The 57,671-nt window shown below is 69.4% G+C and carries 47 protein-coding genes and 3 pseudogenes; 25 read left to right on the top strand and 25 right to left on the bottom strand.

Translation table 11 applies throughout. From position 1 onward, the window contains the following. The first annotated feature begins 76 nt into the window (after positions 1-76). Genes ACIP67_RS04230 through ACIP67_RS04215 form a run of 4 tightly spaced genes read left to right on the top strand, consistent with a single transcriptional unit; the run spans position 77 to position 6,726 of the window. Positions 77-2,167, top strand: a complete 2,091-nt coding sequence (locus tag ACIP67_RS04230) for a PQQ-binding-like beta-propeller repeat protein (RefSeq protein WP_401687089.1) — start codon at positions 77-79, stop codon at positions 2,165-2,167. A 16-nt stretch (positions 2,168-2,183) separates the two neighbouring features. Next, positions 2,184-2,615, top strand: coding sequence for a hypothetical protein (locus ACIP67_RS04225; RefSeq protein WP_401687086.1), 432 nt, complete (start codon positions 2,184-2,186; stop codon positions 2,613-2,615). After that, positions 2,612-6,505 carry a hypothetical protein gene (locus ACIP67_RS04220; protein WP_401687083.1) on the top strand — a complete coding sequence of 1,298 codons (3,894 nt, stop codon included), beginning with the start codon at positions 2,612-2,614 and terminating at the stop codon, positions 6,503-6,505. The genes ACIP67_RS04225 and ACIP67_RS04220 overlap by 4 nt, the downstream gene beginning before the upstream one ends. Next, positions 6,502-6,726 (top strand): hypothetical protein, encoded by a 225-nt coding sequence (locus ACIP67_RS04215; RefSeq protein WP_401687080.1) that lies wholly within the window; start codon positions 6,502-6,504, stop codon positions 6,724-6,726. The genes ACIP67_RS04220 and ACIP67_RS04215 overlap by 4 nt, the downstream gene beginning before the upstream one ends. Positions 6,727-7,186: 460 nt before the next feature. Here the strand turns inward: ACIP67_RS04215 and ACIP67_RS04210 are convergent. Further along, positions 7,187-8,399, bottom strand: a pseudogene (locus ACIP67_RS04210) (tyrosine-type recombinase/integrase); the annotation flags it as partial. A gap of 606 nt (positions 8,400-9,005) precedes the next feature. On the opposite strand from ACIP67_RS04210, the gene ACIP67_RS04205 reads away from it, so the two are divergent. From ACIP67_RS04205 to ACIP67_RS04185, 5 genes are read left to right on the top strand one after another with little or no spacing between them, the layout of a single operon-like run. Further along, positions 9,006-10,808: a hypothetical protein gene (locus tag ACIP67_RS04205; protein ID WP_401687077.1), complete on the top strand. Its 1,803-nt coding sequence runs from the start codon at positions 9,006-9,008 to the stop codon at positions 10,806-10,808. Then, positions 10,808-12,958, top strand: a complete 2,151-nt coding sequence (locus ACIP67_RS04200; RefSeq protein ID WP_401687074.1) for a DEAD/DEAH box helicase family protein — start codon at positions 10,808-10,810, stop codon at positions 12,956-12,958. Before ACIP67_RS04205 ends, ACIP67_RS04200 begins: the two co-directional genes overlap by 1 nt. A 59-nt stretch (positions 12,959-13,017) precedes the next feature. Next, positions 13,018-13,203 (top strand): hypothetical protein, encoded by a 186-nt coding sequence (locus ACIP67_RS04195; protein ID WP_401687071.1) that lies wholly within the window; start codon positions 13,018-13,020, stop codon positions 13,201-13,203. Beyond that, positions 13,200-15,278, top strand: coding sequence for an AAA family ATPase (locus tag ACIP67_RS04190; RefSeq protein ID WP_401687068.1), 2,079 nt, complete (start codon positions 13,200-13,202; stop codon positions 15,276-15,278). The genes ACIP67_RS04195 and ACIP67_RS04190 overlap by 4 nt, the downstream gene beginning before the upstream one ends. Further along, complete coding sequence (locus ACIP67_RS04185; protein WP_401687066.1) at positions 15,278-15,751, top strand: DNA phosphorothioation-associated protein 4; 474 nt, start codon at positions 15,278-15,280, stop codon at positions 15,749-15,751. Before ACIP67_RS04190 ends, ACIP67_RS04185 begins: the two co-directional genes overlap by 1 nt. Before the next feature lie 50 nt (positions 15,752-15,801). On the opposite strand, the gene ACIP67_RS04180 is transcribed toward ACIP67_RS04185, so the two are convergent. Further along, entirely contained in the window at positions 15,802-15,930 is a 129-nt protein-coding gene (locus ACIP67_RS04180; RefSeq protein ID WP_401687063.1) for a hypothetical protein, read from the bottom strand. A gap of 33 nt (positions 15,931-15,963) precedes the next feature. After that, positions 15,964-16,392 (bottom strand): annotated as a pseudogene (locus ACIP67_RS04175) (ISAs1 family transposase); the annotation flags it as partial. A 122-nt stretch (positions 16,393-16,514) separates the two neighbouring features. Between ACIP67_RS04175 and ACIP67_RS04170 the strand changes: the two are divergent. Continuing rightward, on the top strand, positions 16,515-16,775 hold the full coding sequence (locus tag ACIP67_RS04170; protein ID WP_401687060.1) for a hypothetical protein: 261 nt from the start codon (positions 16,515-16,517) through the stop codon (positions 16,773-16,775). Here ACIP67_RS04170 and ACIP67_RS04165 read toward each other — a convergent pair. The 6 genes from ACIP67_RS04165 to dndB form a co-directional block, all read right to left on the bottom strand. Then, entirely contained in the window at positions 16,696-16,965 is a 270-nt protein-coding gene (locus ACIP67_RS04165) for a transposase family protein (RefSeq protein ID WP_401687057.1), read from the bottom strand. The two genes, ACIP67_RS04170 and ACIP67_RS04165, sit on opposite strands and share 80 nt — an antisense overlap. A 2,221-nt stretch (positions 16,966-19,186) precedes the next feature. After that, on the bottom strand, positions 19,187-20,929 hold the full coding sequence (locus tag ACIP67_RS04160) for a DUF262 domain-containing protein (RefSeq protein ID WP_401687054.1): 1,743 nt from the start codon (positions 20,927-20,929) through the stop codon (positions 19,187-19,189). A 131-nt stretch (positions 20,930-21,060) separates the two neighbouring features. Next, positions 21,061-21,441: a DNA sulfur modification protein DndE gene (gene dndE / locus ACIP67_RS04155; protein ID WP_401687051.1), complete on the bottom strand. Its 381-nt coding sequence runs from the start codon at positions 21,439-21,441 to the stop codon at positions 21,061-21,063. Next, the gene (gene dndD, locus ACIP67_RS04150) at positions 21,431-23,461 is read right to left on the bottom strand and encodes a DNA sulfur modification protein DndD (RefSeq protein WP_401687048.1); all 2,031 of its coding nucleotides are present in this window, start codon (positions 23,459-23,461) and stop codon (positions 21,431-21,433) included. Before dndD ends, dndE begins: the two co-directional genes overlap by 11 nt. Beyond that, positions 23,448-25,046 (bottom strand): DNA phosphorothioation system sulfurtransferase DndC, encoded by a 1,599-nt coding sequence (gene dndC, locus ACIP67_RS04145; RefSeq protein WP_401687045.1) that lies wholly within the window; start codon positions 25,044-25,046, stop codon positions 23,448-23,450. Before dndC ends, dndD begins: the two co-directional genes overlap by 14 nt. Beyond that, positions 25,043-26,182 carry a DNA sulfur modification protein DndB gene (dndB, locus tag ACIP67_RS04140; protein WP_401687043.1) on the bottom strand — a complete coding sequence of 380 codons (1,140 nt, stop codon included), beginning with the start codon at positions 26,180-26,182 and terminating at the stop codon, positions 25,043-25,045. The genes dndC and dndB overlap by 4 nt, the downstream gene beginning before the upstream one ends. 249 nt (positions 26,183-26,431) lie before the next feature. Between dndB and dndA the strand changes: the two genes are divergently transcribed. Continuing rightward, on the top strand, positions 26,432-27,586 hold the full coding sequence (dndA, locus tag ACIP67_RS04135; RefSeq protein ID WP_401687040.1) for a cysteine desulfurase DndA: 1,155 nt from the start codon (positions 26,432-26,434) through the stop codon (positions 27,584-27,586). Positions 27,587-27,599: 13 nt separating this feature from the next. Here the strand turns inward: dndA and ACIP67_RS04130 are convergent, their stop codons facing one another. Further along, positions 27,600-29,036: a DNA phosphorothioation-associated putative methyltransferase gene (locus ACIP67_RS04130; protein ID WP_401687037.1), complete on the bottom strand. Its 1,437-nt coding sequence runs from the start codon at positions 29,034-29,036 to the stop codon at positions 27,600-27,602. 164 nt (positions 29,037-29,200) lie between these two features. Between ACIP67_RS04130 and ACIP67_RS04125 the strand changes: the two genes are divergently transcribed. Beyond that, positions 29,201-29,344 (top strand): hypothetical protein, encoded by a 144-nt coding sequence (locus ACIP67_RS04125; RefSeq protein ID WP_401687034.1) that lies wholly within the window; start codon positions 29,201-29,203, stop codon positions 29,342-29,344. Between the two features lie 565 nt (positions 29,345-29,909). On the opposite strand, the gene ACIP67_RS04120 is transcribed toward ACIP67_RS04125, so the two are convergent. Both ACIP67_RS04120 and ACIP67_RS04115 read right to left on the bottom strand, forming a co-directional pair. Then, positions 29,910-30,623: a response regulator gene (locus ACIP67_RS04120; RefSeq protein ID WP_401687032.1), complete on the bottom strand. Its 714-nt coding sequence runs from the start codon at positions 30,621-30,623 to the stop codon at positions 29,910-29,912. After that, complete coding sequence (locus ACIP67_RS04115) at positions 30,620-32,011, bottom strand: sensor histidine kinase (RefSeq protein WP_401687029.1); 1,392 nt, start codon at positions 32,009-32,011, stop codon at positions 30,620-30,622. Before ACIP67_RS04115 ends, ACIP67_RS04120 begins: the two co-directional genes overlap by 4 nt. 613 nt (positions 32,012-32,624) lie before the next feature. Here ACIP67_RS04115 and ACIP67_RS04110 point away from each other — a divergent pair. Beyond that, complete coding sequence (locus tag ACIP67_RS04110; protein WP_401687026.1) at positions 32,625-33,416, top strand: ABC transporter ATP-binding protein; 792 nt, start codon at positions 32,625-32,627, stop codon at positions 33,414-33,416. Next, on the top strand, positions 33,413-35,971 hold the full coding sequence (locus ACIP67_RS04105; protein WP_401687024.1) for an FtsX-like permease family protein: 2,559 nt from the start codon (positions 33,413-33,415) through the stop codon (positions 35,969-35,971). Before ACIP67_RS04110 ends, ACIP67_RS04105 begins: the two co-directional genes overlap by 4 nt. A gap of 170 nt (positions 35,972-36,141) precedes the next feature. Here ACIP67_RS04105 and ACIP67_RS04100 read toward each other — a convergent pair whose 3' ends face one another. After that, entirely contained in the window at positions 36,142-37,101 is a 960-nt protein-coding gene (locus ACIP67_RS04100) for a D-2-hydroxyacid dehydrogenase family protein (protein ID WP_401687021.1), read from the bottom strand. A gap of 158 nt (positions 37,102-37,259) precedes the next feature. Here ACIP67_RS04100 and ACIP67_RS04095 point away from each other — a divergent pair, with 158 nt between their 5' ends. After that, entirely contained in the window at positions 37,260-38,153 is an 894-nt protein-coding gene (locus ACIP67_RS04095) for a glycosyltransferase family 2 protein (RefSeq protein ID WP_401687018.1), read from the top strand. Between the two features lie 43 nt (positions 38,154-38,196). On the opposite strand, the gene ACIP67_RS04090 is transcribed toward ACIP67_RS04095, so the two are convergent. Together ACIP67_RS04090 and ACIP67_RS04085 are read right to left on the bottom strand one after the other, a co-directional pair. Then, on the bottom strand, positions 38,197-39,882 hold the full coding sequence (locus tag ACIP67_RS04090) for a bifunctional 3'-5' exonuclease/DNA polymerase (RefSeq protein ID WP_401687016.1): 1,686 nt from the start codon (positions 39,880-39,882) through the stop codon (positions 38,197-38,199). A gap of 81 nt (positions 39,883-39,963) precedes the next feature. Beyond that, on the bottom strand, positions 39,964-40,731 hold the full coding sequence (locus ACIP67_RS04085; RefSeq protein ID WP_401687013.1) for a Clp protease N-terminal domain-containing protein: 768 nt from the start codon (positions 40,729-40,731) through the stop codon (positions 39,964-39,966). A gap of 94 nt (positions 40,732-40,825) precedes the next feature. Between ACIP67_RS04085 and ACIP67_RS04080 the strand changes: the two genes are divergently transcribed. Beyond that, complete coding sequence (locus ACIP67_RS04080; protein WP_401687010.1) at positions 40,826-41,962, top strand: DUF2786 domain-containing protein; 1,137 nt, start codon at positions 40,826-40,828, stop codon at positions 41,960-41,962. Between the two features lie 58 nt (positions 41,963-42,020). Here the strand turns inward: ACIP67_RS04080 and ACIP67_RS04075 are convergent, their stop codons facing one another. From ACIP67_RS04075 to rpmB, 6 genes and pseudogenes are all read right to left on the bottom strand, one after another. After that, positions 42,021-42,896 carry a pectate lyase gene (locus ACIP67_RS04075; protein WP_401688106.1) on the bottom strand — a complete coding sequence of 292 codons (876 nt, stop codon included), beginning with the start codon at positions 42,894-42,896 and terminating at the stop codon, positions 42,021-42,023. Continuing rightward, positions 42,876-43,313 (bottom strand): annotated as a pseudogene (locus ACIP67_RS04070) (RICIN domain-containing protein); the annotation flags it as partial. The pseudogene ACIP67_RS04070 and the gene ACIP67_RS04075, both read right to left, overlap by 21 nt. A 247-nt stretch (positions 43,314-43,560) precedes the next feature. Then, positions 43,561-44,091: a DUF4232 domain-containing protein gene (locus ACIP67_RS04065; protein WP_401687007.1), complete on the bottom strand. Its 531-nt coding sequence runs from the start codon at positions 44,089-44,091 to the stop codon at positions 43,561-43,563. Positions 44,092-44,341: 250 nt separating this feature from the next. After that, on the bottom strand, positions 44,342-44,857 hold the full coding sequence (locus tag ACIP67_RS04060; RefSeq protein ID WP_401688103.1) for a hypothetical protein: 516 nt from the start codon (positions 44,855-44,857) through the stop codon (positions 44,342-44,344). Positions 44,858-45,414: 557 nt separating this feature from the next. Next, the gene (gene rpsN / locus ACIP67_RS04055) at positions 45,415-45,720 is read right to left on the bottom strand and encodes a 30S ribosomal protein S14 (protein ID WP_401687004.1); all 306 of its coding nucleotides are present in this window, start codon (positions 45,718-45,720) and stop codon (positions 45,415-45,417) included. After that, positions 45,720-45,956 (bottom strand): 50S ribosomal protein L28, encoded by a 237-nt coding sequence (gene rpmB / locus ACIP67_RS04050; RefSeq protein WP_385066022.1) that lies wholly within the window; start codon positions 45,954-45,956, stop codon positions 45,720-45,722. Before rpmB ends, rpsN begins: the two co-directional genes overlap by 1 nt. 62 nt (positions 45,957-46,018) lie before the next feature. Here rpmB and rpmG point away from each other — a divergent pair, with 62 nt between their 5' ends. The 5 genes from rpmG (at position 46,019) to ACIP67_RS04025 (ending at position 48,986) form a co-directional block, all read left to right on the top strand. Beyond that, the gene (gene rpmG, locus ACIP67_RS04045; RefSeq protein WP_401687000.1) at positions 46,019-46,183 is read left to right on the top strand and encodes a 50S ribosomal protein L33; all 165 of its coding nucleotides are present in this window, start codon (positions 46,019-46,021) and stop codon (positions 46,181-46,183) included. A gap of 9 nt (positions 46,184-46,192) precedes the next feature. Further along, a complete protein-coding gene (locus ACIP67_RS04040) occupies positions 46,193-46,447 on the top strand; it encodes a type B 50S ribosomal protein L31 (protein WP_389524987.1) in 255 nt (84 codons plus the stop codon). Continuing rightward, on the top strand, positions 46,444-47,721 hold the full coding sequence (locus ACIP67_RS04035; RefSeq protein WP_401686997.1) for a GTP-binding protein: 1,278 nt from the start codon (positions 46,444-46,446) through the stop codon (positions 47,719-47,721). Before ACIP67_RS04040 ends, ACIP67_RS04035 begins: the two co-directional genes overlap by 4 nt. 6 nt (positions 47,722-47,727) lie before the next feature. Further along, the gene (gene rpsR / locus ACIP67_RS04030) at positions 47,728-47,961 is read left to right on the top strand and encodes a 30S ribosomal protein S18 (RefSeq protein ID WP_401686995.1); all 234 of its coding nucleotides are present in this window, start codon (positions 47,728-47,730) and stop codon (positions 47,959-47,961) included. A 764-nt stretch (positions 47,962-48,725) separates the two neighbouring features. Beyond that, on the top strand, positions 48,726-48,986 hold the full coding sequence (locus ACIP67_RS04025; protein ID WP_389524979.1) for a DUF397 domain-containing protein: 261 nt from the start codon (positions 48,726-48,728) through the stop codon (positions 48,984-48,986). Positions 48,987-49,173: 187 nt separating this feature from the next. Here the strand turns inward: ACIP67_RS04025 and ACIP67_RS04020 are convergent, their stop codons facing one another. Both ACIP67_RS04020 and ACIP67_RS04015 read right to left on the bottom strand, forming a co-directional pair. Then, a complete protein-coding gene (locus tag ACIP67_RS04020) occupies positions 49,174-49,680 on the bottom strand; it encodes an ATP-binding protein (RefSeq protein ID WP_401686992.1) in 507 nt (168 codons plus the stop codon). Then, positions 49,622-49,852 carry a hypothetical protein gene (locus ACIP67_RS04015; RefSeq protein WP_401688151.1) on the bottom strand — a complete coding sequence of 77 codons (231 nt, stop codon included), beginning with the start codon at positions 49,850-49,852 and terminating at the stop codon, positions 49,622-49,624. The genes ACIP67_RS04020 and ACIP67_RS04015 overlap by 59 nt, the downstream gene beginning before the upstream one ends. 182 nt (positions 49,853-50,034) lie before the next feature. Between ACIP67_RS04015 and ACIP67_RS04010 the strand changes: the two genes are divergently transcribed. Both ACIP67_RS04010 and ACIP67_RS04005 read left to right on the top strand, forming a co-directional pair. After that, positions 50,035-50,859 (top strand): helix-turn-helix domain-containing protein, encoded by an 825-nt coding sequence (locus ACIP67_RS04010; RefSeq protein ID WP_401688100.1) that lies wholly within the window; start codon positions 50,035-50,037, stop codon positions 50,857-50,859. A gap of 109 nt (positions 50,860-50,968) precedes the next feature. Beyond that, on the top strand, positions 50,969-52,429 hold the full coding sequence (locus ACIP67_RS04005; protein WP_401686989.1) for an aldehyde dehydrogenase family protein: 1,461 nt from the start codon (positions 50,969-50,971) through the stop codon (positions 52,427-52,429). 94 nt (positions 52,430-52,523) lie between these two features. Here ACIP67_RS04005 and ACIP67_RS04000 read toward each other — a convergent pair whose 3' ends face one another. Beyond that, complete coding sequence (locus tag ACIP67_RS04000) at positions 52,524-53,924, bottom strand: glutamate decarboxylase (RefSeq protein ID WP_401686986.1); 1,401 nt, start codon at positions 53,922-53,924, stop codon at positions 52,524-52,526. A 221-nt stretch (positions 53,925-54,145) separates the two neighbouring features. After that, entirely contained in the window at positions 54,146-55,429 is a 1,284-nt protein-coding gene (locus ACIP67_RS03995) for an ion channel protein (RefSeq protein ID WP_401686983.1), read from the bottom strand. Between the two features lie 138 nt (positions 55,430-55,567). Here ACIP67_RS03995 and ACIP67_RS03990 point away from each other — a divergent pair, with 138 nt between their 5' ends. Together ACIP67_RS03990 and ACIP67_RS03985 are read left to right on the top strand one after the other, a co-directional pair. Continuing rightward, positions 55,568-56,329 carry a MerR family transcriptional regulator gene (locus ACIP67_RS03990; RefSeq protein ID WP_401686980.1) on the top strand — a complete coding sequence of 254 codons (762 nt, stop codon included), beginning with the start codon at positions 55,568-55,570 and terminating at the stop codon, positions 56,327-56,329. 182 nt (positions 56,330-56,511) lie between these two features. Then, the gene (locus ACIP67_RS03985; protein ID WP_401686977.1) at positions 56,512-57,492 is read left to right on the top strand and encodes a DedA family protein; all 981 of its coding nucleotides are present in this window, start codon (positions 56,512-56,514) and stop codon (positions 57,490-57,492) included. Positions 57,493-57,671: the final 179 nt, after the last annotated feature.

Below are 57,671 nucleotides of genomic sequence, written 5' to 3'. Positions count from 1 at the left end.
AAGGCAGAGCACGGTCGGCGGGGGCGAAGTCTTCGTGGCCCGTACGGATGAGGGGCGACTCGTCACGGTCACGGTCGTGAGGCCCGAACTCGCTGCGGACCCGGGGTTCCGGGACCGGTTCCGAGTCGCCGTCGAGACGGCACGGACGCTGTCCGGTGCCTTCCTCGTACCGGTGGCGGATGCCAACGCCGACGCGTCGGTTCCTTGGCTGGTGACCGAGTTCACCGCCGGACTGCCGCTCCGGCAGGCGGTGGACCGGCACGGCGCACTGTCCGAACCGGCTCTGCGGGTGCTCGCCGACGGCCTCGCCCGGGCGCTGGCCGCACTCCACGCGGCCGGGACGGTCCACGGCGAGGTGAGCCCGGACTCGGTGCTGCTGACCATGGACGGGCCCCGCATCACCGCCCTGGGGATCGTGGGGGCCACCGGCAGTCCGGCGCCCTCACCGACGGACGACATGTTCGACCTCGGGTCGACCGTGCTGTTCGCAGCTTCCGGAGGCGAGCCGGACACGGGGACCCTCCCCGTGTCGCTGCGCGAGGTGATCGGCGGCTGCCTGTACCCGGAACCGCCGGACCGTCCCACCGCGGAGCAACTCGTCGACTACCTGAGGCTTCAGGACCTGCCGGCCCTAGAGGGCAGTTGGCTGCCGCCGGCGGTGACCGCCGACATGGCCGCCGCGGCCGCGGCGGTGGGGTCGGCGTCCGCCAGGGGCGGCCGGGGCCTCTTTCCTCCGCCGCCGGTGATCGCTGCCGGGACGGGTGTCAGCCGCCGGAAGCTGATCATCGGTCTGGCCGGGGGCGCGGCCGTACTCGGCGGATCCGTGGCGGCACTCGCCTTTTCCGGCGACTCATCGCCGGCACCCGGCGGCCGGGCCGGCGGGTCCGGGTCCACTGCACGGCCGGCCTCTCCGTCAGGTGGGCGATCCACGTCGGCCTCCTCCGCGTCGCCGTCTTCGACGGATGGACCGGAAGCGATCGTTCTGGCCGGACCCGACGCCGCCAAGGCATGGTCAGGTGCCGGAAAGCACGCCCCCACCTGCCTGGAAGCGTCCGACAAGGTGGTCATGGTGGTCACGGACACCGCCACATCCTTCCTGGACGCCGCGACCGGAAAATCCGTGTTCCCCCAGCTGAACACGACCAACGACTTCGGCACGAGATCCGACAGGTACCCGACGGCGTACGCGGACGGAGTGTTCTACCTGCTCTGCGACACACCGAGTCAGACAGGCTTGCTGGCGGCGTTCGACGCCGCCAGCGGCAAGGTGAAGTGGGCGATCGAGATGGCCTACGTCGATCCCGGCGGCGGCTCGGATGCGGCGGCGTACATGAGCAAATATGTGGCAGTCGCAGGGAACACGGTCTATGTATGCGGGAATTTGCTTGAGACGTCCGGGTCGTACTCCTCCGAGTCTCCGACCACCGGCTACATCCGTGCGTTCAACGCCGCGACCGGCAAGCGACTCTGGCAGGTCAAGGGCACGGACATCAACAACGTGCTCGTACCGCCCTCCGGTTCTCATCTGCTGGCCACCTCGGCCGTTCCGGGCAAGAAGCCCGGTCGCGTCCAGATGTTCGACGCCGGCAGGAAAGGCGCCCGCCGCTGGAAGGTGGCCGTTCCGGACGCCGCGTTCTACTTCTCCACCGGCTGGCCGCTGACGTGCTACGCCGCCGGGCTGTTCCTGTTCGCCGGCGGCAACGGCGACACGCTGTTCGCCGTCGACGCGGCCACCGGCAGCGAGAAGTGGCATCAGCGCTTCGATTCGAACAGTGGGGACCAGGTCCGGATCGGCACACCGTTCTCCAGCCTGGACGGCGCGACCGTGTACGTACCGATCGGCAGCGACCTGGCCGCCTTGGCCACGGCCGACGGCACTCTCAAGTGGGTCGCGAGGCTCGAAGGGGCCAGCGAGACGGGCACTTCCAACATGTTCAACGCCGCCAGCAGGCTCTCCGGCAAGAGCACGCAGTGTTCGGCCGACACCGTCTTCGCCACCGACAGCGCCAAGACGCTGTGGGCCATCGACGCGGCCACCGGCAGGGCCCGGTGGAAATACCGCGACCCCGGGCAGCCGGACGTGGGGTTCCTGTGGACGGTGGGGGGCGACCACGTGTTCATCGCCTCCCACCTGACCATGACCGCGATCGCGGCCCACGGGCGGTAAGGGACAAGGAGAAGACATGGAGACGAGTGTGGAACTCGCCGGCCTGGCATCGGCGGCCGCAGCGCGCCTGATCGATCTGCTGGCGACGGACGGCTGGACCGCGGTCAAGTCCTCGGTCCTGTCGCTGTGGCGGTCCGCGCACCCGGAGCGCGTCGAGGAGGAACTCGCCGACGCACGCGGCGAGTTGCTCCAGGCACAGCAGACGGGCGACGGCCAGGAGCTCCAGGGGCTGCTGGCCGCCGAGTGGCAGGCCCGCATCATCCGGCTGATGGCCACGCGGCCGGACGCCGTCGACGAGCTTCGCGCGCTGATGGGCGAGGAACTGCGCGCTGCCCAAACCCCGGAACAGCAGATCACGGGCTCGATGACGCTGGAGGCACACGTCTCCGGCGGCGACGCGTTCCTGGCCGGCCGGGACATGACCGTCACTAGAGGCGGACAGGCGTGACGGAACGCAACACCGACGCCACGCCCCCCGACGGGCCGCCCCCCTGGCAGCCGAAAGGGCTGGAGGCGACCGTGACGGGAGGTGGCAGCTCCTTCCAAGCCGCCCGCGACATGCACATTCGTGTCGGCGACGAGGGGCGCAGAACCGTGCCCGGCCCCGGCGCCGACCAAGTGCTCTGCCCGTACCCGGGCTTGGCTCCGTTCGACGCGCGGCACAAGCAGTGGTTCTACGGCCGTGAGCGAATGGTTCACCTCGTGTGCGAGCGGATGGACGCCCGGCTGCGTGAGGGCGGCCCGCTGGTGCTGATCGGCCCCTCGGGGGCCGGGAAGTCGTCCCTGCTCGCGGCCGGAGTGCTGCCGGCCCTGGAAGACGGCCGGCTTCCGGTGGCGGGTTCGAGCACCTGGCCCCGGCTGCTGCTGACCCCGACGGCGTCCCCGGCCCTGGCACTGGCGGCCGCCGCCGGGCTCGACGCCGAGACCGCCCGGCGCACGGCACCGAAGTGGCGGGCCGATCCCGCACAGTGCCTTGCCGAGCTGCGCGAGATCACCGGAGCCGCCGATCCGGCGCCCACCGGGGAGCCCCCCTCCGCGGGCCTGGTCGTCGTGGTCGACCAGTTCGAGGAGGTCTTCACGGCCTGCGGCGACGAGACCGAACAACAGTGGTTCATCGACGTACTGGACCGTCTGGCCCGGCCCGCGAGCGGTGCGGTCGTGGTGCTGGGAGTGCGCGCGGACTTCTATGCCGCGTGCACGGCCCATCCGCAGCTCCGGGCGGCGCTCCGGGCCGGACCGGTCTTGCTGGAGCCGATGACGGAGGACGAACTCAAGGAGGCGATCCGCCGCCCGGCCGCCAACGTGGGACTCGACGTTGAAGACGGCCTGGTAGAGGTGCTGCTGGCGGACCTGGGCGCGGTCGGGGGACCGGTCGGTACGAGCACCACGGGCCGGCTGCCGCTGCTCGCACACGCGCTGCGGGCCACCTGGCAGCAGCGCCACGGCCACACGCTCACCGTGGACGGATACCGCGTCACCGGCGGCATCCAGGGCGCCATCGCCACCACGGCGAACAGGCTCTACGACACCCTGCCGCAGCCCTGCCGCGAGGCCGCACGGTGGGTGTTCCTGCGGCTCGTCATCGTGGGACGCGACGCCGACGACAGCCGCCGCCGCGTCCGGTACGACGAGCTGCTGCGTCACGCGCCGGACCGGGAATCGGCCAAGAGCGTCCTGGACGACTTCACCCGTGGCCGGCTGCTGATCCGGGACCAGGACGACACGGTGGTGATGACTCATGAGGTGCTCATCCGCGCCTGGCCCCGGCTGCGGGACTGGATCGAGCACGACCGCAACGGGAACCTCGTACGACAGGATCTGGAGGAGGCGGCCAAGCTCTGGGAACAGGCCGGCCGGGAAACGGCCGCGCTGTACCGTGGCAACCGCCTGGAGGCCGCCCTCGCCTGGGCCGAGACGCACGGGCCGGAACTCAGCGACGCCGCCCGGGCATTCCTGGCAGCCTCCCGCCACCACCAGCGGCGCGGGCAACGGCTCCGACGCGCCGCCGTCGCCGCCATCACCGCCCTGGCCGTGGTCGCCTCGCTGGCCGCGGTGTTCGCCTTCCGGCAGGAGTCCCACGCCCGGGAAGCCGCCGCCCAGGCCCTGCAAGCCCGCAACCAGGCCATCAACGCCGCCGTCACATCCGCGTCCGTGCAACTGGCGCCGACCGATCCCTCGCTGTCCGCTCAACTCGCGCTGACCTCCTACCGCATGGACCCGACCCCGGAGGCGGCCTCCCGGCTCATCTCGACCGAGAACACACCGCTGGCCACCCGGCTTCCCGGCCCGCCCGGCGCGGTGTACACCGTGGCCTACAGCCCCGACGGGCACATGCTGGCCGCCGGGAACGTCTATCAGAACCTCGTCCGGCTGTGGGACGTCTCCGATCCCAGCCGTCCGGTGGCGCTGGGCAAACCCGTGCCCGTCGACCGTTCCGTGGACTCGATCCTCTCGCTCGCGTTCAGCCCGGACGGCCGGGTGCTGGCCGTCGGCGGCCACACCAGCGATAAAGGCGACGCCGGTTCCGGCGGATTCGTCGACCTGTGGAGCCTGACCAGCCCCAGCCACCCGGACCTGCTCGGCCGGCTGAAGAGTCCCGCCGTCAAGGACTGGGACGCCATGGCTTCCGTCGAATCGCTGGCGTTCAGCCCCGACGGCCGTACTCTGGCCGCCGGACGGCACACCGGGCTGGTCAGCCTGTGGAACGTCACCCGCCCCCACGACGTCGACCCCGCGCGAGCGCCCCTGACCCTCGACTGCCCCGACGTCTTCTCCCATCGCATCGCCTTCAGCCCCGACGGGCACACCCTGGCCGCCGCATGCGACGACGACGCCGGCACCATTAGGCTGTGGAACACCACCGACCCGGCCCACCCCGGCCGCGGCCGCTCCCTGAAGGCGGGGCATCGCGTCAACTTCCTGGCGTTCAGCCCCGACAGCCGCACCCTGGCCGCCGGATCCAGCGACAGCAAGGTCCACCTGTGGAAGTTTTCGGACCCCGGCCGCCCCGTCCCCCTGGGCAAGCCGTTGACAGGTCCCGCGCAGCCCGTCATGTCGGTGGCGTTCAGCCCGGACGGGCACACCCTGGCGGCCGGCAGCGCCGACCACGGCATCTATCTGTGGAACGTCTCCCACCCCGGTGCCATCGGCCCTCTGGGCCGGCCGCTGACGGGTCCCGGCGAAGCGGTGACCGACGTGGTGTTCAGCCCGGACAGCCGCACCCTCGCCGCCGGGAACAGCGACGGCAACGTCGATCTGTGGAACCTGCCGCCGACCCGGATCGTCGGCGCCGGCGGCAATGTGGCATCCGTGGCGTTCAGCCCGGACGGGCGCACCCTGGCCGCCGGAAACCAGAACAACACCGTCTCGCTGTGGAACACCGCCGACCCCGACCACCCCGCCCCCCGCGGCGATCCGCTCACCGGCCCCGAGGACCCGGTCGACGCCGTGGCGTTCAGCCCGGACGGGAGCACCCTGGCCGCAGGCGACGGGGGCGGTACCGTCACGCTGTGGAACACCTCCGACCCCAGCCATCCCGTTCGCCTCCGTGAGACCCTCACCGGGGCGGACGGGCCCATCTTCTCCCTGGCGTTCAGCCCCGACGGCCACACCCTGGCAGCGGCCGGCGACGACCCCGAGCGGGGCAGCATCGCCCTGTGGGACGTCAGCGACCCCGCACACCCCGTCGCCCAGCCCGGCATCTCCAATTCCGACACGCGGTCCGTCCTGTCCCTGGCCTTCAGCCGCGACGGCACGATGCTGGCGGCCGGCGGCGACGGCAGCAACGGCGCCGTCGGACTGTGGAGTACAACGGACCCCGGGGTCCGCATCGGGGAGCCGATCGACCAGCCGACCGCCACCGGTACCTGGGTGGCGTTCAGCCCGGACGGTCGCACGCTCGCCACCGGGAACAGCCGCGGCACCGTCACCCTGTGGAACGCCACCGACCCCAACCACCTCACGCGCAGGGGCAGTTCCTTGACAGTACCCGGCGGCAGCCTGTGGTCGGTGGCGTTCAGCCCGGACGGGCACACCCTCGCAGCGGCCGGCCACACGGACAACGGCACCATCAACCTGTGGAACGTCACCGATCCCGACCACCCCACCCCCATCGGCCGATCGCTGACCGTGGAGACCGGATTCGTCGCCGTTCTCGCGTTCAGCCCGGACGGTCACACCCTGGCCGCCACCACCGACGACGGCGTGGCCACGCTCTGGGACCTGAACGTCGAGTCCGCCATCAGCCGTATCTGCGCCGGGAGCTCCGGCGCCCTGAGCCGACAGCAATGGAGCCGATATCTTTTCCAACTGCCGTACGACCCACCCTGTGTGACGTGACCACCGGATGCGACGACGACAGCAGCGGAGCGCCATGGCTGCACGCGGACCGCCTGTACGCGTTACCCGGTAAATCCGACGACGTCCTCACCTACTACACCAAGATGGCTGCCGCGGCCGGCTGGCACTTCGAGCAGCGCCCTGCCCCCCCGGGGGGACCGCCCGCCACCGTGGAGGGCTGCCTGCTCCAGTGGGGATTGATCTGGGCACCGAGCCGTTGAAGGACTGGGGGCGCTGACGCGAGCGGTGCGGACTTCGTAGGACGAGCCGGCTTTGAGTGGGGGCGATCAAGCTGATGGCGCGTGCCTGCGGGGTGCTTGTGGGGAAGCAACAAGCTCTGGAAATCGTCGTCCGGTCCCTGCGGAAGCCGGTTCGGTGGCCGCCTGGTGGCCGGACGCCTTTGGACAGCGCAGTACGAGGAATCACGGCCCAACCGGCCGTATGTGCTCTGAGCAGGCGCGACCTCATCCGGCAGCACGACGCGTCACTCGGCAACGTGATCGCTCACGGTCTCGTAATGCGTAGGTCTCGGGTTCGAATCCCGAAGGCGGCTCCGGCGAAGGCCAGGTCAAATAGCCCGTGACCTGGCCTTTTGTGTTGCTCGTGGCATGACGCGTCACACGGCGGGGGTGCCGCGAGATGGCTTGCGTGAGCGATGCGTGAGCGGAGCGGTCCGGTGCCCTACTTCTTGGGCTTCTTCCGCTTGCCCTTCCTCTTGGCCCTGGCCTCGGCTTTCGCCTTGGCCGCCGCCTTCTTGGCGACCTTGCGGGCCTCCTCCGCCTCGGTCTTCCGCTGAAGCGGGACCAGTCTGGCGGTGGCCTCGGCCGCGTTCTTGCCGACCTGCGGCAGGACGCTCTGGTAAATGTCCCGCGTGATGCGGGTGTCGCTGTGCCCGAGTGTGTCCGACACGATCTTCACGTCGATGCCGGCCGCGAGCATGAGCGTGGCCGCCCCGTGACGGAGGTCGTGCAGCCGGATCGGCGGGAGGCCGGAGGCGGCGACGAGGCGCTCGAAGAGGTCGGTAAGCTTCCCGGGATGGAGCCAGGAGCCGCCTTCCTGGGTGAAGACCATGCCGGTCTCGACCCAGGCTGATCCCCACTCCTCGCGGTCCGCGTCCTGCTGTTCGCGGTGCCGCTTCAGGACGTTGACGGTGTCGTCGTCGAGCGCGACCACGCGGAAGCCGCTGTCCGTCTTGGGCTCAGAGGTCTCGACTTCCCACCCGTCCTGGACGAGCTGGGCGGAGACGGTCAGGGAGTGGTCATCGAGGTTGGTCTCCGACCAGGGCTGCGCCCATGCCTCGCCCCGCCGCAAGCCGCGGAAGGGCGATCAGGTGCCACATCGCGTACAGGCGGTCCTCCGCGAGGAAGTCGAGGAACGCGCCGGTCTGTTCGGGCGTCCAGACCATCACGGGGGAGGGCTTCTCGCCCGTCTGCTCCCACCTGGCGACCCGCGCGTCGGTCCACACCAGGGCCTTCGGCTTGCGCACGGGGTCGAGTTCGACGTGGGCCGCCGGGTTGAAGGTGAGGATCTGCTGGCCGATCGCGTCGTTCAACGCAGACCGCAGCGTCGCCTTGATACGCAGCCGGGTAGCCGGACCGGTCACACGCCGGAACGGCGGCATGGCATCGATCGCTGTCTTCATCACCTTGCGGCGGGCGCGGTTGCCCGCCCCCTTCCACGGCACGGTGGCCAACTCCTCCACCGCAGCCCGGCGCTGGGCGTTCTGCTCCAGGATCTCGGCGTTACCGTCGGCTATGGCCGTGAACATCTCGCTGAGATGGCTCACGCGCAGGCGGTCGAGACGGTGGTGGCCGATCCGGGGCTTCAAGTGGAACCGGATATCGGTCTCGTAGCGGCTGAGTCCCGACTTGCGGATGCGCTTGCGGTCGAGCCAGCCTTACGGTCATCCCGAGGCTGGCCCAGGACCATCAGGCAAACCGTCCCCGGTCAGCACCCTGTCGGCCTCGACGAGGTACCACGAGTCAGAGTGGCTGGCGAGTCTCGGCGGCTAGGCCCTTAGCGCCCAGAATATGGAGGTCGGCCTATGTCATCCACAGCACCTGCGACGCCGCATCCTCCTGTCACCATGATCAACCGGGTGACACCCCCAAAACAGCGACAGAGCCCGGAAAGTGATCCAGAAACTCGTTTTTCACACGTTGCCGAGAGCAGAGACTCATGCACCAGTCCAGGCAGACTGGACCCGATCTGGAGCCGTATTCGCTACATGGAGGCGGGCGTGAGGTTGTAGGACCGCGGCCGCCGTTCCGCGTCTGCTGCAGTTCAGGGAACCATGGATCAGTTCAAGGCGTCGTCCGTACCGTTGGAAGCATCAGCGCTGTCGCTGGTGTACCAGGAGGGAGGATGAGGCACAGGGGTGTGCTGGAACGAACAGCCCAATGACGCCTTTAACGCGCGGTGACCGGCAACCCGATCGCCGCGTGTGATGAGGCGCTGCTCCTAGCGCGCTGACCATCGTCCACCCCTACCTCTGAAGGCCATGAACGCATTCGACCGTTGGTACAAGGGGCTCAGCAACTTCAACCGGGACCTCGTCCTGCAGCACTTCTGCGCAGAGGCTCCGGTTCCGCTGGGCGAGCTTGCTTCTCAGCATGACCTTCTTCGGGAGACTGCGCGGCAGTGCCGAAACTTCCTCATGGACGAGTTCAACCGCAGTGTCGAGGGGGATTCGATACTCCGTGCCTGGATAGAGCACGCGGAGCTTGACCTGCGGAAACCTTGCCTCGTCAATTCGTTTCTGAACCGCCACGCCTGGCTTGGCGAGAACATTGGGGACACGCTAACCGTCCTGCGCCTGTTCACCGGCATGCGCTGGCTGGACGCGACCACCTCTGCGTCCCCGACCGGAGAGTGGATCTTCTTGGATGATCTGGAAGAGTGTGGCGCCGCCACGTTGAGAGCCCTTGATCTTGATGTCGATGAGGTGATGAGCCTGTCGGCAGCCTCCGCTCTTCTCGACGCACGCCAGGTGCCTGTACCCAGCGATCTCGACACCCTGCGTCAGTGGCTGATCCACTGCGGTCTTGACTGTGAGGGCAACCAGATCTCGTTGACTCGTACCAAGCCCCAGCCGACTGAGACCGCTGTCGTCTCTCGCGGGCTGTCCGAGCTGGTCGAGCAGCTGTCTGCACTCCTGCTAGTGAATAAAAACGGCGAGAGCATTCTTACTCTCGGTGACCTTCTTGGTGAGGCGGAGACGGCGGACGGGGAGCTTGGAGTGGTCTCGCGCATGCTCCGCGACGCCACCTTCACGGTGGGCAAGGGCTGGGTTGTGCCGGATCGCTCCACCGATTCCGAGCGGCGTCGGGCAGCGCGAGGCGAAGGAACCTCGGCGGAGTCGAATGCTACGGAGGGTAACAGCCCTTCGAGTGCGACCGAGGAAGTCAAAAACAGGGAAGCAGAGAGTGACGGATCCATTCCGCTTGCACGCACGCTGGCGGATGCCGGCGAAGCGGGTCTGGAGGCGTCGCCCGGAGATCTCATCGCGCAGCTCCTCGAAAGGTGCGCTGAGGGCATGAGCACCTCGCTCATCAAGGGTGCACTGGACGGAGTCGTGCCACAGGGAGAAGTGACAGAGGCGCTCTTCGCGGATGCGCGCTTCGCGATCACGGCCAGGGGAGCCTGGTGCCTCCAGGATGGTTCCGACACAACTACATCATCCGCTGCAGCAATCCCGGCCCAGGGACTTTCCTCCCGAGAAGAAGAAGCGTCTGCCTCGACCACCGAGGCTGTCGGCGGCGTCGGCTCGCACGGCGGGCTTCAGCGTGAGCGCGAGCGCCTCGACAAGGTGGAGGCCGCCTTGCATGAGGCGGACACCCCGCTGACTGTCGAGGAGCTGAAGGAGCGCACGGGCGTCACCATCGGGATCCAGTATCTCCGGCAGCAGATCGAAGGGGATGCCCGCTTCAGCCGGAGCCAGCGGAACCAGTGGGCGCTGACCGCGTGGCACCTCCCGGTGTACAAGCCGATCAAGGAACTGATTTCTGACGTGGTCGATGCGCACGGCGGCCAGGTTGAGGCAGGCAAGGTGGTGGCGCTTCTCCGCCGAGACTTCGACATCAAGGAGTCCAGCCTGCGGGCCGCCATGTCCATGGTGCCGTTCACCGCACGCGGAGGGATCGTCCGCCGTATAGGTGAAGAAGACCTGGACACTGGCTCCGAGGAAGCAGCTGTCCCCGCAGCCCGCACCTCTGAGGCCGACGCGTCGGCCGAGGAGCAGCCCCGCCCCGTCGACGAGGCCCCCGATGTGGACGACCTCATGGACCACTTGGGGTTGATCTGATGGCAGCTTCCCCTTTCCTCCGCGACTGCGGCGCGGAGTCCGATTACCGCAGCGACCGCAACAACCTTGTCGAGGACTTCTATCTGCCAGCCCTTGCCGCCTCCACCGCCTACGACCGGGCCGTTGGCTACTTCGCTGCGTCCGTGATCGCCACGCTCGGGCAGGGAATCGACGAGTTCACCGCGCGCGGCGGCACCATGCGGATCATCGCCTCCCCCTACCTTGACCCGGCCGACATTAAGGATATTGAGGACGGCTACGAGCTGCGCGAAGTCCTCCAGCGGGCTGCCCTCCGCGACCTGGAGCAGGCGGTCGAGGATGCGCGAGCAGCCCGTGGCCTCGGCAAGCTCGGACAACTGGTCGCCGAGAACCGAGTCGATTTCAAGCTGGCCTATGTCGAAGAGCGTGGCCGTGTTGGCATGTACCACGAGAAGATCGGTGTCTTCCGGGACGGCCGAGATGTCATCGCCTTCAAAGGCAGCGCCAACGAGACCCGCTCCGGTCTCGTCGGCAACTTCGAGGCGATCGAGGTCTACCGGAGCTGGGACCCGAGCGATGCACGCCGGGCCGCGCGCATAAGCAAGGACTTCGATGACCTCTGGGAGAACCGCACACAGATGCTGCGCGTTATCCCGTTCACCGAGGCCGCCCAGGTGATCGTCGAGCGCAGTGCCCGGGCCACCGCCGACCAGTACGAGCTGGACGAGCTCCCGACCGGCGGAACCCCCATCCGCACCACGCCGCTGCCTCCTCCTGGCACGCTTGCGATCCCGCCCAGCCTGAAGGTTCGCGATTACCAGAAGGAGGCTGTTCAGAACTGGTTCCGCAACCAGTGCCGAGGCATCCTCCGCATGGCCACAGGCACAGGCAAGACCCTGACCGCACTTTCCGCTGCCTCCCAGCTCGGCACGCTCCTTCGGAAGAACGATTCCTCCGCCTCACTCCTCACTGTTGTCGTGGCCCCGTATCAACATCTGGTCGACCAATGGGCCAAGGACATCGAGTGGTTCGGCGTGACACCGTTGCGTGCCTACGAGGCGACCAGCAAATGGTCCCCGCGCGCTCACAGCCTGCTCCAGAACATCGCCCTCGGCGGTACTCGAGGCGGCCTCATCGTCACCACCAACGCCACCTTCGGCGGCGATGCCTTCCAGAACCTGCTCAGCTCCTACCGGGGACACCTCCTCCTCATCGCGGACGAGGCCCACAACCTCGGCGCCGCGCATTTGCGTACACGCCTCCCAGAGAAGGCCCAGTACCGCCTCGGCCTCTCCGCCACCCCGGAACGCTGGTTCGATGAGGAGGGCACCGACGCCCTCACCGACTACTTCGACCGAGTCGTCTTCGAGATGGGAATCGGCGAAGCCATCCGCCGCGGCGCCTTGTGTCGCTACACGTACACGCCCATCCTTGTGGAGTTGGACGACGAAGAAGCCGAGCTGTACGCAGAGACCAGCGCGAAGATCGCCCGCCTGATCGCGGCCGGCACAGACCTGAGAGAGACCGCCGACCGGGACAGCCCGCTCGGCCGACTTCTGAAGAAGCGCGCCGACATCATCGGCCACGCCCGCGGCAAGCTGGAGATCCTCCACGCGGAGATCGAGAGGCGCCGGGACACCAGCCACCAGCTGATCTACTGCGCCGAGGGCAAGCACCCCCTTCTCTACGAATACGGCACCGACGGCCCGCGCCAGATTGACCAGGTCATGGAGATGGTCGGCAACGAGCTACACATGCCCGCTGCCCGCTACACCTCGGAGACGAAGCGCTCGGCCCGCCTGGACATCCTGCGCCGCTTCGAGAACAACGACCTCCAGGTCATCTCCTCCATGCGCTGCCTGGACGAAGGCGTGGACGTCCCGGCTTCTCGGACCGCCTACCTCTTGTCCAGTTCCTCCAACCCCCGCCAGTTCGTCCAGCGCCGCGGCCGCGTCCTACGCAAGGCGCCCGGCAAGGAGCGCGCTGACATCATCGACTTCGTCGTCGTGCCGCCTGCGGGTGGGGACGCGATTCAGTACGAGACCGAACGCAGCCTGCTCCGTCGCGAGCTGGCTCGCGTCGAAGAGTTCGCCTACCTCGCTGACAACGAGGGGGACACCCTCAATGTTCTCCGCCCTGTGCGCGAGCGCTACGGCCTCTTCGACACCTGAGCCCCCCACTGCAGTACCCCATTCCTTCCGCACCCGCTACCTCGAACCAGGAGTAACCCGTGAGCGACGAAACAGCCGGCCAGCCTCCCGCACGAACGGTGCGCGACGTCCTGAACGAGCTGCCGCGGGAAGCCAAGATCCTCGTCCAGAAGGTCATCAACCTGGAGACCGAGAACATCCACATCAGGGAGACGACCAAGGTCGTCCCGAAGATCGTCGACACCGTGAGGGAGCTGACCAAGTGAAGCTGCTCAAGCTAACGCTGAAGAACTTCCGAGCCTTCTATGGTGAGCAGGTTCTCGACTTGTCTGTGGAGGAGGGCAAGCCCGCCGTCCTCATTTTCGGTAACAACGGTGCCGGCAAGACCACCCTGCTCAACGCGTTCGCCTGGGCCCTCTACGGCACCTTCTCGGAAGACGTGGAACAGCAACATCGCGTCATTCACGACAAAGCATGGGCGGACACGGCGTTCGGGGAGGACATCACGGCCTCGGTTCGGCTGGACTTCGAGCATGACGGGACCCGGTTCTCCGTGGTCCGGCACGTCACCCTTATCAAGGAGAAGGCGGAGCAGGAGCCCGTCGAGCCTGAACTGACGGTCACGGAGATCGGGACGGACGGCGAAGCCCAGAGCATCCTCAACGGCCAGGACCGGATCGAGAAGATCCTGCCCCAGGGCCTGCGGCAGTTCTTCTTCTTCAACGGTGAGCGCATGGAGAAGATGTTCTCCGGCGACCTGAAGCGGGAAGGCGAAGGCAAGAACCAGGAGGTCCAGAAGGCCATCAAGACCCTGCTGGACTTGGAGGCCATCGAGCGTGCTCTGGAGGACCTGCCGAAGGTCTCCCGAAAGCTCGCCAGCGAGATCGACTCTAAGGAGGACAGCAGGCTGAAGCAGCTGTCCGACCATATGGACCACCTCGCCACCCGTGAGAAGGAAGAGGTGGCAGAGATGCTGCGCCTCTCCGGCGAGATCAGCGCCTTCCAGAAGGAAGTCCAGTCCATCGACCGCGCCCTGCTCCAGAACAGGGAGGCGGAGCCGCTCCAGAAGAAGCGGGACTCGCTGACCCGCCAGATCAAGGCCGCGCACGACCGGCACATGGAGTACAAGAGCCGCAAGCGCGAGCTGCTCTCGCGGCACGGCTTCCTGGCTCTGACCAGCGGGATCGACACCAAGGTGATTGAGCTCGCGGACGCGATGCGAGAGCGCCGCCAGCTGCCCGCAGGCATCCAGCGCAGCTTCATTGAGGACATTCTCGAAGCCCAGCTGTGCATGTGCGGCCGTGAGGTCCGCGCGGGGAGCCAGGAGTACGAGGAGCTGGACAAGCGCAAGTACAACGCCGGTCTCGAGGACGTCCAGGAGAGCTGGATGCGGGTCAGCGGCAAGATGAAGAACCTGGAGGAGAGGCGCCAGGAGATCCTGGAGCAACTCACCCTCAACGCTTCCGACATTCAGAAGGCAGACGCCGAGATCAGCGAGCTGGAAGCGGAACGCTCCGATGTTGATCGGCAGCTGGAGGGGGTGAACATCCAAAACGTCCAGCGCCTCATCGAGCGCCGAAAGAACTACGCCTCCAAGGAGACCGACGCCCGCGTCGCGCACAAGGAGGCTGAGAACAAGGTCGCCTCGATCAAGCAGGAGGCAGAGGCTACAGGCCGTCAGTACCGGAATGCTGAGGTCAAGAGCGAGAAGGCCCGCAAGGTTCAGAAACAGGTCGAGCTCGTCGAGAAGGTGCGTGCCGCGCTGAAGGAGATCCTCGAGATCAAGACTGAGGAGGTCCGCGACCAGCTTGACAAGAAGGTCAAGGAGGTCTTCTCCCGGATCTTCATCAAGAGCTACGTACCCGAGCTGAACGACGACTTCGAGCTGGAGCTGCACACCGCGAGCGGAGTGGCCATCCGCTCCACCGGTGAGAACCAGATCCTCGGCCTCAGCTTCGTCGGCGCGGTCTCCGAGGTTGCCAGGAACATCAGTGCCCGAAAGAAGAACAGAGGGGAGGCGACTATCGAGACCAGCAGCGGCGGTGTCTACCCGGTCGTCATGGATGCCCCCTTCGGCAGTCTCGACCTGACCTATCAGGAAGAGATCTCCAAGGCTCTGCCGGCGCTGACATCCCAAATCGTCACCCTGCTCTCGCAGTCGCAGGCGCGGGGCAAAGTTCTGGAGAACCTCCAGCAAGCCGCCAATCAAATGTACGTACTGCGCTCTTACACGCCGAACCAGTCGGCGGGCGAAGAGACGATCGTGATCAGCAACCGTGAGGTTCCGTACGTGTCACACGGCGACTTCGAGCACACTGTTCTGGAGAAGGTGACCTTCTGATGGCCTACACGGACCGATTCCGCCGGCCCCAAGAGCATGACGACCTGCTCGGTAAGCTCACCGACAGAAAGACCGGGACGTTCGCGACTATGGTCGAGGCGATGATGTTCGCCGCGCTGCTAGGCCGCCGCCGAGGCGAGCGCAAGCCGTTCGACCAGGCTGACGAGCCGATCCGCCTCGCGCTGATGGAGAGCCGGGACTACGGGGAGGTGCTTCTCGACATGCTCGGAGCCGTCGAGTGCCCCGACGACCCGAAGATCCTCAGCGCGGACCGCCAGCCCGAGCGGGTCCTCATTTTCGAGGAGTACGCGAACGCTGGCCTGGCCCACCTGCAGACCCTTATAAATCGTCAGTCCGACCAGGACCTTGACACGATCATTTCGAACCTCGTCCTTGAGGGGCTAAGGACGCCGCCGGAGGAAGAGAAGGACGACGTTGGCGACATCCTCGCCAGCGCTGACCTGGACTGGTAAAGCCGCTACCTCAGGGCAGGGTCCCTTGCATGATCGAGGTCTGTCCGGATTCATCCGGTGATGCCGAGGGCGGCCAGGGGCCTTCGCCAGTCGCGGGCGGTGCGACGTAGGGCGGCGGCGATGTTGGTGTGGCCGTCCTGCCGGTGGACGCCGATAGCGAGGTTGCGCAGGCCGGCCATGATGCGCGGGAGATGGCCGGCATGGATCTTGGAGTCGTCCTCGCGGAACGTGCGGTCGCGGACGTGGTGCAGAAGGTTTTCGATCTTCCAGTGGCCTCTGATCCAGTCCGCGAGCTGGGCGCCGGTAACCGCGCCGGGCGGCAGGCTGGTGACCAGGTAGACACGCTCGATGGTGAGCTTGCCGCTGGTGAAGTCCTTTCTCCAGCGTACGACTTGAAGGGCCTGGCGGGCATCGGGGTAGTCGAGGTGGGCGAAGGCGGCGGTCTTCAGCCGCCGGATCTCCAGGCGGTGGTGGGCCCGGGTACGGTCGTAGTGGTCGAGCGTGATCTCGCGCCAGGGCAGGCGGCGGACTCGGTCGAAGAGGCCGGGATGGTTGGCCTTGACCTGGGCGATGTAGTGGGCACCGCGCTCGCGGAGGTAGGTGCCGTGAGCGTGCTGGGTGTGCAGCGCGTCCGCGGTGATGACCGTGCCGGCCAGGTCGACGCTGTCCAGCAGGGGCCGAAAGGCGGGGATCTCGTATCAGCGACATCCCCGCGTGGGCCTGCCGGGTTCTCGGCTTCCCCACCGACCCGCTCTCCGGCACCGTGTCCGTCCCGCACCCCCACACCCTGCGCCGTCTCCTCGTCCAGCTCGACGGTGACGCCCTGGACCGGGCGATCGGTGCCTTCCTCACCGCCCGCGCCACCCCGGCCGGCCCCGGACTGCGGGCGATCGCTGTTGACGGCAAGGCCCTGCGCGGCTCGCGCACCCACGTCACCGGGCACGTCACTCTGCTCGCCGCGATGGACCACACCGGTCACGTCCTGGCCCAGCGCCAGGTCGCCGACAAGAGCTCCATTCCGTGATGGCGGTGAGCGAGCGGGCGCCGGCCAGGACACTCGCCGCGGCCGCGGCGACCAGGGCGGACAGCCGGTAGCGGCGGCCACGGACGCCTCGCGGGTCGGGCACCAGATCCAGGAAACCGGACAGCGCGACCGCGTCCGCCAGCGGGACCGGCGCGGCAGCCCGGCCCAATTGGTCCAGCGCGGTGGGCATAAGGGAAGATGCAGGTGCAGGCACGGACTCGCCAGGTGTTCATGGGACTTCGACACTCACATGATCACCGAGGCCGTGCCTGCACTGCGTTTGCCCACTGCCCGAACCGGGACGCCCGCTCCAAGGCCGGACCAGCGCGACATTCCGGACGGACCGCGATCATGCAACGGCCCCTGTACCTCAGGGCAGGGTCGACAGCCGGAAGCCGTACGGCTATCAACCCTGCCCACCTCTGTGGAGCGTAGTAGTTGGTCTCGTGTTCATGGGGCGGGATGTCTCCGATGGCGGTGTGAAGCAGCTGGTTGTTGAACCAGTCGGCCCACTCTGCGGTGAGCCGCGGCCTCGATGCTCAGGTCCGCGGCGACCGCCTTCATAACGGCCCGCCCGGTGGGGTGGCTGTGAATAATCTCCGCGACCATGCGTACCGCGCACTCGCGAAGCTCGGCAGGGTAAGGGGACGGGCGGGCCATGACTTGATTCGCTCAGGGAATCGAGCCTCCAATTAGCACTGAAGCGCTTCATGCCCTCAATCCACTGATGCCGAGAGGGTCAACGTGCTCGGAAGTTGTGCGACTCCTGACAAGCCGCTGAAGGTGATCCCAGATGGTCAGCCGGCGACAACTCACACACGACTTGACAGCGCGTCCCTACTATTTGCAGTACAGCTGCCTGCTACCGGAAGGCCGTGATCAGTGCAGCCAGGGCAGTTACCAGGGTGGCAACTGCCGTGATTGCGGCCGGAGTTATACGCCCCCTCGAGGGGCCCTCGTTACTCTGACCACCAGACGTGCTCTGGCCCTCATCCCGCAGGCTCGTCGAGGTGCAGCAGTGATCGTCGTCAAGCGGATTGTGCACGTTGCTCCTTTCCTTGGGCTCATGCGGTTGCCACGTAGCAGGTGACAGCGGAGCCCAACTACCCCTCCCCCTTGGCTGTAGCGAGCCAAAGGGAAGAGGAACGACCATGACGGGGTAACTCTGACACCATCCGAGTCATACCGCTTTGGAACGAGACGTTCTCGCAAACAGCTATACGTAGCTGTGTGTCACAGTTTTTGATTTTACAAATTCAAGCCCCCTGGATCCGATCCGCCATTGCGGCATGCGCAACCATGTTCGCGCAGCAACACGCCAAGTCGCAGTGCACTTCGCGAACAGTCTGACTTTGTGCCCAGGTGCCAGTCGAGGAAATTCGGAGGGGAAGATTCCCTCGACCGCTACCCTAAAACTGCTGGTCCGGAGGGTGATGCTCGCGGAAAGTGAAGCGACACCTCGTATGGGTTATTTCATTCGAGTGCCGTGCGGTGCGCGTGAAGGCTGCCCTAAGTCTCGGAACTTTTCGTTCCGTTTTCATTCAGAGTGAAGCCTGGATTCGCTGCATTGCAAAGTGAAAACCCACACGCTACATCGATGAGAGCTCTTTCGTTACAGAGAGTGTCGGCCGAAAATCATCGAGGTTGTTGGCGGCATATTGATTTTTCGGCGAGAGGGTCAGGGATCTGATAGTGAGCAACCGGATAGCGTTGAATGCCACTTAGAGTTCTAGTGATTGAGGGCCTGGAGTTCGTGCGGGTGGCGGGGGAGGAAGTTCACCGTGCGCGCTGAGCGGTCTCGGGTGCAGGTGGGCCGGTCCGGGCATAGGTGGCACTGGGGTGGGTGGAAAACAAGCGACCGTGTAAGGGGGCCATGGCAGGTGGCTCGATCCGGGCTCGGCTGGTCTAACCGCTCGGGCAGGGTGACCTGGCGGCGGTCGAGGTAGATCGTGAAGGCGTCTCAGTGAAGCCGGAATGTTCCTTGCTCTGCCAGGCGCCACTGGCCCTGACCGGTCCGATGGTGGTCGCGTGCGGAGGAGTCGAGTAGGGCAACTGAGAGGTAGCCGCCGTCGACGAGGTGCTGGGTGGGCGGCAGCAAGAAACTGCGGCACACATACCGTGGCCAGCTGAGCTGGCGAAAGGCTGGGCGACCATCGCACGGATACCAGGAGATGACGTTTTCGTCGTCCCAGAGTCCAACGAGGTGGTCACGCACCCACATTGCTGTGGTGCCACGGGGATTGCTGAGGCTACGGCTGTTAACGGTTGCAGCATCAGCACTATTTTTATATCCGAGAGGATGTAGTAGAAGGGCAGGCGAGGGAAGTCGCGCTTCAGCCTCGACCGGCTGACATTCACGTCCTTTGGCGTTTGAGCCGGTTGAGGAATGGATTCTCCGTGCCTGCCCTAGTTCAGCGCGGCCAGGTCTTGACCGCGAGTCCGGCAAGGACGGTCTGCCGGAGCCGGATGCTGTCCGGAGTCCACTCGTTCTTCTCGCCGATCTTTCTGGTCAGCTCGAAGCCTGACGCCTTGAAGACCTCGACCTTCTCGGCGAACGACTTGTTCCCGATCTTAGAGTTCACTCCAGTCTGCAAAAGCACCATGTTGCCAATGCGGTAGACCCAGCTGGCGGCGTCCTGCTTGTCCCCGCTCTTCTTGATGAAGTCCTCCCAGTCGGTTTCCTTGGCGTTCTGCGGGAACACGTGCTCCAGGTTGACCTGGCTCGGGTTGCTGTTGGGGACGAACTCCGGCTGGGACTCCTTTCGCCTTGTCGTCTCCAGGGCGCTCAGGTAGTACCGGGCAAGCTTGGAATCGCTTCTTCCGACCGTGGCGAGCGCGAACTGCTCCCTAAAGTCTGTGTCAGAGGGGATGAGGTCCTCGACGCGCAGTCGGACCTGCGCGGTGGTGGTGACCTCGCCCTTCCGGATGGCGACCGCGATCTGAGAGTACTGGTCCTCGAAGCGGCCGCGGTTCATCATGCTCATAATCATGCCGCGCACTGACCAGTTCACCATGGCCCGGAGGAGCTTCTCGAGCTCGTGGGAGTGGAAGTGCTCGACTGCCGCCAGCAGGAGGATCTTGTTGGGAACCAGGTCGAACATGGCGAGTGTGTCGAGAGCGGGACGGTGACCATTGCCGCTGCACTTGGTCGCCCAGAAGTCGCTCTCCGGGTTGGAGAGCGCGGTGTAGGCGTGTGCGGCTGACAGGAGGTTCTCCGAGAAGTGCAGCGCCTCCTGTCGGTGGGTCACCTCCTTGCGCATCTCCGCGTATAGATCGCGCTCGGTGATCTTGCCGACCTTCGAGCTCCAGTAATGGCGCAGGAACTTGGTGAACTTCGCATCGGCTGCCCCGAGCTGGAGCGTCCCGAGTGACTGGTGCCAGTTGTTCCGCACCGCGTTGAGGTTCTGCTGCTCGCCGGCGGCTCCGAAGAGATGGTTTTTCAGGAGGTCCGCGGTGGTCAGGTCGGCGCCTCGGTTGTTGAGAGTCTCGAAGATCACGTAGGCGTCTGCCTCGGTCGGGGTCTCGACCACGGCGAGCTGCGCCCGGTGCTGGATGTAGCTCACCCATTTCTCGAGGACGTTGGCCGCGTCCATCCCATGCAGGCTGCGGAACTGCGAGATCTTTTCCCGGAAGAACCGGTACGCCTTGACGAGGTCGGAGTCGGTCCTCGCGGGTTTCCCCGGGAGTGCGGTCTCGGTGGTGATCCCGAGGAAGTCGGGGTTGTCGCTCTCGTTGAGCTTGAGGTGCGACTCCGCGTACCTGTCGTTCCATGCCTTGCTGGCCAGGAAGGTGCGGCTGATGCCCACAGCCTGGGAGTCGTCCGCCTTGAGCAGGTTCCCCTCCAGAGTTCGCAGCTCGTCGCGGATGGCAGCGATCAGGAGGGAGGAGGTGACCAGCCGCTGCTGGCCGTCGATAATCCGCTTCCGAGTTCCGTCGCCGTCCTGGGTGATCACGATTGTGCCGAAGAAGTACTCCTCCTTCGCCCCGCCGTTGATCGCCCGGCTCAAGTCAGTCCAGTAGTCGAGGACCTCCTGCTCCACCTTCCAGCAGTACGAGCGCTGGAACTGGGGAACGACCAGGCGATTGTTGCGCAGGACCTCACCGATGCCGACGAGGTAGAGCTGAAGCGAGGTGCTGCCGTGTCCCGATGCCATACAGGGCAGCTTATGTGTCAATGAGTTAAGTAGTTCTGTGTTTTCTGATGACTGGTCGCCATCGTGTGGGGGGTGTAGGAAAGGGCCGAGCCGGCAGGCGAATCGGCCCTAACTGGGTGATTGTTGACAATTCAGACGGTTGTTACGGCCCCGATCAGCCCTTCGATCGCCGTCATCTCCTTGTGCGCACCCAAGTACCCGACCCCCCGGGCCAGATGGATCGTCAGCGTATTGGAGACGTTCTCGTCCGTCGGCTCCAGTCCGTCGGCCACGCAGCGCTGCTTGAGCAGGGCGAGGTAGAGGTCGCCGTGGGGTCCGGCGAAGGTCTTCCAGGACATCTCGACGTTGGAGTCGGTGACGACCTCACGAACCAGGGGGGTAGAGGCGTCCGCCAGGGAGAGCGCCAGGGCCCAGCGGCACAGGACGTTCCAATGGGTGATGCCGGTGGTGTGCTTCAGACGGCTCAAGCGGTCCTTGCTTGCGGTGGCGAGGCGGATGTTCTCAAGCGACATTGCTGGCTCCTACGTTCCACCAGTAACCCTCGACGACGCTGGTGGTGAAGGTGGTGTCATCGTGGACCAGGGTGTAGGTGTGGGCGACGGACTTCTTGAGGCGGCCAAGCAGGTACTCGTCGATCTCCTCATCGGTGGAGAGGAGGAGGACTTGGTCGCTGGCGTATGGGAAGTATCGGTCCACCAAGTGCTCACGGTGGCGGCTGTCGAGCCGGCCGAGCGGCGTGTCGATGACGCTGGGCAGGTGGTTGCCGGCGACCTTCATCAAGCCCCAGAGGAGGGAGACGGCGAGTAGCTGGCGCTCGCCCGCGCTGAGACGGCCGGGGTCGATCGGCTCTCCGTCGGTGTCAGCCAGGGTGAGCGTGAACTTGTCGGTATCGATGCGGAGGTCGTTCACCAGGCCCTGCTTGCGCATGAGGGTCTGGAAGCTCGTGAGCATTGCTACCTCGAGGCGGCTGATGTGCCGCTTGAGGAGGGCATCACCGAACTGTTCCAGCGTCTTCCGGGCCTTTTCCGAGTACTTGATGATCCGCTCGACCTCTTCGGCCTTCACCTTGGTGCGAACGAACTCTTCGTGGGCACGCTTTAGGGAGGCGGAGACGTATTCGAGGCGGCGCTTCAACTCGGCGACGTTGTTGAGGCTGTTCTCGTGCTCCCGTTCCAGCCGTGCGACTTCCTGGAGCTGGTCTTCACGCTCCTTCTGGATGGCCTCGACCTTGCTCTTGGCCGGTACACCCGCCAGCTGACGCTCCAGCTGCACACGCTCTTCGGCGGCTTCCGCAGCCTGCTGAAGGAGCTCGGCAGCTCGTGCCTTGTCGCGACTGAGTGCCTCGTCGAGTGCCGACAGCTGGGGGAGCGTGTCCGGGGAGAGGCCGAGATCCACCTTGAGGCCAGCGGACTTGGCGCGCTTGGCGCGGTCAGCCTCCAGCTCCTCCATTACGGCGGCCTTCGCCTCGGCAGGGAGCATATCCAGTAGCCACTGGTCACGTTCTTCGAGCACCCCCAGTACCTGGTGGGACTCGGCTGCCGTCCGCTCGCGACCAGCCTGTTTGTGCAGCTCCTTGAGGTGACTTCCCATCATGAGGAGCGGAAGTGGGCCTGCAGCCAACTGGACGAGGGAGCTGCGGATTTCGGCGAGGCGAGCGGAAACCTGCGCGTACTCGCGCTCGATCTCGACGCGACGCTCGAAGAGGTTTCCGCCCTCCTGCTTATAGGCAGCCTCCAGCGTTTCGAGAGTGCGCCGAGCTTTGACGAGCTTGCTGTTGCGCTGCGCGGCCTGCTGTTCTGCGTTCTCCAGGGCGGCGTCGGCCGCCTGCCGTTCCTGCTCCTCCGAGTGGATCTTGTCCATCAGGTGCTGCTCTTCGTCCGACAACTTCTGCCGGCGCTGGAGCGCGAGCAGGTCCGTACGGAGCTGCTGGACGGTGCTGACACCGAGCAGAGAGTGGATGGCCGATTCGATGACCGATGCTGCGCGCTCGGGGTCGGCGAGCGATTCGATCTTCTCTCCGTCGAAAAACGACAGCGAGGCGACTTCGAGGGGGAGCAGGCTCTCGATGTGATCGGCCCACTCCTGGCTGAGAACCCGGCTGTACTTCAGCTCAGGTTTGACGCGTCGCCCCGGCTTCGCCCTGGAGCCGTACTCCTCGTCGACGAACGCGTTCACGAATTCCTTGAGCGTCGTCTTGCCGCTGGTGTGCCAGCTGCGGACTACTTTGTAGTAGTGCTCCGTGCCGTCCACCGTGACCGTGAACTCCAGGATGATCTGCGCACCGCGGGTCGGGTCGGCCTGCCAGTTGATGCTCTCGCGGAGGTACGTCTCGTACGACTTGCTGCCTCGACCGCTGCAACGCGCTCGCGGCCCGTACAGTGCCAGCTGGATGGCGTCGAGGAGGGTCGTCTTGCCGCAGCCATTGAGGCCGCCGATGAGGACGATCGGCTTGTTCTTCTTGGTGGTCAGATCCAGCGACTGGGTGCCGCGGTAAGCCCCGAACTCTTCGAGAGTGATCTTACGCAGGAGCATCGATATTGGTTTCTTCGTCCAGGGTCAGGTGGGTCTGCGATTCCTCACGCCACTTGTTCTTGCGCTGCGCGAAGTCTATGGCGTCGGCGCTGTCCTCGTAGTAACCCTTCTTTACGGCGCTCTCCAGGGCTTGGAAGAGGCCAGCGCGTCGGGACATTGTCCGGTACTTGCGCTCGACGGAGAGCAGCTCGCGGACCATGTCGTAGTGCAGGTCGTCGTCCCCGCAGAGCTCCTTCAGGAGCTCCATCTCGTCTGCCCCCATGACGAGCTGCTCGTCCAGAGGTCCGCCCGGGAAGTCTTCGCCCGTGGACTCCTTGTAGATACGGGGGAGGGAGTCCTCGACCTCGTGCTTGTCGAAGACCCAGATGCGGCGGATCTCGTGCAGCTCGTCGAGGGTGATCAGCTCGATGTTCTTGACGTGCTCCGGCGCGTTGGCGCGGATCCACGTCTGGGCGTCCAGCAGGTCCTTGAGCCAGTCCTGGCGGAACTTCTGCAGGTACGGGCCGTGGATCGGGACCTCTTCGCCGTCAGTCCGGCGTGTGTAGACCATGACCTTGCCGTTCATGCGGCGGAAGTCTCGGGCCGGCTGGTCAGGGCGGGGGTACGGGAGCTTCCGGCCAGCGGGGAGTCCTTCCTCGCCCTCTTCGAAGTAGCCGAATGGGGCGTCGAGCTTGTCGCGGAGGTCCAGGAGCGGCCTCATCCACTCCTTCTCCTCGTCGTTCTGGATCATCGCCGACATCGACTTGTCCTGCTCGACGAGCGTGCACGTCCAGCACCCGAAGCGGCTGGAGCCGCAGGAGGGAGTGGTCGAGTCGACCACGAGCGGGCACTCGCCATCGCTGGAGGCGCCCTGGTACATGGTGAGGAGATCCTGATTGTTATAGCCCCACGGGTTGGGCTTCTGCATCAGGTACTCCCAGACGTCGTCGTTGGTCCAGTCTTCGACCGGGCTGTAGACGAGGGAGTTGGGAAGGTTTGCATTGGGGGAGAGGCGATCACGGACGCGCCGCTTTTCGTGCCTCTCCATGGCACGGGCGCGCGCCTGGCTCTCGGTCTTACGGATACCGAGCACCATGATCGCCTCGCCGTGTGCTGCCACGACGTTCCGGATGAAGGAGTTGGAGGGCTTGATCTTGAGGCGCTCGGTGCACCAGCGGAACTTGGGGCGCGGCGCCGGGTAGCCCCGACCGATCAGGTTGACCCAGAAGGTGTCCTTGATCTCCGGCGTCAGGCGATGAGGCTCGATAGGGAGGCCATGCTCGGCGGCGGCCTTCTCCATCGTCTCTAGGGATGTCGTCACCCACGCTGCGACGACGGGGTTCTCGACGAGGGTGTCGGTGCTGATGACGTGGACCGTCTTGGTGCGCTGCTCCGCCGGCAGAGCGGCGATGGCGTTCCATACGAGCTGAAGGACCGCGGTGGAGTCCTTGCCGCCGCTGTATCCGATGACCCAGGGCACTTGGTCGGCGGTGTAGAGCTCACGGACCTCGTCTGAGAGCTTGGCGATGACCTCTTCGAGGGGTTGCCCGTCGAACGGCTTCCGCCGGACGGGCGTAATGCCGAGTTGCAGAGGGATGGTGCTCATGCTTCGCCTCGCAGGTATGCGTCCTCTGCCCGCTGCTCTTCGGCGCTGAGGCCGAGGCGCAGGTGATTGCGCAGGTAGTTGACTGTAAGAGTTACATTTTGGTGGCTTTTGGAAACGCGGCCACCGACGATGGCACGGCCCTCCCAGTCTTTATTCGACCGAGTCCAGTCGACCTTTTTCAGAGGGGAAAGTGTCCGTTTCCAATTACTGGGTGCGGTGGATTCCCGAAGTAGCGAATTTCCGATGCGGCCGAGAGCGTGCAATGCGATTCCGTGACTGTGGATGAAGTCGCGCCGCATCTCGGGTGCCGAGAGCTCTCGCTTGCGAACCATCTCCCACTCGGGAAGCGTCGTGTCGATGTGCTCCCAGTACTCCTGCGCCAGCTCTGCTGCGGCGTCTACCTCGATCTCTAGGCCCTGGAGGAGGGACTGGGTGCCGTAGTAGAGAGCGCTCAAGGTGAACATCATCCGGGAGCGGGCGGAGAGGGTGCTCTTCTCCATCTCGACGTAGCCCTTGAAGACCTTGCACTGGCCGGCCAGGGTGCGCGCGACCTGGGCTTCGCTGTCCCGGTGGTCGTAGAGGACGCCGATGGACCGGGCCGGACGCACCGCGTGCCGGTTGAGGTCCGCGAACATCTGCTGCGAGCGGGCGAGCCCCGCGTCATGGAAGAAGACGACGGCGATCGTCTCGTTGCCGATGTCCGGGTTCTCCTTGAGGGCGTGCTCGATGGCTGCGCGCCGGTGCTGGCCGTCGTTGATCAGGAAACGGGAGTCCATGGGGATGCGCAGCTGCCCGGCACGGAAGGCGTTGCCGTCGGAGCCGAGATGGTCGAACTCCATGTCGCCGTCGACGGATGCGGTCAAAGCACTGAAGACGTAATCCTTCGGATTGTCCAGAATGTACTTCGTGAGTGCCGGGAGGCGTCCCTTATTGAGGATCCGCTGGGCGCGCAGTTCCGGCGAGAGCTCGTCTTCGTCGAAGATAAAGATCTTTGGGATGAGGCGCAGGGGGCACATCGATACGTAATACTCGCGCCCTGCCTGGATGCCGCGGATCGCAGGGAACGTGTACTCGAACCCCGTCGAGGTGCGCGGAGCTACGACTCTGGTCGCTGGTGTCGCTGCTTCGATCTCCACCCGGCAACCTTAGCGTACGTCATCCGTTTAACGTACGAAGCTTGCTGAAGTTACGTCACCTTCACGTACCTCAGACGCACGGGCAAGCCTGGGCGTGCGCCTGGCTTGAGTGAAGGGCGCTCCTGCACGGGAAGACGTACGTCGATGTCTGTGTTGACAACTCTGAGGCGCCGCACTGTGCGTCAGTCGAGCATGCGTGTACGTTAACTGTTTGACGTACCCGGTAACGGGATGATTGCTCTGGGATGGGTGAGCGCTGTGGTGGCGTATCTAGATGTGGCGGCGACGACCCGTGTGGAGCCGCGGGTGGCTGACGTGGTGCTCCACTGGATGACCGAAGACTTCGGCAACGCCGGCAGCCGCACCCACGAGTACGGAGCCCGGGCAAAGAAGGCGGTCCAGGAGGCCAGGGCGTTCCTCGCCGGGACAGTCGGTGTGAGGACCGAAGAGGTCATCTTCACCAGTGGAGCGACCGAGTCCAACAACATCGCGTTGCTCGGCATGGCCCCGTACGGCGAGAAGCACGGCCGGAAGCACATCATCACCTCCGCCATCGAGCACAAGGCGGTCATCGAGCCCCTGCTGCATCTGCAGGAGAAGCGGGGGTTCGAGGTCGATTTCCTGGCACCCGGCCCCTCGGGGCGGATCTCCACGGAGGCCGTCCTGGAGAAGCTGAGGCCGGACACCCTGCTCGTCTCGCTAATGCACGTGAACAATGAGACGGGCGTCATCCAGCCGGTGGCCGAGCTGGCGGAGAAGCTCCAGAAGACCCCGACTTATCTACACGTCGATGCCGCGCAGGGGTACGTAAAGGTTCCCGAGGACCTGAAGGCACCCATCGATTTGACCAGCATCAGCGGCCACAAGATCGGTGCACCCAAGGGAATCGGCGCTCTGGTGACCCGTCGTCGAGGCTGGGACAAGGTGCCGCTGGAGCCGATCATGTTCGGCGGCGGGCAGGAACGAAAGCTGCGCCCCGGGACGCTCCCCGTGCCACTGATCATGGGGCTGTACGAAGCAGCCAAGGTCTTCCAGGAGAACCGGTCGCGTTGGGAGCGGGACGCGAAGGAGATGCGGGAGCGGCTGCTCGCCGCGCTCGGGAAGACCCGCTTCCAGATCAACGGCGATGCTGGCCACGCGGTCCCGCACATCCTCAATGTGACCTTCGACGGGCTCAACGCCGAGGCCCTGATTGTACGGATCAAGGACCAGGTGGCCGTGGCGACCGGTTCCGCATGCACCAGCGCTTCGTACACACCGAGCCACGTGCTGACCGCAATGGGCCTCCCGGAGGAGGTGGCCACCAATGGCCTTCGCTTCTCGTGGTTCCCCGGGCAGGTCTCGGACTTCGACCCGGACGGCTTGGCGGAGACGATCGCGTACATGCAACCGGATGCCCGCTGACGGTTTGAGCTGCTCAGTCTTCGGGGCGCCGGACCAGCCGGTGTCCCCGAAGCATGCGACCGCACCTGATCAGTTCGGCCTCCCAGCCATTCTCGGTGCCGATCAGGTGCGGATTCTCATAGAGGCCGACGCGTAGCTCGGACTCGGTCAGACGGCGGCAACGCGGCACGTCCGGGTCGTCGGGCGCCAGGAATTCGTGCTTACGGTGGAGCAGAGGACGGTTGGCGGAGTTCGCGTAGGACATGTGCGAGGTCTCGAGGGTCTTGAGATCTACGAGGTACGAGGACATGATCCGCGGGTGTGGGTCCTTGTCGAATTCCGGGTAGTCGAGCCAGCTGATGGCTCGCCCCTGGTGCTTCAGCTTGGCGATGGTCCATTCCTGAGGGCGGCCGGCGGCGACGGAGGCGCAGTGCTCGTACAGGCGCAGGACTGTCGGCATCCGGTCGATCGCCCGGCGGTGCACGTACAGCGCGGTCGGGGTGATCTTGCCGACGCTGGATGCGTTCATGGCGCCCCGGATATAGGCGTCATCCCGGAGCTTGAGGAGTAGACGGTCGGAGCGCCTGCAGGCTTCCTTGTACGAGGTGAAGAACGAACGGACGTCGAGCTGGATGCCGAGGGGGAGGCTGCTGAACGGACCTCGGCCGTTGAAGAGCTCGACGGCGAGGAACAGCAGCGTGTTCAGCGTCGTGCGCTTGGCGCTCTCGGACACCCTCTCGGCGTCGGCGGAGTCGCGCATGAGGCGCTTAAGTTCGCCGGGTTTCAGGTGAGCGAGCTGTTCGGCCATCGGCCGGGGCATCTCGTCGACACGGGGCGGGCGGCCACGCCGTTCGACGTAGTCGACCAGCGAGGCGATAGCGGAAGTGGTATCGGCTGAAGCGAGCCACTCGGCGTCGGGGACGATGCGGTGTGCGAGGTAGCCCAGTCGGGCTGAGTCGTCCTTGAAGGCGTACACGATGCCGGGGGCCGCTGATATGCAGCGTGTTCCTGTGACCTCCTCGACGTAGATCCGGAGCTCGTCCGGGCCGAAGAGGTGCTGGAACGTCTGCCGGCTGGTGAGGAGGCCGTCGCCGTACTCCTGGCCGCGGACTTTGGACCGCTCCCAGGTGAGGCGAGCCGAGACGATGAGTACGGAGGTGGCGAGCCTCCATGCCTCCTTGAGCGTCTGCCGACGCTCGACGGGGTCCTCGATGATGTTCAGGACGTAGGTGAGGAGGACGACGTCGGAGGGGGCCACCGGCGCGCTCGAGCTGTAGTAGGGGTCCCAACCGGTGATCTTGCAATCGAGGCGCTGGAGGGAGGCGACGTCGCCGCCTCGGCCGCAGCCGTAGTCGAGGATCGTGCGGTCCGTGTTGAGCTGGCGGTCGGCCAGAGCCTGGCGCGCCGGCACGGAGAGGCTGGAGCGACCGATCGCGGTGCGGCGGCGGTCGCTGTTCCATGACTGCTGCATGTCGGCCTCGTCAGTCGAGGAAGGGGGCGGGTCGCAGCATAGGCAGGGCGGCGGTACGGGCGAGGAGGTTTCTGGAAGCTGAGGTTTCCAGCGCGTCCCTCAGTGCAACCGGTGAACTTGCCTGGCTGGCAGGCAAGACGGTGGGTATCGGAACTGTCATTGCGATGACACTCGCGCTCATCCAGGACCAGCCGCCGCCCGAGCAGCGGGGCGTGACTACCTCGGCAGCGACGATGCTGCGCACCCTCGACTCGGCGGCTGGGGCGAACGGCATCGCCGTTCTCACCGCGGCCCTCGACACCACCTAGCACCAGGGTCAGCAGAACCGGGCGCTCTGGGTTTCTTGCCGTGGTAGCCGTCGTGGTCGTCCTTGCTTCGGCCGTGTCGGCACCCCGCCGCCGTACGATCACTGGGTGAGACCTGGACCGCTGACCCCAGAATGAGTACTCGCCCCGGCAGCGTGACTCCGCTGCGGCGATTTCCTTGGGGCGCGGCATCCGCCCTGACAGTTCGGACCGCTCAGTTGCTGGTATGCGAGCGTAGGTCTGAAGCGTGAGCGCTGCGTGAGCGGACTGGGTGGCACCAAGGCGGATCGGGCGTCATGCTGATCAAGGCTGCAGGTCTCTGACCAGCGAGAACAGGATTCGGTGGCACCGCCCGGCTTCACCCGTCACGATCTTGCAGGCCCTCGTAATGCGTAGGTCTCGGGTTCGAATCCCGAAGGCGGCTCCGGCGAAGGCCAGGTCAGATGGTATCTGACCTGGCCTTTTGTGTTGTGCGCCCTGGGGTCGCGCAGGAGTGGGTGACTGCTGGGAACCAGCGTTGGGTGGAGGTCGAGGTGTTGCCGCAGGGTGTCACTTGGAGAACCCCAGGTCACGTGGGCGACCTGGGGTTCCTCGGTGCACTCGGGGTGTCGGGGAGCCGCGGAACGATCAGGCCCGTCTCGTAGGCCACCACGACCGCCTGGGCGCGGTCGCGCAGGCGGAGTTTGGCGAGGATGCGGGCGACGTGGGTCTTCACCGTCGCCTCGCTCAGCCCGAAGTGGGCGGCCAGGTCGGTGTTGCTCAGGCCGCGGCCCAGGGACTGGAGGACCTGGAGTTCGCGCGGGGTCAGGACCGAGAGGTCGCGGTGGAGGACGGGGGTGTCCGCGGCGGAGGTGAAGCGTTCGACCAGGCGGCGGGTGATGGCCGGGGCAAGCAGGGCGTCGCCGGTACGCGCGAGGCGGACGGCGGCCACCAGGTGTTCCGGCGTGACGTCCTTGAGCAGGAAGCCACTGGCGCCGGCGGTGAGGGCCGCGTAGACATAACGGTCCAGGTCGAAGGTGGTCAGCATGATCACGCGGGGCGTGTCGGGCCCGGTGCCGGAGAGGATGCGGCGGGTGGCCTCCAGACCGTCGGTGCCGGGCATGCGGATGTCCATCAGGACCAGGTCGGGGCGGGTGCGGTGGACCGCCTCGACCGCCTCGTCGCCGTCGGCCGCCTCGGCGACGACGTCGATTCCGTCGGCGGCCAGGATGAGGCCGAAGCCGGTGCGGACCAACGCCTGGTCGTCCGCGATGACGACGCGGGGCTGCGGCGGTTCGGTCACGGCCTCCCGTCCGTCCTCGCGGAGCACGGGACGACCGCGTGCACCCCGTAGCCGCCGGCGGGCCGCGGCCCTGCGTCGAGGGTGCCGTCGACGAGGGCCAGGCGTTCGCGGAGGCCCAGGAGGCCGCGACCGGTACCGGGGCCGCGACCGGTACCGGGGCCGCGACCGGTACTGGGGCCGGCGGTCGGGGCGGGAGTGCCGCCGGTGCTCGTGACGTCGATGTGCAGGGCGTCGGGGGTGTGGTCGAGGGCGACCCGTACACGGGCGCCCGCAGCGTGCCGGACGGCGTTGGTGAGGGCCTCCTGCACCACCCGGTACGCGGCGAGGTCCGCACCGGCGGCCAGCGGCGACGGGGTGCCGGTGACGGTCAGGTCCACGGACACCCCCGTCCCGCGGACGCGGTCGACGAGGGCGGGGATCCGGTCCACGCCCGGTTGCGGGCTCAGGTCCGGGTCGTCGGCCGGGCCGGGATCGTCGCCGGACGGGGCGAGCAGGCCCATGACGTGCCGGAGCTCCGCCATGGCCGTGCGCCCGCCCGCCTCCACGGCCAGCAGCGCCTCACGGGCACGGTCGGGCGCGACGTCCATCACCTTGCGGGCCGCGCCCGCCTGGATCACCATCACGCTCACATTGTGGGTGACGATGTCGTGCAACTCGCGGGCGATGCGCGCACGTTCACGGTCGACCGCGAGCCCGGTGGCGGTCTTCTGCTGCTCCTGGAGCGTGTGCACGCGCTGCTTCCAGACGTGCAGGGCGTTGGCGCCCAGTCCCACGCCGAGCAGCACCAGGAACGGCATCACGCCGGGCGTGAAGGGCAGGAAGTCCTCGTCGGGGAACGACGCGATCAGGCCCGCGCCGACGACCAGCCCGGTGAGCGCGCGCAGGCGGTACGGGCTGTACACGGCGGCGCCGTAGGCCGCGATCACGCACGACAGGAACGGGTACACGGACGCGGTGTCGCCGCTCAGGCGCTGGGCGAGCAGCAACGTCGTGACGATCACGGCCCCGTACACGGTCAGCGGGCAGCGGCGGCGCAGGACCAGGGGCAGGGCCGTCAGTGCGGCCAGGACGAGGTGCCACGACGGGACGGGACCGACCTGCTGCACCCATTCCACCGGCGGAGGCGGTAGGGGCGGAACCACCGGAACCGCCGGAACCACCGGAACCGCCGGTGTTGTTCCGGGAACCGGCACCTGCCCCGACAGCGCCGGGACGACCAGGCCGGGCGTGTCCTGCCACCGCACCGAACCCACGGTGCAGGCGGCGAGGGCCACGGCCAGGATCGCGTCGGCGGTCCACATCCAGCGGGAGGGCCGCGGCAGGGACTGCGGGGTGTGCGGCGGCGACGTCGTGCCCGACGCACCCGAAGCGTCCGAAGCACCCGACATACCCGACATACCCGATGTGTTCGCCCTGCCCGCCCTGCCCGCCCTGCCCGTCGTCCACCGGCGCGCCGCTGCCGGCCGCTCCGCGCCCAGCCGTAGTGCTCCCTGCCGCCCGTCCGCCGGCCGTGACCATCCCGGCCGTAGCGCTCCCAGCCGTGACCATCCCGTCAGTAGCGCCCTGTGCGGCACGGTGTTCCGCCGGTTCGTCTCCGTCTGCGGCCCGAGCGTGTCCGGCCGCACCGTGTCCGCCCGAGGAGCCCCGCCGGCCTCACCGGTCCCCCCGGCCTCATCGGTCCCCGCGGCCTCACCCGTTCCCCCTGCCTCACCGGGCCCGCCGGTCCCGCTGGTCTCACCGGTCCCGCTGGTCTCACCGGTCCCGCCGGTCCTGCTGGTCTCACCGGTCGCGCCGTCCATGGGCCCAGTGTGGCAAGGCGCCGGCCCGGGGCACATCCGTCCCGGAGCGGACGGACGGTACCTCCTCGGCGTACATCGTGGGGATGACGTGGCGGGCGGGTCCGTCCGGTGCGGCAGCCGGGACCGTCGTCGCGGGGGACGCCCCGGACGGGGGCGCGTCCCTAGCGTCGGGTGAATCCTCGACCACCGCCTGGGAGGCACCGTGGCAGCGACCGCGCCCGTCATCGACATCCGCGATGTGAGCAGGACCTACGGCGAGGGGCCGCCCGCCCTCGCCGGGGTCACGCTGAGCGTGGGCGCGGGGGAGGCGCTGGCCGTCGTCGGGCCGTCGGGCAGCGGCAAGTCGACGCTCCTCAACCTGATCGCCGGGCTGGACCGTCCGAGCGCGGGCAGCGTCACCGTCGACGGGCTGCGCGTGGACGGGATGAGCGAGACCGCCTCGGCCCGGTACCGGCGGACGAGGATCGGCATGGTCTTCCAGTTCTTCCACCTCCTCGACGATCTGACGGTCACCGACAACGTGCTGCTGCCGGCCCAACTGGCGGGCATCCCGAAGGCCGAGGCCCGCGAACGTGCCGTGGAGCTGCTGGAGTACCTCGGGGTCGCCCGGCACGCCGGGGCGTTCCCGGGGCGGCTGTCCGGGGGTGAGCGCCAACGCGTCGCGGTGGCCCGCGCGCTGATGCACCGTCCTGCGCTGCTCCTGGCCGACGAGCCGACGGGCGCGCTGGACACCGCCGCCGGCGCGGAGGTCCGCGAGCTGCTCGTCACGCTCAACGCGGGCGGACAGACGGTCGTCCTGGTCACCCACGATCTCGGTCTCGCCGAGGCCTGTGCGACCCGGACCGTCGAACTGGTCGACGGCCGGATCGCCCGGGACACCGGTACCGGCCTCGGCGCCCGTACCGGCCTCGGCGCCCGTACCGGCCTGCACCCCGGCACCGACACCCGCACCGGCACCGGCGATGCCGCGTCCGCCACGGGGGTGGGCCGGTGAGCACCCTGGGCCGGGTGGTGCGCGCGGGGGTCGCGCGACGGCGTGTGCAGACGACGGTGATGGTCCTGACCACGCTCGTGGCCGTCACCGCGTCGATCCTCGCGGTCGGACTGACGGTGGCGTCCCGGGCGCCCTTCGACCGGGCCTTCGCGCGGCAGCACGGTGCCCATCTGACCGCGCGGTTCGACGGGACGAAAGTGACGTCCGCGCAGCTCACGGCGACCGCCCGGGCGTCCGGCGTGAGCGCCGCGGCCGGTCCGTTCCGGACGCTCACGGCACGGCCGCGCACCGTCTCCGGCTTCGATGACCTGCCGGCCGGACTGGACCTCCCGCCGGTGACCGTCGTGGGCCGGGCAGGCGCCGGGGGCCCGGTGGACCGCATCGACCTCGTCGAGGGCGCGTGGGCCACCCGTCCGGGCGAGATCGTGGTGGCCGACGGCGTGCTGCCGGTACGGAAGGTGGGCGCACGGTTGGCGTTCCCCGACGCGGCGGACAGCCCGACGCTGACCGTGGTGGGTGTCGCCCGCTCGGTGACCGGCACGGCGGAGGCCTGGGTGACGCCCGCACAGGCCGAGGCGCTGGCCGAGGCACCGGCCGGGACGCAGGCCGACCCGTCGTCGCCGGACCCGTCCGGCGCGGACGGGACTAGCGGGTCCGGCGGGACTAGCGAGACCGGAGGGGCCGGCGGGACTAGAGGGTCCGGCGGGACTAGCAAGACCGGCGGGACTAGCGAGACCGGCGGGACTAGCGGGTCCGGCGGGTCCGGCGGGTCCTCGTACGAGATGCTCTACCGGTTCCACGACGCCGACACCGACGACGAGGTGGCCGCCGGACGGGACGCGGTGGCGGCGCTCGTGCCGCGGGGCGCGATGACCGGGACGCTCCCGTACCTGACCGTCCGGCAGGAGCAGACGGCCAACGCGATGGCGTTCGTGCCGTTCCTGGCCGCTTTCGGGGTGCTCGGGCTGTCGCTGTCGGTCCTGGTCATCGGCATCGTGGTCAGCGGCTCGGTCGGTGCCGCGACCCGCCGCATCGGCGTTCTCAAGGCCCTCGGGCTCACCCCGGCGCAGATCGTCCTGGCCTACGTCGGACAGGCGCTGGTCCCGGCGGCGGTGGGCTGTGCGGCGGCGTTGGTCCTCGGCAACCTGCTGGCCGGGCCGGTGCTGGCCGAGGCGGGGGAGGCTCTCGGCGCGCCGGCCGGCTCGCTCCCCCTCCGGGTCGACCTCGTGGTGCCCGCAGCCGCCCTCGTCCTGGTCGCGGGCGCCGCCCTGTGGCCGGCCCTGCGCGCGGGCCGGCTGCGCACCGCCGACGCGCTCACCGGCGGGCGGGCGCGTGGCACCGGCCGCGGGCGGGCACTACGGCGGCTCACGGCACGGCTGCCGGTGCCGCGCGCGGTGAGCCTCGGGCTCGCCCACCCCTTCGCGCGCCCGGCGCGGTCGGGCACGATGGCCGCCGCGGTCGCCTTCGGCGCCGTCTCCGTCACCTTCGCCGTGGGCCTCGCGCTCTCGCTCGGCGCGGTCTCCGACGGGCGCAGGCTCAACTCGGCCGGCTCGGTCGTCGTACAGGCGGGCGGCAGCCAGGGACCGCCCGGCGCCGACGTGGTCCCCGCGGCGGGCGAGGCCGACGTGCCGAAGGCCGATCCGGAGCGGGTCGCCGCCGTGCTGCGCGCGCAGCGGGGGACCAGCCGCTTCTACGGCACGGTCCAGGCCCAGGTCGGCGTGACCGGGATCGCCGGCGAGACCACGGTCGTGGCGTACGAGGGTGACTCGTCGTGGGGCGCTCCGCGGACGGTCTCGGGCCGCTGGCTGGACGGGCCGGGCCAGGCGGCGGTCACCGGCCGGTTTCTGAAGGCCGCCGGTGTCGAGGTCGGTGACACCGTGACCCTGACGCAGGGGGGACGGCAGGCCTCGGTGCGGATCGTCGGCGAGGTGTTCTTCACGGAAGGGAAGGGCATGGCGCTGCTGACCTCGACGTCCACCCTCTCCGCACTGGGTGTGGACGCGAGGCCCGGCCGGTACGACGTGAGAACGGAGCCGGGTACGGACGCGGACGCGTACCTCACCGCGCTGAACGCCGCCCTGGAACCGGTCGGCGCGACCGCCCTGCCCAACACCTCCGGCTCGTCCAGCGTGGTCCTGGCCATGGACGCGCTGATCGGGATGCTCACCCTGATGCTGGTCGTGGTGGCCGGCCTGGGCGTGCTCAACACGGTCGTCCTCGACACCCGTGACCGCATCCGTGATCTGGGCGTCTTCAAGGCCCTGGGGATGACGCCCCGCCAGACGGTGGCCATGGTGGTCGTCTCCGTCGCCTGGCCCGGCCTGCTCGTCGGCGCGGCCGTGGTCCCCGTCGGCGTCGCGCTGCACCACTGGATCACCCCCCTCATGGGGGATGCCGCCGGCCTCGCCCTGCCCGCCGCGACGATCGCCGTCTACGACCCGTCGTGGCTGGTCGCGCTCGCCCTGGGGGGTCTGGTCATCACGGTGGCGGGCGGCCTGCTTCCGGCCGGCTGGGCGGCCCGGACGGACACGGCCACCGCGCTGCGTACGGAATAGCGGGGCCGGCACCGCCGTACGCGCCGACGGGCGGGCCGGCCGAGTACGGGCCGGCCGGGGAGCGCGGGCCGCTCCCCGGCGCATGGCGTCGGCGAGCACGCGGGCGACATGGGCGGGCGGGGCGGCCCCGGCTCCCCGGCCGAGTACGGGCCGGCCGGGTCGGGAGCCGGTCAGCCGAGTAGGCGCACCGGCTCCCCGGCCAGGAACGCCCGGATGCCGTCCACGGCCTGCCCGTAGTAGCGCTCGTAGTTGGCGCGGGAGACGTAACCCAGGTGCGGGGTCGCCAGGAGCCGGGGTGCCGTCCGCATCGGATGGTCGTGGGGCAGGGGCTCGACGTCGAACACGTCCACCCCGGCGCCCGCGATCCGGCCCTCCCGCAGCGCGGCCAGCAGCGCGTCCTGGTCGACGATCGCCGCACGCGAGGTGTTGACCAGGAACGCCGTCGGCTTGAGGAGGGCGAGTTCGGCCGCGCCCAGCAGACCGCGGGTGCGGTCGCTCAGGGCGAGGTGCACGGAGACGAAGTCGCTCTCGCGGAGCAGTTCCTCCTTCGAGGCCGCCGGACGGACACCGACCTCGTGCGCGCGCTCCGGAGTGAGGTTCCGGCTCCAGGCCGTCACCTCCATGCCGAAGGCGAGGCCGACCCGGGCGACCAGGCTGCCGGTCCTGCCCAGGCCCAGCAGACCGAGTCGGCGGCCGTGCAGGTCGGCGCCGACGGTGGACTGCCACGGGCCGCCCTCGCGCAGGGCGGTGGTCTCCTGGACCAGACCGCGGGCGAGCCCGAGCAGCAGGGCCCAGGTGAGCTCGACCGGCGGGGTGGAGGAGCTCTCCGTGCCGCACACGGTCACGCCGTTCCTCCGTGCCGCCGTGTAGTCGATCACCGAGTTGCGCATGCCGGAGGCGATCAGCAGCTTCAGTCGCGGCAGCCGGTCCAGCAGCGAGGCCGGGAAGGCGACCCGCTCGCGCAGGGTGACCACACAGTCGAAGCCGGCGAGCGCGGCGACGAGTTCGTCCTCGGTGGCGGCATGCTCGGTGAAGGTGACGACCTGCACCCCGTCGCCCAGGACCGACCAGTCGACGACCTCGGTGGCGACGTTCTGGAAGTCGTCGAGCACGGCACAGCGGAAAGGCATGGCGGTCAGGTCCTCCTGCTCGGGGAAAAACGATGTAAAGCCGACACGAGGTGAACCGGCGTCGGGGCAGCCTCCGGATCTGAGGCAACATCTTGGTGAACGACGGGCACCGCCGGGACGGGCCGGGGAGCCGTCGAGGGCCGGACGGAGCGTGGGACGTGGTGGAGCCGAGGATCGCCGTTGCCGTGGTGACGATGGGCAACCGGCCCGCCGAGGTCGACGCCCTGCTGGAGTCGGTGGCGAAACAGGACCTCGCGCCCGCCCGCATCGTGATCGTCGGCAACGGCTGCCGGCTGCCCGAGTTCGCCCGCCGGCTCTCCCTGCCCGGCGAGGTCACCACCGTCGAGACCGACGAGAACCTCGGTTGCCCCGGCGGCCGCAACGTCGCCCTCGCCCGGCTGCGGGAGTACGGCGACGTCGACGTCGTCGTGGAGCTGGACGACGACGGGCTGCTCGTCGACGCCGACGTGCTGCGCCGCGTCCGCGACCTGTACGCCGCCGACCCGCGCCTGGGCATCGTCGGCTTCCGCATCGCCGACGAGCACGGTGAGACCCAGCGGCGGCACGTGCCGCGCGTGGGCGCCTCCGACCCGATGCGGGGCGGGTACGTCACCGGCTTCCTCGGCGGCGGCCACGCCCTGCGCATGGAGATGCTCGACCGGACCGGCGACTGGCCCGCCGAGTTCTTCTTCGCGCACGAGGAGACCGACCTGGCCTGGCGCGCCACGGACGCCGGCTGGCACATCCGCTACGCGCCCGAGCTGCTGCTCCGGCACCCGAAGACCTCGCCCGCCCGGCACGCCATCTACCACCGCGTCACCGCCCGCAACCGGGTGTGGCTGGTCCGGCGCAACCTCCCGCTGCCGCTCGTCCCGGTGCACCTGGGGGTGTGGGTCCTCGTCACGCTGCTGCGCACCCGTTCCCTCGGTGGTCTGCGGGCCTGGTTCGGCGGGTTCGCCGAAGGGGTGCGCACGCCGGCCGGCCCACGGCGGCCCATGCGCTGGCGGACGGTGTGGCGACTGACCCGGCTGGGCAGGCCCCCGGTCATCTGAGACCCCGCCCGGACAGCACACCCGGGGCCGTGGCCGCCGGTCGTCACTTGGCGTCCGCATAACACTCCACCACGGCCGTGGTGAACGGGAACCGCACCGGCGTCTCGCCGAACGTCAGCCGTCCGGCCAGGTCCGCCGCCTCCCGGATCGCGGCGACGACCGTCTTGGCCTCCTCCTCAGGACAGTGCACGATCACCTCGTCGTGCTGGAAGAAGACCAGCTCGGCCGCCAGGCCGGCGCATGTCCGGCGGAGTGCGGCGAGCAGCAGCAGAGCCCAGTCGGCGGCGCTGCCCTGGACGACGAAGTTGCGGGCGAAGCGGCCGCGCGCGCGGGCGTCGGAGGAGGAGTGGCCGGGCACCCACGGCCGGCTGTCGGCCTCCTCGTCCCCGGCGGGGATGCCCGCCTCCTCCGCCGTGCCGTCCGTCGCCCCGGCCACCGGCGGACAGGTCCGGCCCAGCCAGGTGCGCACGAGCCGGCCCTCCTCGCCGGCCCGCGCCGCCTCGTCGACGTAGGCCACCGCGCGCGGGAAGCGGCGGCGCAGGGCGGCGAGGTTCCTCAGACCGTCGCCGGACGTCTGGCCGTACACCGCGCCGAGCACGGCGAGCTTGGCCTGGGCGCGGTCGCCGGAGAAGGCGCGGTCGGAGACGGACTGGTAGAGGTCGGTCTCGCGGCCCGCCACCTCCATCAGCCCGGGGTCGCGGGAGACCGCCGCGAGCACCCGCGGCTCCATCTGGTCGGCGTCGGCGACGACGAGCCGCCAGCCGGGGTCGGCGACCACGGCCCGCCGGATCACCTTGGGGATCTGCAGGGCGCCCCCGCCGTTGGTCACCCAGCGCCCGCTGACCGTGCCGCCCGCGAGGAACCCGGGCCGGAAGCGGCCCTCCCGTACCCAGTCCTGGAGCCAGGACCAGCCGTGCGCCACCCAGATGCGGTACAGCTTCTTGTACTCGATCAGCGGCCGCACGGCCGGATGGTCGATCGACTCGATCTCCCAGCGCCGCGTCGACCTGATCCTGATCCCGGCCTGCGCGAACGCCTTGATCACATCGGCGGGCAGGTCCGGCCGCACCCGGCGCCCGAAGGCGGCGGACACCTCGTCGGCGAGCTCGGCCAGCCGACGGGGCTCGCCCCCGCCCGCGTACCGGTCGCCGAGGAGGTCGTGCAGCACCGCGCGGTGCACCCGCGCGCTCCACGGCAGCCCCGCCCGGTTCATCTCGGCGGCCACCAGCATCCCCGCCGACTCGGCCGCCGTCAGCAGCCGCATCCGCTCCGGGTACTCCGCCCGGTCGTGGCGCCGCTGCTGGCCGGCGTAGACGGTGAGGAGGTCGGCGAGCGGCAGCCCGGCGGCCTCCGGTTCGAACAGCGAGGACTGCGCGCCGGGCTCGGCGGACCGCTGCGGCGGGTCCGGCGGTACGGGCCCGCCGCGCAGCCGGGCCAGGGCGGCGGCGGCCGACCGGGGCTCGCCGTGCCGTCCTTCGTGGCCGAGCAGGAGGGTCTCGGCGTCCTCCACGTCGTAGCACCGCTCGACGCGCACCCCCGCGGCGAGCAGTCGCGGGTACACCTCGGCCGTCGAACGCCAGACCCACCGCGCCACCCCGGGCCGCTCCCGCACCGCCTCCACCAGATCCCGCTCCCGCACCACCGGCCCCACCGGCAGCCCGTCCCCGCCGAGGGCGACCAGTTCCGCACCGCCACCCTCGACCGGAGCGAGCACCCACCGATCACCCATACCGCGAGTCTGCCAGGGGGGTCTGACAACGCCCCGCGCGTCCGTGGCCGGCGAGCCCGAACGGCCCGGCCCGGCCCTCGCTCAGTCCCCCCGCTCTGCCTCCCCCTCTCCCGCCCGCTGCCCCTCCAGCGCCTTCACCATCTCGGCGAGCGCTTCCGCCACGTACCGCTCGACCTCCGTCTTCCGGATGCCGAGGCCGCTGAGCACGCCCTCGCCGTTCTCGAACTCCAGGAGGGCCAGGAGGACGTGCTCGGTGCCGATGTAGTGGTGGCCGAGGCGGAGGGCCTCGCGGAAGGTGAGTTCCAGGACCTTCTTGGCGTCCGAGCCGTAGGGGATGAGCTCGGGCACCTCCTCGGCGGCGGGCGGCAGCGCTGCCGTGGCGGCCCCGCGGACCGTGTCCGCGGAGACGCCCTGCGCGGCGAGGGCCTTCGCCGCGATGCTCTCCGGCTCGGCGAGCAGCCCGAGGACGAGGTGGGCGGGGAGGCCCTCCGGTGTGCGGGCCGCCCTGGCCTCGGTGTGGGCGGCCATGACGACGTTCCGCGCGCGCGGGGTGTACCGGTTGAAACCCTGGCTCGGGTCGAGGTCGGTCGATTCCTTGGGCACGAACCTCTTCTGCGCGGCCTGCCGCGTCACGCCCATGCTCCGGCCGATGTCCGTCCAGGAGGCACCCGAACGGCGGGCCTGGTCGACGAAGTGGCCGATCAGGTGGTCGGCCACGTCATCGAGGTGCTCGGCCGCGATGACCGCGTCCTGGAGCTGGGCGAGGGGTTCCGGGTGGACCTTCTTGATCGCGTGGATGAGGTCGTCGAGACGGACGGACGACGTGGGGTCCTGGGACGAGGAAGTCATGTGTCAACCGTAGGTTGACGGCCGCGTGCCGTCAACCCCGAGTTGACAGTTGCCGGGACTCCGTACCCGTCCCCGCCCGTGGCACCATCACCGGATGACCAGCAGCACGCCCACCGTCGACCGAGCCCTCCGCGCCGCCCTCTACGAGACGGGCGACACCGCCCTCGACGCGGGCGCGTCCCTGCTCGCCGCCGACCCCTCGGCGGACGCCGGACTCGCGCGGCGCGGCGAGGAGTTCGTGGCGGCGGCCTGGCGGCGCGGCTGGCAGCCCGCCGACGTCGTACGGCTCGTGCGCCGCGACCTGGACGAGCCCCACGTCCGCCTGCTCGCTTCACTGATCCGCGCACAGGACCGCCGGGAGGAGGGGCGCCCGCGCGGCCGGCGCTGGACGGCTCAGCTGGAGGAGCTCCCCACGGAGGCCCCGCCGCGCACCGACCGCTTCTCCCACGCCACCGCGGTCCTGGAGCTCTACCGCCTGCTGCTGCGCCTGCCCACCCTCGAACCCCTCCGGGAACCGCGCCGGGACCGGGCGGCCCGCTCCGACTCCCGCATGCTCACCCGCATCCGTGCCCTGCTCGCCAAGGCGGAGGCGACCGGATACCCGCAGGAGGCGGAGGCGCTCACCGCGAAGGCGCAGGAACTCATGGCCCGGCACAGCGTCGACGAGGCCCTGCTCGACGCCCGAGCCCCGGCCCCGGACGCCCCCGGCGCCTGCCGGATCGGTGTGGAGCCGCCGTACGAGCAGGCCAAGGCGGTGCTCCTGGACGCGGTCGCCGACGCCAACCACTGCCGGGCGGTGTGGAACGAACCCTTCTGCTTCTCCACGGTCGTCGGGTTCGAGGCCGACCTGGAGGTGGTGGAACTGCTCTTCACGTCCCTGCTGGTGCAGGCGCAGACCGCGCTGACCAGGGCGGAGGCGGCCCAGCGGGCGGGCGGCCGCAGACGCACCAAGACCTTCCGCCAGTCCTTCCTCGCCGCCTACGCCCACCGCATCGGCACCCGCCTCGCGGCCGCCGCCGAGACCCCGCTGGCCGACGACCTGCTCCCGGTCCTCGCCACCCGCGACCTCGCGGTCACCGACGCGACGGACCGCATGTTCCCGGAGACCGTCACCACCCGCCTGCGCGGCGTGACCGACGAGGCGGGCTGGACGGAGGGCGCCCAGGCGGCGGACCGGGCCCGGATGCGCTCCCGGCCCCGACTGCCCGGACGAGCCCCGGGCACCGACTGACGCCGTCGCGGCCCGCCCGCCGGACCGGTGACACGGCCGGCGGGCGGGCGGACAGGGCCTACTGGTAGGTCACGTCCGAGGAGTCGTAGACGCAGTACGTGCCGTCCGGGCCACTGCCCAGCTCGGTCGGCTCGTCGCCGCTGCTGTTGCCCTCGAAACGCTCGCACACGGTGATCTTCTTGCTGCTGTCACCGACGATCGTCACGTCGGACAGCGTGGCCGTGTCACCGTAGTTGGAGTTGATCCCGACGACGACCTTGCCGGGGCTGGTGACCTGGACGTTGCTGACCACCACGTGCCGGGTGTACTGCGTCGAGCAGTTGCCGCACGACCGGTAGAGCTTGCCGAAGTCGGAGACCTGGAAGTTCTTGATGGTCAGGGTGCCGGCGCCGTTGTGCTGGAAGACCTTGTCGTCGGCCTTCTGCGCACCGCCACCGTCGATCACGTAGGTCGCCGAGGAGGACTTGCCCTTGAAGGTCGCGGCGTCCTCGCCGACGTCCTCCCACCACACGTTCTGGAGCGTGCAGCTGCCGGAGCAGTGGACGCCGTCGGCGGCCGGGGAGCCGAGGATCACGTTCTTCAGCGTCGCGCCGTCGGCGAGCTTGAAGATCGGGTCCTGGCCCTCGTCCTGGCCGTCGCCGCCCAGGTCGCCCGAACCGTAGAAGCGCTTCAGGGAGCCGTCGTACGTCCCGCTCACCTCGATGGTCTCGGTGACGGCCTGTTCGCCGGTGGCCGTGGGCCAGGAGGCGAACGTGGTGCCGCTGGAGGCCGAGGCGCTTGCCGTCGCCGTCGCCGTCGCCGTCGTCGTCGCGGAGGCGGAGGCGGTGGCCGAAGCCGAGGCCGTCGCGGAGGCGGTGGCGGTGGCGGTGGCCGACGGGGACGCGGAGGCGGACGCCGTCGCACCGGCCGACGGCGTGGCCGACGCACCGCTCACCGTCTGCAGGGTCCAGCTCTTGGTGGCCGCCTTGTCGCAGGAGTTCTGCTGCGCCCGCGCGGACTTGGTGTTCAGGCACTTCTCGCTGTGCGCGTTGACCAGGTGGTACGCGTCGTCCAGCGCGCTGGTCCGCCAGACCTGCGAGGTGCCGTCGTCGCAGGTCTGTTGCTGTACGGCCTTGCCGGCGGAGGCCGAGTCGCCCTGGACCCCGGCGCACAGCCCGGTGGCGGCGGACGCCACGGTGAACCCGTCCCCGGACGCGGTCAGCTTCCAGTTCTGGTCGGCGCCCCCGTCACACGTGGCCAGCGTCAGCTGGACACCGTCCGCCGTGCTCGCCGAGGGGACCTCCAGACAGGTGCCGTCCGAGTTCACCAGACGGTAGGTGCCCGCGCCCGGTCCGGAGGCGGACGCCGTCATCAGCACTCCGCCGACGACGGCGCCGCCGACCAGCGATGCGGCGATGGCGCCGACCAGGACGGTACGGCGACGTCCGTTCCTCCGGCGGTGCCCCGGGCGTGGGGCTGTCTCTGTACTCATGTCGCAGCTTTCGTTCGGCGTGCGATGGCCTTACTCGTCCATCTGGCCCTTTGTCGCCGCCGCCCGGCCGGAGGTTGCCGGACGGCGAGATTTTTTCCCGGGCCCGCCACGGGACCGTTCTTGACGGTCAGTCACCCGCCTGCTGGAAGGCGCTCACCGAGGCGTCCGGGGTGTCCTCGCCCTTCAGGGCCACGTCGCCGTACGTCCACGCGAAGCTCTGGTCCGCCTCGCCGCCCGGCAGCCCGTACTTCACCGTCGTCACGGCGAGGGCCTCCGAGCCACCCTCCTCGGCACGGACGTACGTGATCGTGAAGGAGGTCGTGCCCTGCTCCGGCAGGGTCAGCTCCTGTGCCTCGGCGGCCTCGTTCCGCGGGACGGCGGTGCTGGTGCCGTCGGTGTCGAACTCGACCTCGGGGAAGCCGTCCAGGGTGCACTCGGCGCCGTTGTTCGTGACCGTGACGGTGACGTTGCCGGTGTCCCCGGCGGCGGGAGCGGCGTTCACCGCGCCGAGCTCCATGGCGAGGTCACCGGCGGCACAGGCGGAGCCGGACGCGGCCTTGCTCTCCTCGCCACCGGAGGAGTTGTCGTCCCCGCCGCCGCACGCGGTGAGGAGGAAGGCGGCGGCGAGGGCGGTGACGGTGATCGGAACGGCGCGCATGTATGGGTCCCTTGCATGACGTGACGGTGCTCGAAGGATCATCACGCATGTCCGCCCCGAACCGCCGCCCACCCCGCCATCCGGACCCCCGGTCACAGACCCCGGCCACGGCGGTCACAGGGTCCGGTCACGGCATGCGGTCACCGGGCGCCCAGTGCCCGGACGGCGTACGGCCAGGGCGTCCAACCAGGGCGTGCGGGCATGGCGTGCGGCCAGGGCGTCCGGGCATGGCGCCGGCTAGGGCGTCCGGTCACCCCAGGCCGGCCGTGGGCAGCCCCGACGGCAACTGGCCGCCCTCCGCCCTGGTGTACGTCTCCTGACCGGCCCCGCCCTCCCAGGTGACCCGGAGGGAGTCCGCGTCGACGGAGTCGACCATGCCGGTCGTACGGTCGTCCGTACCGGCCGTGCACTTCAGGCGGATCATCTGCATGTCCGCCTCCTCGCCGGCGGTCCCGCTGCACACGGTCCCGCCGGTCGCGAAGAGGGCGGCCTGCGAACCGGTGACGACCAGGGCGACGGCCTTGCCGTCCGTGGTGGCGAGCCAGCTGCCCTCCAGCTCGGAGGAGGCCCGCGCGGACGCGGACCCGCCGGTGCTGCCGGAGCCGCCGGAGCCGCCCCCGGTGGCCGCGCCCGACGCCGTGCCCGACGCCGTGCCCGACGCCGTGCCGGACGTGGCCGACGGCGTGTCGTCGGACCCGCCGCCGTCGCTGCACGCGGTCAGCGCGAGCGCGCCCGCCAGCGTGGCCGTCACGACGGCGGCCCGCACCGCCCGGCGGCGCGTCCCGCGCGCGGGACGCGCCGAAGGGAAGGTCGGGAGGGAGGCCGGGAGGGAGGGGGAGTGGCTCGAGGAGGGCGTGGTGCGCGAGAAGTTCACCGTGGTCACTGCTAGCTCCCAAGCGGTAGCCGGGCGGCCCGGTCGGCCGGAAGGACCGCAGCAAGCTACCAGCCGCCCACGCCCCGGCAGCACCCCTGGCGGCGCGCCCGGTTGGGCCCCCGGTTGGGCCCCCGGCTGGACCCCTGGCTGCACCCCCGGCGGCGCGCCCAGCGACGCGCCCGGCTGCACCCCCGACTGGAGCCCCGGCAGCACCCCCGGAAGGCCCCCCGGACCGGCCACCGCCGGCATTCCCGGACGGCCCCCGGACCGGCCACCGCCGGCATTCCCGGACGGCCCCCGGACCGGCCACCGCCGGCACCCCCGCCCGCCGTCCGGTCCGCCCCCACCCCCTCAACGACCGCCCATCACCCCCTCAACGACCGCCCATCACCCCCGCCCTCCCCGCGGCCGCCCTCCCAGCGACCGCCCTCCCCGCACCCTCTCCACCTTCACCACGACCCCTTCCGCACTCCCGGCAGATACCCCGCGTGTGCCTGCTCCCGCAAACTCACCCGGGACAGCCCGAACGCGCGGAAGTACCCCCGCGGCCGCCCGTCCACCTGGTCACGGTTGCGTACGCGCGTGGCGCTCGCGTCGCGCGGCTGGCGGCGCAGCTCGCGCTGAGCGGCCTGCCGTTCCGCGTCCGTCGACGACGGGCGCCGGAGGATCTCCTTCAGCTCGGCCCGCCGCCCGGCGTACCGGGCGACGGTCTCCCGCCGCTGCTCGTTCTTCGCGATCTTGCTCTTCTTCGCCATCAGACCCTCACCCCCCGGGCGCGGATCCGGGCCACGGCGGCCTCGACGCCGATCGCGTCGACGGTCCGGATCCCGCGGGCGCTCAACCGCAGCCGCACGTACCGGCCTTCGCCGGGCAGCCAGTACCTCTTGGACTGGATGTTCGGATCGAAGCGGCGCGAGGTGCGCCGGTGGGAGTGGGAGACGCGGTTGCCGAAGCCGGGCCGGGCGCCGGTCAGCATGCAGTGCGCGGACATGGGTGACGTACCTCTCCTGAAGCCGTATCGCTAATGGAATTCATTTTCAGTAAGGTATCAGCATGGCACGCAACGAACTGCGCCCGGTCATCAGACTCCGCTCCACGGCGGGCACCGGCTACACCTACGTCACCCGCAAGAACCGCCGCAACGACCCGGACCGCATGACCCTGCGCAAGTACGACCCCGTCGTCGGCCGTCACGTCGACTTCCGAGAGGAGCGCTGAACCACCGCCATGCGCAAGGGAATCCACCCCGCCTACGGTCCCGTCGTCTTCCGCGACCGGGCCGCGGGTCACGCCTTCCTCACCCGTTCGACGATGACCGGCGAGAAGACGATCGAGTGGGAGGACGGGCACACCTACCCGGTCGTGGACGTCGAGATCTCGAACGTCAGCCACCCCTTCTACACCGGCACCGCCCGCGTCCTGGACACGGCCGGCCGCGTGGAGCGCTTCGAGCTCCGGTACGGGAAGCGGGGCGGGGCGTGAGCCTGTCCGTGGTCCTGGTCGGCGGGCTGCACGCCGACGCCCGCGGGGCGGCCGTCGCGCGGCTGCTCGCCGACGTGCCCGGCGCCGTCGTCCTCCACCACGACCTGTCGACGGCCACCGCCGGTACGGTCGTCCGGACCGTGCGGGACGCCACCGGCGTCCGGTCGGTCCGCGAGGCGCCCCTCGTCGACGACTGCGCCTGCTGCGCCCTGCGCGAGGACCTGGTGCCCGAACCGCGCCGCCTCGCCGACGACGGCAGCACCCGGCTCGCGGTGGTCGAGCTGTGGGACTCCGTCGAGCCCAAGGCGATGGCCGAGGCGGTCGTGGCCGGCGGTCTCACCGTCACCGGCGTGATCACGGCCGTCGACCCGGCACTGCTGCTGCCGTACCTCGCCGACGGCGACGACCTCGCGGACGTCGGCCTCGCCGCGGCCGCCACCGACCGGCGGACCGTCGCCGACACCTTCGCGCGGCAGCTGGAGTACGCCCCGGTCCTGGCCGTCGTGGACTCCCCGGAGGCCGACGACGAGGACCACGAGCTGCTGGCCCAGCTCCACCCCACGGCCCGCAGGGTCGGGGTCCCCGTGCCGGGCGGCCGGCCGGGAAACCGGACGGACACCGGGCCGTCCGCCTCGCCCGGACCCTCGTCCGCCTCGCCCGGACCCTCGTCCGGCACGCCCGGACCCTCGTCCGACTCGCCCGGACCCTCGCCCGGCAGGCCCGGACCCTCGCCCGGTTCCCCGCTGGCCGCCGCCGCCCTCGCCGGCTTCGATGTGGAGGCGGCCGCCGCCGCACAGCACCCGGCCTGCGCACTGCTGCCCGCCGAGGCCGACGCGCACGGCGTCACCACGCTCGTCTGGCACCGCCGCCGCCCCTTCCACCCGGAGCGGCTGTACACGGCGCTGGAGGGGCTGACCTGTGCCGCGGCCCGCAGCAGGGGCCGGTTCTGGCTCGCCGACCGGCCCGACACGCTGCTCCACTGGGACGCGGCGGGCGGAGCCCTGTGCGTGGAGCCGGCCGGGCCGTGGCTCGCGTCGCTGCCCGACGCGGCCTGGGACATGGTGCCGCCCGTGCGTCGCGCGGCCGCCGCGCTGGACTGGCACCCCGAACACGGCGACCGCTGCCAGCACCTGGTCTTCACGTCCCCCGCGCTCGACCGGGACGGCCTGACCGGTCTGCTGGAGTCCTGTCTGCTCACCGACGCCGAGTACGCCGCCGGGCGCGACGCCTGGAAGCGGCTGCCGCCCGCCTTCGACACCCTTCTGGAGGTCTGACCCCCGATGCCCCGCAGGAGCGAGCGCGAACCCGCCCGGAACCGGCCCAACCCGCTGGACCGGGCCGGGATCACGTACGTCGACTACAAGGACACCGACCTGCTGCGGACGTTCCTCTCCGACCGCGGCAAGATCCGCAGCCGCCGGGTCACCCGGATCTCGGCCCGGCAGCAGCGCCAGGTGGCCCGCGCGATCAAGAGCGCCCGGGAGATGGCCCTCCTGCCGTACGGCGGCCGCTGACGCCGAGGACAGCAGCGGAGACCGGCCACCGGCGTAGGAACGGCCCCGCCGATGGCGTATGCCCGGGAGCCGTTCGAAGGAGCGGGAATACGACCGCTGTCCGGTTCCGTCGCGTGCCGGCTCCGGGTGAATCTGCGCCGACGTGCCCTCGGCGCGGCCCTGTGCGCGCCGGTCCCGTCGCTCGCCCCCGTGGACGATCTCCCCGTCGTCCGCGGGGGCGAGCGCTTGTCGCGGACGCCCGGCGCGGGGGAGGCGGCCCGGCCTGTTCGCGCCGGGGGCGGGGGAGGTGCGTGGCGTTCCGGTTCGCGCGGCGCGAGGGCCTCGCGGGCCGCCCGCGCGCCGCGCGGCCGAGGCGAGCGGACGGTCCGCGTCCGCCCGGGCGCGGGGGCCCCGGCCGGAACCCGCGGCGTGCACGGTGCGTCGCCGGCCGAACCGGCTGCGCGACGCCGGAACACGGGCGCCACCCGGTGCGTCTTCTCCTGTACGCGATAGTTCGATCCGAACCATCTGTGGGCGGCCCGCGCAGTCGCGGGCCGCCCACAGGAACCGGTGGTCGCATGGCCCGTGGACCCCGGGGCAGACGCGCGACGGGGGCCGAAGGTCGAACGCATCGGGTACGGCGGGCGTCCCTGCTGTAACCGCACGGGCACCGGGCGTGCACGTGCATCTGCTCATGCAGCTGCACATGAACGGGGTTATGATCCGGAACAGTTGACCACGGCACCTATGGCCACACGAGCCAGTGCACCACCAGGGAGCGACCTGTGGACCACGACGTTGACGGGGGGCATGACGTGTACAACGGCATGGCGGCCACACAGTTGTCCGGGGTTGCCTGGCAGAAGAGCCGGCACAGCAATTCACAGGGTTCCTGCGTCGAGTTCGCGCGGTTGCCCGGCGGTGAGGTGGCCGTGCGCAACTCGCGCTTCCCGGACGGTCCCGCGCTCGTCTACACGCGTGCCGAGATCGAGGCGATGCTGCTGGGTATCAAGGACGGCGAGTTCGACCACCTGATCGCCAGCTGACCACCGTCTGCCGCGTGCCGCGTGCCGTCTGCCGTCTACGCCCGCTGCCCCTCGTCTGCTGCCTGCTGCCTGCTGCCTGCTGCCTGCCGTCGGCTGTCGGCGGAAACTCTGCGGAAAATCTGCGGGAAGGGGCGGAAAAACGGCTACGACGCGCGTAGAACCGCGGCGTCACAAGACGCCGCGGTTCTCATCCGTCCGCGGTGGGCAGCCGGAACAGCGCCCACACGACCTTGCCGCCCAGCGTGCCGGCGAACGGGTGCCAGCCCCAGCCGTCGGCGAACGAGTCGACCAGGAACAGGCCGCGGCCGCACTCGGCGGCGAAATCGTCCGCCTCGCGCGGCAGCGGGCTGTCGTCGCTGGGATCGCGCACCGCGCACACCAGCCGCTCGGTCCACCGCATCAGGTGCAGGCGCACGGGCGGGTGCTGCCCGTGCGGGAGGCGGGTGGCGCAGTCGGACGGCAGTCCGTGCCGCAGGGCGTTGGTCACCAGCTCGGAGACGACCAGACAGACATCGTCGAAACGGTCGCCGACGTCCCACTGTCCGAGCGTTCTGCGGGTGAACCGCCGTGCCTCGCGCACCGCTTCGTGGCGGGCGGGCAGTGCGCAGGAGGCGGCGTCGGACACGGCCGCGGGATCAAGCGGCGGAAGGCCCTGCCGTAACGGCTCGAGCATGGTCGATCCATTCGTCCCCATGCGAGGCACTCCCGGGATTCGCGGTCGTTGCGATGCAGCGGTGGCGCGGGACCATCGTTTCCGATGCGTAGGGCAGATGCAAGGGCAGATGCACGTGCACGTGACCGAAATGGACCTGCCCGTACCGCTTCTTGGCCATTTTTTCCGCCATCTTCTTGCCGATCAGGGGCATGCTCTTGCCTTCTCCCCTCTCTTCCCTGAGGTCACTCTGTGCGTATCCTTTGGCTTCTTTCCATCTCTGTAATCGGACGAGTACAGCTCGAAGTGTTTTAGTGGCAGACTGCGGGACCCTGAGAACGGTTGGGGAGGCTGGCGAAGGTGAGCGCGGGAGAGCCCGGATCGGTGGTGCGGCGGATGCTGCTCGGCTCGCAACTACGGCGACTGCGAGAGGCGCGCGGCATCACGCGCGAGGCGGCCGGCTACTCGATCCGTGCGTCGGAGTCGAAGATCAGCCGCATGGAGCTGGGCCGGGTGAGCTTCAAGACGCGGGACGTCGAGGACCTGCTGACGCTGTACGGCATCACGGACGACACCGAGCGCCAGGCGCTCGTCTCGCTCGCCCGCGAGGCCAACGTGGCGGGGTGGTGGCACAGTTACTCCGACGTCCTGCCCAACTGGTTCCCGACGTACGTCGGCCTGGAGGGCGCCGCCTCGCTGATCCGTGTCTACGAGGTGCAGTTCGTGCACGGGCTGCTCCAGACCGAGGCGTACGCGCACGCGGTCGTGCGACGCGGCATGAAGGGCGCGAGCGTGGCCGACATCGACCGTCGGGTGGCGCTGCGCCTGGAGCGGCAGAAGTACCTCGTGGCCGAGAACGCCCCCGACTTCCACATCGTCCTCGACGAGGCCGCCCTGCGCCGGCCCTACGGCGACCGCGAGGTGATGCGCGGGCAGCTCCAGCACCTGATCGACATCTCCGAGCGCCCCAACGTGCGGCTCCAGATCATGCCGTTCGGCTTCGGCGGGCACTCCGGGGAGAGCGGCGCCTTCACCATCCTCAGCTTCCCGGAGTCGGACCTGTCGGACGTCGTCTACCTGGAGCAGCTCACCAGCGCCCTCTACCTGGACAAGCGCGAGGACGTCGCCCAGTACGAGCAGGCGCTGAAGGAGCTCCAGCAGGACAGCCCCGGGCCCGACGAGAGCCGGGACCTGCTGCGCGGTCTGCTCCAGCTTTCCTAGGGTTTTCCCCAGAGAAACCCGGAGGAGCCACAACCCTCTTGCCGGGCTCGTACGATGACGTCCCATCAGATCGCGACGTCGGTCGCAGCGCAGGGGATTGAGGGATCACATGTCGTCGTACTTCACCGACCTGGCCCAGCAGTACATCGACGGTGAGTGGCGCCCGGGCACAGGCTCGTGGGACATCATCGACCTCAACCCCTACGACGGCGAGAAGCTCGCCTCGATCACGATAGCCACGGTCGACGAGGTCGATCAGGCCTACCGGGCCGCCGCCCGTGCCCAGAAGGCCTGGGCCGCGACCAACGCCTATGCCCGCCGCGCCGTCTTCGAGAAGGTGCTGCGCCTGGTCGAGGAGCGCGAGCGGGAGATCACCGAGGTGATCATCGCCGAGCTCGGCGGCACCGGCCTCAAGGCCGCCTTCGAACTGCACCTCGCCAAGGAGTTCCTGCGCGAGTCGATCCACCTGGCGCTGCGCCCCGAGGGCCGGATCATCCCCTCGCCGGTCGACGGCAAGGAGAACCGCCTCTACCGCCTCCCGGTGGGCGTCGTCGGCGTGATCAGCCCCTTCAACTTCCCCTTCCTGCTGTCGCTGAAGTCCGTCGCGCCCGCCCTGGCGCTGGGCAACGCCGTGGTCCTCAAGCCCCACCAGGACACCCCGATCGTCGGCGGCACGCTGGTCGCGAAGCTCTTCGAGGACGCGGGCCTGCCCGCCGGCCTGCTGAACGTGGTCCTCACCGACGTCGCCGAGATCGGTGACGCCTTCCTCGAGCACCCGGTCCCGCGGGTCATCTCCTTCACCGGCTCCGACAAGGTCGGCCGTCACGTCGCCACCGTCTGCGCCGCGCACTTCAAGCGCACGATCCTTGAACTGGGCGGCAACAGCGCCCTCGTGGTCCTCGACGACGCCGACGTCGACTACGCCGTCGACGCGGCCGTCTTCAGCCGCTACGTCCACCAGGGCCAGGTCTGCATGGCCGCCAACCGTGTCCTGGTCGACCGCTCGATCGCCGACGAGTTCACCGAGAAGTTCGTCGCCAAGGTGAAGTCCCTCAAGGCCGGCGACCCGAGCGACCCGCAGACGGTGATCGGCCCGGTCATCAACTCCTCCCAGGCGGAGTCCCTGACGGCCGCCGTGGAGCAGGCCGTCGCGGGCGGCGCGACGGCCCTCGTCCACGGCACCACCACCGACAACCTCGTCGAGCCCAGCGTCCTCACGGACGTCCCCGCCGACTCGCCCCTGCTGCGCCAGGAACTCTTCGGCCCGGTCGCCTTCCTCATCCCCTTCGACGGCGAGGAAGAGGCCGTCCGCCTCGTCAACGACACCCCGTACGGCCTCAGCGGCGCCGTCCACACCGGCGACGTCGAGCGCGGCGTCCGCTTCGCCCAGCGGATCGACACCGGCATGTTCCACGTCAACGACGGCACCGTCCACGACGAGCCCCTCGTGCCCTTCGGCGGCGAGAAGAACTCGGGCGTCGGCCGTCTCAACGGCGAGACGACGCTGGAGGCGTTCACCACCACCAAGTGGATCTCCGTCCAGCACGGCCGGAGCGGCTTCCCGTTCTAGAGCCGGTCGTTCGGTCGGTCGCCGGAGTAGGCCGGTCCTCGCCCCTGGGCCGCGAGACCCGCCGGGGAGGGCGGCCGGCGGGCTCCGGCGCGCCTCAGTGGTGGAAGCCGGTCGCAGCCCCCTTGTCCCGGACCGCCGGTCCCGACTGGCGCCGCAGCTCCGGCAGCAGCCGTTCCAGGTCCTCCACGAACAGTTCCGCGAGGTCCTCCGAGAAGCCGTTGCGGCAGACGACCCGCAGGACGGAGAGGTCCTCCCGGTTCGGCGGGAAGGTGTACGCCGGGACCAGCCAGCCGTTCTCCCGCAGCCGGCGGGAGACGTCGAAGACGTCGTACGCCGTCACGTCCGGTGCCGTCGTGAACGCGAAGACCGGCAGCTGGTCGCCCCGGGTGAGGAGCCGGAAGTCGCCGAGGGCCTCCACGCGGTCGGCGATGCCCCGGGCCACGTCCCGAGTGGTCTGCTGCACCGCGCGGTAGCCCTCGCGGCCGAGTCTGAGCAGCGTGTAGTACTGGGCGACGACCTGGGCGCCGGGCCGGGAGAAGTTCAGTGCGAAGGTCGGCATGTCGCCGCCCAGGTAGTTCACCCGGAAGACGAGTTCCTCCGGCAGAGCCTCCTTGTCCCGCCACAACGCCCAGCCCACCCCGGGGTACACCAGGCCGTACTTGTGCCCCGAGGTGTTGATCGACGCCACCCGCGGGAGACGAAAGTCCCACACCAGGTCCTCGTCCAGGAAGGGGGCGACCATCGCGCCGGACGCGCCGTCGACATGCACCGGGATGTCGAGGCCGGCGCGCTCCTGGAGGGCGTCCAGGGCCGCGCACAGGTCGGCGATCGGCTCGTAGGACCCGTCGAAGGTGGAGCCGAGGATGCCCACGACCCCGATGGTGTTCTCGTCGCACAGCTCGGCGGCGGCCTGCGGGTCGAGGTGGTAGCGGTCGCCCTCCATGGGGATCAGACGGGCCTCCACCTCCCAGAAGTTGCAGAACTTCTCCCAGCACACCTGGACGTTGACGCCCATGACGAGGTTCGGCCGCGCTCCGGGGGCCTGACCCCGCTTGCTCCAGCGCCGCTTCAGCGCCATCCCGGCCAGCATGCACGCCTCGCTGGACCCGGTCGTCGAACAGCCCACCGCCGCCGACGGATCCGGCGCGTTCCACAGATCGGCGAGCATCGCCACACAGCGGCGCTCCAGCTCGGCGGTGCGCGGGTACTCGTCCTTGTCGATCATGTTCTTGTCCCGGCACTCGCCCATCAGGACGCCGGCCTGCGGCTCCATCCAGGTGGTGACGAAAGTGGCCAGGTTCAGCCGTGCGTTGCCGTCCAGCATCAGCTCGTCGTGGACCAGCTGGTACGCCGCCGACGGAGCCATCGGTTCGTCCGGCAGCCGGTGCTTGGGCGGGGCCTCGGCCATGCCGCCGACCGGGTTCGCCTCACCGTAGAACGGGTTCACGGACAGGGGGCGTTCGTCGGGCTTCTGGGGACCTTTGTGCAGGGGCACGGGCTTCCTCCCAACCGCGGACCGGCCTCCGGCCGGCTCGCATCGGCTTGCATCACTTCATCGGATCGGGGGGTGTGTTCGGTTCATCGGGTCGAGGGGGTGTGTGCGGTTCACCGGGTCGAGGGGGCGTCTGCGGTTCGGATCGGGGGTGTGTTCGGTTCATCAGGTCGCGGGGCGTCTGTCCGGTTCATCGGATCGAGGGGCCCGTCCGGTTCACACGCTCAGCGCACCGCCGTTCCGTCGTCGCGCAACTGCATCTGCGGCCGGCCCGTCACCAGCAGCCAGGCCGGGAGCGAGGCGATGCACAGCAGCGCGAGGATCGTCGGGGAGGACACCAGGACGGCCGCGACGAACAGGCTCACCCAGCCCTGCCGGGTGATGGCCAGCAGCAGGCCCAGCACGCCCGTGGCCACGCCCACCGCCGGATGCACCCCGGGCACCAGCGCGTGGGCCGTGAGGCCGAGAGCGGAGCCGATGAACACGGCGGGGAAGATCCGCCCGCCCCGGAACCCGCAGGACGCGGCGACGAGCAACGCGGCCAGCTTCACCACCGTCATCGTGGCCAGCTGTCCGGCCGACCAGCGGTCCGGATCGGCCGCGAGCTCCCCGACCTCCTCCAGTCCCTTGAAGAGCGTCAGCTGGCCGCCCAGGGCAGCCAGCAGCCCCAGCACGAGCCCGCCGGCCGGCAGCGCCAGCATCGGGTGCCCGAGGCGCGAGAACGCGCCGTGCACGTACGGGAGGGCCCGTACGGCGCACATGCCGAGCAGCGCGGACACGGACGCGATCACGAGCGCCGCGAGCAGGTCGGTCCAGCCGGGATGTCCGAACGGGGGGAGGTGGAGGTCGAAGCTCGGCTCGGCCACCAGGGTGGTGGTCATCGAGCCCGCCGCCGCCGCGACCAGCGGCGCGAAGACGCTGTCCCACAGCGGCCCCTTGGTCCCTCTGCCCGCCAGCGCCTCGGAGATCAGCAGCGCCGCCGCGACCGGGGTCCCGAACAACGCACCGATGGTCGCCGCCTCGGCGAGCACCGGCCACACCGGGCCCGGCATCCGGGGCACCAGCCTGCGCCCCAGCCAGAAGGCGACCGCGACGTTCACCGCGATGATCGGGTTCTCCGGACCCAGGCTCGGCCCGCCCGCCAGCATCAGCGCGGTCGCCACCACCAGGCCCGGGAGGACGACGGGCGGCAGCACGGGCGCGTCCAGGCCCGTCGTGGCGGGGTCGGGCCCCGCGTGCCCCGGAGCCTTCCACACCACGAGACCGACCAGGATCCCGGTCGAGGTCAGCATGGCGAGCATCCACAGCACCGAGTACCGGCCCACCCCCAGCGCGTCCGGAAGATTCCCCCACAGCACGCCCTGGAGCTGCTCGGCCGCCCCGCTCACCAGCAGGAGCAGCAGGCTCGCCAGGACGCCGACGGCCAGGGCGGGCAGGATCAGCGGCAGCAGGGCGCGTGCCGGGGTCGAGGGAGCGGTGGGCGCCTGCCGTGTGCTGTCCTGGGCCACGACCTCACGCTAAGCGGGCAGAACCGACACGGCATCCGGGGCGAGCCGAAGGGGGGGGCGGGCGGGGCCGACGGGACTTGCACCTCACGCGGCGTGAGGACGCACCGTGGAACGCGAACCGAGAAGGGGGCGGACGAAGTGAGCTACGCCATAGGACAGGTGGCGGGTTTCGCCGGGGTCACGGTGCGCACCCTGCACCACTACGACGAGATCGGCCTGCTCGTCCCCGGCGGCCGCAGCCACGCGGGCCACCGGCGTTACGGCGACGCCGACCTCGACAGGCTCCAGCGGATCCTGTTCTACCGCGAGCTCGGCTTCCCGCTCGAGGAGGTCGCCGCCCTGCTGGACGACCCGGACGCGGACCCGCGCGCGCACCTGCGCCGCCAGCACGAACTGCTGACCGCGCGGATCGAGAAACTCCAGAAGATGGCCGCGGCCGTGGAACACGCCATGGAGGCACACGAGATGGGCATCGAACTCACGCCCGAGGAGAGGTTCGAGGTCTTCGGCGACAAGGACCCCGAGCGGTACGCGGAGGAGGCGGAGGCCCGCTGGGGCGGCACCGAGGCCCACGCCGAGTCCCGGCGCCGCGTCGCCCGCTACACCAAGGACGACTGGAAACGACTCCAGGCCGAGGTCGACGCCTGGAGCGAGCGCTACACGGACCTCATGGAGGCCGGCGGGCCGCCCGACGGCGAGGCGGCCATGGACCTCGCCGAGGCCCACCGACGGCACATCTGCACCTGGTACTACGAGTGCCCGTACGACATGCACCGCTGTCTGGGCGAGATGTACGTCTCCGACGAGCGTTTCAAGGCGTTCTACGACTCCATGCGGCCCGGTCTCGCCGAGCACCTCAAGGAGGCGATCTCGGCGAACGCGGCCCGGTACACCTCCTAGGACCCGGTACGTCCGCTGGGGCCCCGCCCGCCTGCGTGGTTCTCGGTGCCCGTGCCACAGGTTTCACCGACCGGGATCACAGTGCATCCTGGGAAGCCCCATGGAACCTGGGCCGCGGCGGCTGCGTTGATACGTTGGGGCAGCCAGCCCCAGCCCGTACCCACAGCAGGAGCCACATCCCCGTGACCACGCTTGCGCTAGGCCCCGAGTGGCTCAGCCCGGACTACCTGATCGAGACCTTCAGCCTGCCCGGCATCCTGCTGATCGTCTTCGCCGAGTCCGGCCTCTTCGCCTTCCTCCCGGGTGACTCCCTGCTGTTCACGGCGGGTCTCTTCGTGGCGCAGGGGCAGTACATCAGCCAGCCCCTGTGGCTGGTCTGCGCGCTGATCGTGATCGCCGCCATCGTCGGCGACCAAGTGGGTTACATGATCGGCAAGTTCTTCGGTCCCAAGCTCTTCAGCCGGCCCAACTCCAAGCTCTTCAAACAGGAGAACCTGGAGAAAGCGCACGAGTTCATGGAGAAGTACGGCCCCAAGGCGATCGTCCTGGCCCGCTTCGTGCCGATCGTGCGCACCTTCGCCCCCATCGTGGCGGGCGCCGGCCGCATGAAGTACCGCACCTTCCTGTCGTACAACGTGATCGGCGGCGTCGCCTGGGGCACCGGCGTCACCCTCGCGGGCTACTGGCTCGGCCAGATCGAGGTCATCCGGACCAACGTGGAGGCGATCCTCGTCCTCATCGTGGTCGTCTCCGTCGTGCCGATCATCATCGAGTACCTGCGCGAGCGGGGGAAGAAGAGGCGCGCGGCGGCGGAGGAGCCCCACGCCCCGGCCATGGCCCAGGCCCACACCCCGGTCATGGACGACGCCACGACCCAGCTCCGCCGCATCGACCAGCACGAGCCGTACGCCGCCCACCAGGGCCAGGGCGAGTACCGGGACGGGCACCAGGAGGAGTACCGGGACGGGCACCAGGCGGGCTACCAGGACGACTACTACGGCCGGCAGCAGTACCCCCACCAGCAGCAGTACCCGCAGGAGCAGCCGTACCAGCAGCAGTACCCACCGCAGCAGGACTGGCAGCCCCAACAGCAGCCCCAGCAGCAGCCGTACGGCGGCCAGCAGCACCAGAACGGCCAGTACCCCTACAACCAGGGCTACTGACACCGGCCCGCAAGGGGCGCGGGGAACTGCGCGACAAGCCACGACGAGCCCGCGCCCGCACGGCACACACCGCACCGGCACGCACCGCACCGGCACGCACCGCACCGGCACGCACCGCACCGGCACGCACCGCACCGGCACGCACCGCACCGGCACGCACCGCACCGGCACGCACCGCA

Origin of the sequence: Streptomyces sp. NPDC088812, from assembly GCF_044750285.1 — a bacterium.
Lineage (GTDB): Bacteria > Actinomycetota > Actinomycetes > Streptomycetales > Streptomycetaceae > Streptomyces.
The sequence above is the reverse complement of the archived record's forward strand: the minus strand, read 5'-3'. Positions and strand labels throughout refer to the sequence as shown.

Bases quoted from the DNA above. Each gene is read 5' to 3' on its own strand.
- ACIP67_RS04020 (WP_401686992.1), bottom strand. From the start codon at position 49,680: ATGGGGACGAATGGATCGACCATGCTCGAGCCGTTACGGCAGGGCCTT.
- rpmB (WP_385066022.1), bottom strand. From the start codon at position 45,956: ATGTCCGCGCACTGCATGCTGACCGGCGCCCGGCCCGGCTTCGGCAAC.
- ACIP67_RS04185 (WP_401687066.1), top strand. From the start codon at position 15,278: ATGGCCTACACGGACCGATTCCGCCGGCCCCAAGAGCATGACGACCTG.
- ACIP67_RS04100 (WP_401687021.1), bottom strand. From the start codon at position 37,101: ATGCCTTTCCGCTGTGCCGTGCTCGACGACTTCCAGAACGTCGCCACC.
- dndE (WP_401687051.1), bottom strand. From the start codon at position 21,441: ATGTCGCTTGAGAACATCCGCCTCGCCACCGCAAGCAAGGACCGCTTG.
- ACIP67_RS04040 (WP_389524987.1), top strand. From the start codon at position 46,193: ATGCGCAAGGGAATCCACCCCGCCTACGGTCCCGTCGTCTTCCGCGAC.
- rpsN (WP_401687004.1), bottom strand. From the start codon at position 45,720: ATGGCGAAGAAGAGCAAGATCGCGAAGAACGAGCAGCGGCGGGAGACC.
- ACIP67_RS04115 (WP_401687029.1), bottom strand. From the start codon at position 32,011: ATGTCGGGTGCTTCGGACGCTTCGGGTGCGTCGGGCACGACGTCGCCG.
- ACIP67_RS04200 (WP_401687074.1), top strand. From the start codon at position 10,808: ATGGCAGCTTCCCCTTTCCTCCGCGACTGCGGCGCGGAGTCCGATTAC.
- ACIP67_RS04090 (WP_401687016.1), bottom strand. From the start codon at position 39,882: ATGGGTGATCGGTGGGTGCTCGCTCCGGTCGAGGGTGGCGGTGCGGAA.
- ACIP67_RS04015 (WP_401688151.1), bottom strand. From the start codon at position 49,852: ATGCCCCTGATCGGCAAGAAGATGGCGGAAAAAATGGCCAAGAAGCGG.
- dndC (WP_401687045.1), bottom strand. From the start codon at position 25,046: ATGAGCACCATCCCTCTGCAACTCGGCATTACGCCCGTCCGGCGGAAG.
- ACIP67_RS04160 (WP_401687054.1), bottom strand. From the start codon at position 20,929: ATGGCATCGGGACACGGCAGCACCTCGCTTCAGCTCTACCTCGTCGGC.
- ACIP67_RS04085 (WP_401687013.1), bottom strand. From the start codon at position 40,731: ATGACTTCCTCGTCCCAGGACCCCACGTCGTCCGTCCGTCTCGACGAC.
- ACIP67_RS04065 (WP_401687007.1), bottom strand. From the start codon at position 44,091: ATGCGCGCCGTTCCGATCACCGTCACCGCCCTCGCCGCCGCCTTCCTC.
- ACIP67_RS04010 (WP_401688100.1), top strand. From the start codon at position 50,035: ATGCTGCTCGGCTCGCAACTACGGCGACTGCGAGAGGCGCGCGGCATC.
- ACIP67_RS04180 (WP_401687063.1), bottom strand. From the start codon at position 15,930: ATGGCCGGCCTGCGCAACCTCGCTATCGGCGTCCACCGGCAGGACGGC.
- ACIP67_RS04005 (WP_401686989.1), top strand. From the start codon at position 50,969: ATGTCGTCGTACTTCACCGACCTGGCCCAGCAGTACATCGACGGTGAG.
- ACIP67_RS04080 (WP_401687010.1), top strand. From the start codon at position 40,826: ATGACCAGCAGCACGCCCACCGTCGACCGAGCCCTCCGCGCCGCCCTC.
- dndD (WP_401687048.1), bottom strand. From the start codon at position 23,461: ATGCTCCTGCGTAAGATCACTCTCGAAGAGTTCGGGGCTTACCGCGGC.
- ACIP67_RS04225 (WP_401687086.1), top strand. From the start codon at position 2,184: ATGGAGACGAGTGTGGAACTCGCCGGCCTGGCATCGGCGGCCGCAGCG.
- ACIP67_RS04165 (WP_401687057.1), bottom strand. From the start codon at position 16,965: ATGCCCACCGCGCTGGACCAATTGGGCCGGGCTGCCGCGCCGGTCCCG.
- ACIP67_RS04205 (WP_401687077.1), top strand. From the start codon at position 9,006: ATGAACGCATTCGACCGTTGGTACAAGGGGCTCAGCAACTTCAACCGG.
- ACIP67_RS04125 (WP_401687034.1), top strand. From the start codon at position 29,201: ATGACACTCGCGCTCATCCAGGACCAGCCGCCGCCCGAGCAGCGGGGC.
- rpsR (WP_401686995.1), top strand. From the start codon at position 47,728: ATGCCCCGCAGGAGCGAGCGCGAACCCGCCCGGAACCGGCCCAACCCG.
- ACIP67_RS04130 (WP_401687037.1), bottom strand. From the start codon at position 29,036: ATGCAGCAGTCATGGAACAGCGACCGCCGCCGCACCGCGATCGGTCGC.
- rpmG (WP_401687000.1), top strand. From the start codon at position 46,019: ATGGCACGCAACGAACTGCGCCCGGTCATCAGACTCCGCTCCACGGCG.